At 67.9% G+C, this 57,671-nt stretch carries 52 protein-coding genes, 1 tRNA gene and 1 pseudogene (1 of these 54 running past the window's edge); 9 read left to right on the top strand and 45 right to left on the bottom strand.

Translation table 11 applies throughout. The features are described from left to right. The 21 genes from WEA29_06865 to WEA29_06765 form a co-directional block, all read right to left on the bottom strand. A protein-coding gene (locus WEA29_06865; GenBank protein ID MEX2323476.1) for a dipeptide ABC transporter ATP-binding protein crosses the window boundary here: on the bottom strand, positions 1-204 show its 5' end (the start). Its footprint begins 867 nt before the window's first position; the window shows 204 of its 1,071 coding nt (coding positions 1-204); the start codon lies at positions 202-204; its stop codon lies beyond the left edge, outside the window. A gap of 11 nt (positions 205-215) precedes the next feature. Continuing rightward, the gene (locus WEA29_06860) at positions 216-1,229 is read right to left on the bottom strand and encodes an ABC transporter ATP-binding protein (GenBank protein ID MEX2323475.1); all 1,014 of its coding nucleotides are present in this window, start codon (positions 1,227-1,229) and stop codon (positions 216-218) included. Positions 1,230-1,240: 11 nt separating this feature from the next. Continuing rightward, positions 1,241-2,200, bottom strand: a complete 960-nt coding sequence (locus tag WEA29_06855; GenBank protein MEX2323474.1) for an ABC transporter permease — start codon at positions 2,198-2,200, stop codon at positions 1,241-1,243. Next, positions 2,193-3,191 (bottom strand): ABC transporter permease, encoded by a 999-nt coding sequence (locus WEA29_06850; protein ID MEX2323473.1) that lies wholly within the window; start codon positions 3,189-3,191, stop codon positions 2,193-2,195. The genes WEA29_06855 and WEA29_06850 overlap by 8 nt, the downstream gene beginning before the upstream one ends. Before the next feature lie 215 nt (positions 3,192-3,406). Further along, positions 3,407-5,242, bottom strand: a complete 1,836-nt coding sequence (locus WEA29_06845; protein ID MEX2323472.1) for an ABC transporter substrate-binding protein — start codon at positions 5,240-5,242, stop codon at positions 3,407-3,409. 29 nt (positions 5,243-5,271) lie between these two features. Further along, a complete protein-coding gene (gene secG / locus WEA29_06840; protein ID MEX2323471.1) occupies positions 5,272-5,508 on the bottom strand; it encodes a preprotein translocase subunit SecG in 237 nt (78 codons plus the stop codon). Between the two features lie 111 nt (positions 5,509-5,619). Next, positions 5,620-6,369: a 2,3-diphosphoglycerate-dependent phosphoglycerate mutase gene (gpmA, locus tag WEA29_06835; protein MEX2323470.1), complete on the bottom strand. Its 750-nt coding sequence runs from the start codon at positions 6,367-6,369 to the stop codon at positions 5,620-5,622. 109 nt (positions 6,370-6,478) lie between these two features. Continuing rightward, positions 6,479-7,249, bottom strand: a complete 771-nt coding sequence (gene tpiA / locus WEA29_06830; protein ID MEX2323469.1) for a triose-phosphate isomerase — start codon at positions 7,247-7,249, stop codon at positions 6,479-6,481. Beyond that, entirely contained in the window at positions 7,246-8,433 is a 1,188-nt protein-coding gene (locus WEA29_06825) for a phosphoglycerate kinase (GenBank protein ID MEX2323468.1), read from the bottom strand. The genes tpiA and WEA29_06825 overlap by 4 nt, the downstream gene beginning before the upstream one ends. A gap of 119 nt (positions 8,434-8,552) precedes the next feature. Continuing rightward, complete coding sequence (locus WEA29_06820) at positions 8,553-9,509, bottom strand: gluconeogenesis factor YvcK family protein (GenBank protein MEX2323467.1); 957 nt, start codon at positions 9,507-9,509, stop codon at positions 8,553-8,555. Then, positions 9,506-10,366, bottom strand: coding sequence for an RNase adapter RapZ (gene rapZ, locus WEA29_06815; GenBank protein ID MEX2323466.1), 861 nt, complete (start codon positions 10,364-10,366; stop codon positions 9,506-9,508). The genes WEA29_06820 and rapZ overlap by 4 nt, the downstream gene beginning before the upstream one ends. Then, positions 10,363-12,219, bottom strand: a complete 1,857-nt coding sequence (gene uvrC, locus WEA29_06810; GenBank protein ID MEX2323465.1) for an excinuclease ABC subunit UvrC — start codon at positions 12,217-12,219, stop codon at positions 10,363-10,365. Before uvrC ends, rapZ begins: the two co-directional genes overlap by 4 nt. Before the next feature lie 137 nt (positions 12,220-12,356). Then, on the bottom strand, positions 12,357-15,191 hold the full coding sequence (locus WEA29_06805; protein MEX2323464.1) for a hypothetical protein: 2,835 nt from the start codon (positions 15,189-15,191) through the stop codon (positions 12,357-12,359). After that, a complete protein-coding gene (locus WEA29_06800) occupies positions 15,173-15,874 on the bottom strand; it encodes a methyltransferase domain-containing protein (protein ID MEX2323463.1) in 702 nt (233 codons plus the stop codon). Before WEA29_06800 ends, WEA29_06805 begins: the two co-directional genes overlap by 19 nt. After that, positions 15,871-18,696: an excinuclease ABC subunit UvrA gene (gene uvrA, locus WEA29_06795; GenBank protein ID MEX2323462.1), complete on the bottom strand. Its 2,826-nt coding sequence runs from the start codon at positions 18,694-18,696 to the stop codon at positions 15,871-15,873. The genes WEA29_06800 and uvrA overlap by 4 nt, the downstream gene beginning before the upstream one ends. A gap of 118 nt (positions 18,697-18,814) precedes the next feature. After that, positions 18,815-19,042: a twin-arginine translocase TatA/TatE family subunit gene (gene tatA / locus WEA29_06790; GenBank protein ID MEX2323461.1), complete on the bottom strand. Its 228-nt coding sequence runs from the start codon at positions 19,040-19,042 to the stop codon at positions 18,815-18,817. Between the two features lie 146 nt (positions 19,043-19,188). Beyond that, positions 19,189-21,201, bottom strand: a complete 2,013-nt coding sequence (gene uvrB, locus WEA29_06785; protein ID MEX2323460.1) for an excinuclease ABC subunit UvrB — start codon at positions 21,199-21,201, stop codon at positions 19,189-19,191. 33 nt (positions 21,202-21,234) lie between these two features. Beyond that, entirely contained in the window at positions 21,235-21,810 is a 576-nt protein-coding gene (coaE, locus tag WEA29_06780) for a dephospho-CoA kinase (protein MEX2323459.1), read from the bottom strand. A gap of 72 nt (positions 21,811-21,882) precedes the next feature. Then, positions 21,883-23,172: a 30S ribosomal protein S1 gene (gene rpsA, locus WEA29_06775; GenBank protein ID MEX2323458.1), complete on the bottom strand. Its 1,290-nt coding sequence runs from the start codon at positions 23,170-23,172 to the stop codon at positions 21,883-21,885. 318 nt (positions 23,173-23,490) lie between these two features. Next, positions 23,491-26,115, bottom strand: coding sequence for a DNA polymerase I (polA, locus tag WEA29_06770; protein MEX2323457.1), 2,625 nt, complete (start codon positions 26,113-26,115; stop codon positions 23,491-23,493). Between the two features lie 114 nt (positions 26,116-26,229). Further along, a tRNA-Leu gene (locus WEA29_06765) sits at positions 26,230-26,312 on the bottom strand. Between the two features lie 38 nt (positions 26,313-26,350). Between WEA29_06765 and WEA29_06760 the strand changes: the two genes are divergently transcribed. Beyond that, a complete protein-coding gene (locus WEA29_06760) occupies positions 26,351-26,623 on the top strand; it encodes a hypothetical protein (protein MEX2323456.1) in 273 nt (90 codons plus the stop codon). Here the strand turns inward: WEA29_06760 and WEA29_06755 are convergent, their stop codons facing one another. From WEA29_06755 to WEA29_06715, 9 genes and pseudogenes are all read right to left on the bottom strand, one after another. Beyond that, complete coding sequence (locus tag WEA29_06755; GenBank protein MEX2323455.1) at positions 26,624-28,330, bottom strand: NAD+ synthase; 1,707 nt, start codon at positions 28,328-28,330, stop codon at positions 26,624-26,626. Positions 28,331-28,368: 38 nt separating this feature from the next. Continuing rightward, positions 28,369-29,160: a tryptophan synthase subunit alpha gene (gene trpA / locus WEA29_06750; protein ID MEX2323454.1), complete on the bottom strand. Its 792-nt coding sequence runs from the start codon at positions 29,158-29,160 to the stop codon at positions 28,369-28,371. Then, positions 29,157-30,314, bottom strand: coding sequence for a tryptophan synthase subunit beta (trpB, locus tag WEA29_06745; protein MEX2323453.1), 1,158 nt, complete (start codon positions 30,312-30,314; stop codon positions 29,157-29,159). Before trpB ends, trpA begins: the two co-directional genes overlap by 4 nt. Positions 30,315-30,319: 5 nt before the next feature. Further along, a complete protein-coding gene (locus WEA29_06740) occupies positions 30,320-30,922 on the bottom strand; it encodes a phosphoribosylanthranilate isomerase (GenBank protein MEX2323452.1) in 603 nt (200 codons plus the stop codon). After that, complete coding sequence (locus tag WEA29_06735) at positions 30,919-31,722, bottom strand: indole-3-glycerol phosphate synthase TrpC (GenBank protein MEX2323451.1); 804 nt, start codon at positions 31,720-31,722, stop codon at positions 30,919-30,921. The genes WEA29_06740 and WEA29_06735 overlap by 4 nt, the downstream gene beginning before the upstream one ends. Before the next feature lie 39 nt (positions 31,723-31,761). Then, positions 31,762-32,709: a glycine cleavage T C-terminal barrel domain-containing protein gene (locus tag WEA29_06730; GenBank protein ID MEX2323450.1), complete on the bottom strand. Its 948-nt coding sequence runs from the start codon at positions 32,707-32,709 to the stop codon at positions 31,762-31,764. Then, complete coding sequence (locus WEA29_06725) at positions 32,702-33,496, bottom strand: anthranilate synthase component I family protein (protein MEX2323449.1); 795 nt, start codon at positions 33,494-33,496, stop codon at positions 32,702-32,704. The genes WEA29_06730 and WEA29_06725 overlap by 8 nt, the downstream gene beginning before the upstream one ends. Before the next feature lie 235 nt (positions 33,497-33,731). Beyond that, positions 33,732-34,118 (bottom strand): annotated as a pseudogene (locus WEA29_06720) (anthranilate synthase component I). Positions 34,119-34,266: 148 nt separating this feature from the next. Continuing rightward, positions 34,267-35,013, bottom strand: a complete 747-nt coding sequence (locus WEA29_06715; GenBank protein MEX2323448.1) for a cytochrome c biogenesis protein CcdA — start codon at positions 35,011-35,013, stop codon at positions 34,267-34,269. Positions 35,014-35,059: 46 nt separating this feature from the next. Here WEA29_06715 and WEA29_06710 point away from each other — a divergent pair, with 46 nt between their 5' ends. After that, positions 35,060-35,386 (top strand): tRNA-binding protein, encoded by a 327-nt coding sequence (locus tag WEA29_06710; protein ID MEX2323447.1) that lies wholly within the window; start codon positions 35,060-35,062, stop codon positions 35,384-35,386. Continuing rightward, on the top strand, positions 35,387-36,640 hold the full coding sequence (locus WEA29_06705; protein ID MEX2323446.1) for an MFS transporter: 1,254 nt from the start codon (positions 35,387-35,389) through the stop codon (positions 36,638-36,640). It begins immediately after the preceding gene. On the opposite strand, the gene WEA29_06700 is transcribed toward WEA29_06705, so the two are convergent. After that, on the bottom strand, positions 36,582-37,901 hold the full coding sequence (locus WEA29_06700) for an MATE family efflux transporter (protein MEX2323445.1): 1,320 nt from the start codon (positions 37,899-37,901) through the stop codon (positions 36,582-36,584). The two genes, WEA29_06705 and WEA29_06700, sit on opposite strands and share 59 nt — an antisense overlap. Continuing rightward, the gene (gene nth / locus WEA29_06695; protein ID MEX2323444.1) at positions 37,898-38,569 is read right to left on the bottom strand and encodes an endonuclease III; all 672 of its coding nucleotides are present in this window, start codon (positions 38,567-38,569) and stop codon (positions 37,898-37,900) included. The genes WEA29_06700 and nth overlap by 4 nt, the downstream gene beginning before the upstream one ends. A gap of 45 nt (positions 38,570-38,614) precedes the next feature. Here nth and WEA29_06690 point away from each other — a divergent pair, with 45 nt between their 5' ends. Beyond that, entirely contained in the window at positions 38,615-39,241 is a 627-nt protein-coding gene (locus WEA29_06690; protein MEX2323443.1) for a phosphoribosyltransferase family protein, read from the top strand. A gap of 32 nt (positions 39,242-39,273) precedes the next feature. Beyond that, entirely contained in the window at positions 39,274-40,008 is a 735-nt protein-coding gene (locus WEA29_06685; GenBank protein MEX2323442.1) for a hypothetical protein, read from the top strand. 4 nt (positions 40,009-40,012) lie between these two features. Here WEA29_06685 and WEA29_06680 read toward each other — a convergent pair whose 3' ends face one another. Further along, on the bottom strand, positions 40,013-40,498 hold the full coding sequence (locus WEA29_06680) for a hypothetical protein (GenBank protein ID MEX2323441.1): 486 nt from the start codon (positions 40,496-40,498) through the stop codon (positions 40,013-40,015). A 34-nt stretch (positions 40,499-40,532) separates the two neighbouring features. Then, the gene (locus tag WEA29_06675; protein MEX2323440.1) at positions 40,533-40,820 is read right to left on the bottom strand and encodes a hypothetical protein; all 288 of its coding nucleotides are present in this window, start codon (positions 40,818-40,820) and stop codon (positions 40,533-40,535) included. Positions 40,821-40,900: 80 nt separating this feature from the next. Between WEA29_06675 and WEA29_06670 the strand changes: the two genes are divergently transcribed. Continuing rightward, entirely contained in the window at positions 40,901-42,619 is a 1,719-nt protein-coding gene (locus WEA29_06670) for an FAD-dependent thymidylate synthase (GenBank protein MEX2323439.1), read from the top strand. Here the strand turns inward: WEA29_06670 and WEA29_06665 are convergent. Both WEA29_06665 and dnaE read right to left on the bottom strand, forming a co-directional pair. After that, positions 42,538-42,756 (bottom strand): hypothetical protein, encoded by a 219-nt coding sequence (locus WEA29_06665; protein MEX2323438.1) that lies wholly within the window; start codon positions 42,754-42,756, stop codon positions 42,538-42,540. The two genes, WEA29_06670 and WEA29_06665, sit on opposite strands and share 82 nt — an antisense overlap. Before the next feature lie 38 nt (positions 42,757-42,794). Further along, the gene (gene dnaE / locus WEA29_06660; GenBank protein MEX2323437.1) at positions 42,795-46,307 is read right to left on the bottom strand and encodes a DNA polymerase III subunit alpha; all 3,513 of its coding nucleotides are present in this window, start codon (positions 46,305-46,307) and stop codon (positions 42,795-42,797) included. Between the two features lie 141 nt (positions 46,308-46,448). Between dnaE and fbaA the strand changes: the two genes are divergently transcribed. Next, the gene (gene fbaA / locus WEA29_06655; protein ID MEX2323436.1) at positions 46,449-47,486 is read left to right on the top strand and encodes a class II fructose-bisphosphate aldolase; all 1,038 of its coding nucleotides are present in this window, start codon (positions 46,449-46,451) and stop codon (positions 47,484-47,486) included. A gap of 14 nt (positions 47,487-47,500) precedes the next feature. Then, positions 47,501-48,502 carry an ATP-dependent 6-phosphofructokinase gene (locus tag WEA29_06650; protein MEX2323435.1) on the top strand — a complete coding sequence of 334 codons (1,002 nt, stop codon included), beginning with the start codon at positions 47,501-47,503 and terminating at the stop codon, positions 48,500-48,502. Positions 48,503-48,601: 99 nt separating this feature from the next. Here the strand turns inward: WEA29_06650 and WEA29_06645 are convergent, their stop codons facing one another. The 4 genes from WEA29_06645 to WEA29_06630 form a co-directional block, all read right to left on the bottom strand. Beyond that, positions 48,602-49,507 (bottom strand): RluA family pseudouridine synthase, encoded by a 906-nt coding sequence (locus WEA29_06645; GenBank protein MEX2323434.1) that lies wholly within the window; start codon positions 49,505-49,507, stop codon positions 48,602-48,604. After that, complete coding sequence (gene lspA / locus WEA29_06640) at positions 49,504-49,959, bottom strand: signal peptidase II (GenBank protein MEX2323433.1); 456 nt, start codon at positions 49,957-49,959, stop codon at positions 49,504-49,506. The genes WEA29_06645 and lspA overlap by 4 nt, the downstream gene beginning before the upstream one ends. Then, positions 49,956-50,330: a TraR/DksA C4-type zinc finger protein gene (locus tag WEA29_06635; GenBank protein MEX2323432.1), complete on the bottom strand. Its 375-nt coding sequence runs from the start codon at positions 50,328-50,330 to the stop codon at positions 49,956-49,958. The genes lspA and WEA29_06635 overlap by 4 nt, the downstream gene beginning before the upstream one ends. A gap of 141 nt (positions 50,331-50,471) precedes the next feature. Further along, positions 50,472-50,762 (bottom strand): DUF167 domain-containing protein, encoded by a 291-nt coding sequence (locus WEA29_06630; protein MEX2323431.1) that lies wholly within the window; start codon positions 50,760-50,762, stop codon positions 50,472-50,474. A gap of 251 nt (positions 50,763-51,013) precedes the next feature. Here WEA29_06630 and ileS point away from each other — a divergent pair, with 251 nt between their 5' ends. Next, positions 51,014-54,130 carry an isoleucine--tRNA ligase gene (gene ileS / locus WEA29_06625; GenBank protein ID MEX2323430.1) on the top strand — a complete coding sequence of 1,039 codons (3,117 nt, stop codon included), beginning with the start codon at positions 51,014-51,016 and terminating at the stop codon, positions 54,128-54,130. 58 nt (positions 54,131-54,188) lie between these two features. Here the strand turns inward: ileS and WEA29_06620 are convergent, their stop codons facing one another. Genes WEA29_06620 through ftsZ form a run of 5 tightly spaced genes read right to left on the bottom strand, consistent with a single transcriptional unit; the run spans position 54,189 to position 57,533 of the window. Next, positions 54,189-54,410, bottom strand: coding sequence for a YggT family protein (locus WEA29_06620; GenBank protein ID MEX2323429.1), 222 nt, complete (start codon positions 54,408-54,410; stop codon positions 54,189-54,191). 26 nt (positions 54,411-54,436) lie between these two features. Next, positions 54,437-55,141, bottom strand: coding sequence for a cell division protein SepF (locus WEA29_06615; protein ID MEX2323428.1), 705 nt, complete (start codon positions 55,139-55,141; stop codon positions 54,437-54,439). 12 nt (positions 55,142-55,153) lie between these two features. Further along, the gene (locus WEA29_06610; GenBank protein ID MEX2323427.1) at positions 55,154-55,822 is read right to left on the bottom strand and encodes a YggS family pyridoxal phosphate-dependent enzyme; all 669 of its coding nucleotides are present in this window, start codon (positions 55,820-55,822) and stop codon (positions 55,154-55,156) included. Continuing rightward, positions 55,807-56,436, bottom strand: coding sequence for a polyphenol oxidase family protein (locus WEA29_06605; GenBank protein MEX2323426.1), 630 nt, complete (start codon positions 56,434-56,436; stop codon positions 55,807-55,809). The genes WEA29_06610 and WEA29_06605 overlap by 16 nt, the downstream gene beginning before the upstream one ends. Further along, positions 56,433-57,533, bottom strand: a complete 1,101-nt coding sequence (ftsZ, locus tag WEA29_06600) for a cell division protein FtsZ (protein MEX2323425.1) — start codon at positions 57,531-57,533, stop codon at positions 56,433-56,435. The genes WEA29_06605 and ftsZ overlap by 4 nt, the downstream gene beginning before the upstream one ends. Positions 57,534-57,671 lie beyond the last annotated feature (138 nt).

Raw genomic sequence — 57,671 nt, 5'->3', positions numbered from 1 at the left:
GGTGGACTTGCCGCATCCCGACTCTCCCACCAGCCCGAGCGTCTCGCCCTTCTTGATCTCGAAGGAAATGCCGGAGACCGCCTGAACGGCCCCGATCTGCTTGCGAAAGAAGACGCCCTTGGTGATCGGAAAGTGTTTTACGAGGTCGTTGACCCGGATGAGCGTGTCCGGACCGAGATCGCCTGTGCCGACACCGTCGTGCATCTGCTCGGTGGTCACGACACCACCTGCTCGCGCTTGATCCGGGCGAGGTCCAGGTTGGGGGCGAAGTGGCAGGCGGCCACGTGCCCGGGCGTGAACTCACGCACTGGCGGGACGTCTGTCTTGCAGATGTCCTGGGCGAAGTCGCACCGGGCCTTGAACCGGCATCCGGTGGGCGGGTCGATGAGCGAGGGCGGGGCCCCGCGGATCGAGTAGAGCCTCTCGTCGCGCACTTCGTCGAGACGGGTCATCGAGCCGAGCAGGCCCGCGGTGTACGGGTGGAGCGTTTCGTCGAACAACTCCTCGTTCTTACCGCGTTCGGCGATGCGGCCTCCGTACATGACCTGGACCGTCTGGCAGAAGCCTGCAACGACGCCGAGGTCGTGGGTGATGAGCATGACGGCGGTGTTGCGCTCATCACACAGGCCGAGCATCAGGTCGAGGATCTGCGCCTGCGTTGTCACATCGAGAGCGGTGGTCGGCTCGTCGGCGATGAGCAGTTGTGGGTTGCAGGACAGGCCCATGGCGATCATGACCCGCTGGCGCATCCCGCCAGACAGCTGGTGCGGGTAGTCGTACATCCGCTCACGGGAATTCGGGATCTGGACGTCGTCAAGGGCAGAAACGCCGATCTCGAAGGCCTCCTTCTTGCCCACGTTCTGATGGAGCATGATCGCCTCCATCAGCTGGTTGCCTACGTTGTAGACCGGGTTGAGCGCGGTCATCGGGTCCTGGAAGATCATCGCGATCTCGCCTCCCCGGATCTCCCGCATCTCGTCCTCGTCGAGCGTGAGGAGATTCACACCGTTGAAGAGGATCTCGCCGGTGACGATCTCACCCGCCGGAGCCTCGATGAGACGCATGATCGAGAGCGCGGTCACTGACTTGCCGGATCCGGACTCCCCCACCACTCCGAAACGTTCACCATGGCCGATCTGGAACGAGATGCCGTCGACGGCTCGCACCACCCCCTCCTGCGTGGAGAAATAGGTGCGCAGGTTGCGAACTTCGAGGAGTGGCGTCGACACGACCCGGCAGCCTACCTGCGCTCGATGGTCTGCGTCGGATCCAGGGCGTCTCGCAACCCGTCGCCGAGAAAGTTGACGGAAAGCACGGTGGTCACCAGCGCGACTGCCGGGAAGACGAGCACCCACCAGGCGCTGGCGCCGCCGACGGCCAGGGTGCCGCCCTGGGCGGTCATCTGACCCCATGCCGGGGTCGGCACCCGCACACCGAAACCGAGGAAGGAGAGCGCTGCCTCGAGAATGATCGCGGTACCGACGACCAGCGTGGTGTTGACGATGATCGGGCTGAGGGCGTTGGGAAGGATGTGGCGGAAGATGATCCGCCGATCCCTGGCCCCGGTGGCTCGCGCCGCTTCGACGAATTCCTTCTCACGCAGCGACAGGAACTCGGCCCGCACGATTCGGGCGAGGCCGCCCCACAGCAGGACCCCGAGGAGTACCGCGAGAGACAGCGCCTCCCTTCCGCGGAACGCATCCCGCATCCAGGCTGCGGCCACGATGGCCACGGGCAGCAGCGGAAGGCTCAGGATCAGGTCGACGAAGCGCATGAGCACGGTGTCGATCCAGCCGCCGTAGTAGCCGGCGATGGCGCCCACCGTCGTGCCGAAGGTGGCGACCATCAGGCCGGTCAGGCCGGCGACCGTCAGGCTGGTGCGCCCCCCGTATACGACGCGGGAGAGGATGTCGCGCCCGATCTCGTCGGTCCCGAACCAATACTCCGCCCTCGGGCTGAGCAGGTTCGCCGGGCGCCCACCCGAGTCGCGAAGCTGCGACAGGGGATCCTTGAGCGGCAGAAGGTCGGCGAACAAGACGATCGCTGCGATGGTCCCGAGTACGAACACCGACACCATCGCCAGGCGGTGGCTCCGCAGGCGGCGCGTGAACAGCTTCCACTGTGTGATCGGCTCGACCGCCATTCCCTCGGCGAGGTCGAGGGCGGTGTACTCAGCCGAGTCGGTACCTGGCTCAGTCATACCGGACCCGCGGATCCAGCCATCCGTAGGCGAGGTCGGCGAGCAGGTTCATGAGGATCACCATGAAGCCGATGATCATCACCACGGCCATGATTATCGGCCAGTCGTTCTGTCCTACCGCCTGGATGTACAGCCGGCCCATCCCCGGCCAGGCGAAGATCGTCTCGGTGATCACCGCTCCGCCGAGCAGGCCGGCGATGTCGAGGGATACCAGGGTCACGACCGGGATCAGGGCATTGCGCAGCGCGTGCTTGACGATCACCGTGCGCCGGGTGAGGCCCTTGGCTTTTGCCGTGCGCAGGTAGTCACTGTGGAGCACCTCGAGCATCGACGCCCGTTGGAACCGTGAGTAGGCGGCCACCGAGATCAGGGCGATCGAGATCGCCGGGAGGAACAGGTGCTGCGCGGTGTCGCCGATCCGTGCCCAGAAGTTGAAGTCGGCGTAGTTGGGGCTGTTCATCTGAGACGTGTAGAACAGCTTCACGCCCGTCCATCTCGACAGATACACCGCGAAGATGATCTGCAGACCCAACCCAACGACGAAAATCGGGGTCGAGAAGGCGACGAACGAGAAGGTCGTCGCCGCCTGATCCAAGAACGAATATTGTCGTATCGCTTGGTAGATCCCGAGCGGGATCCCGATGATCAGGGCCAGGAACAGCGCGGTCACCATGAGGCGCACGGTTCCACCGAGGCGGCTGAACACGAGCAGCTGCACGTGCTCGGGCCCCTGAAAGGAGCGCCCCCAGGCGGACGGGTAGTTCCACACCTGGACGAAGTTCTTGGCCCAGGTGAAGTACTGCTGGGTCGCCGGCTGGTCCAGGCCGTAGAACCGCGACATCTCCTCGATGGTGGACCGGGTTATTCGAGGGTTCGCCTTCAACCGGTCCAGCGGCGTGCCGCCGGTGTTCTGCAGCAGGGTGAAGGTGATCACGGACAGGGCGATGACCGTGACGATCCCGTAGACCAATCGCCTCAGCACATATTGCATCATCGGAACTCACCTCCATCGGTCCATGCGCCACCGTGGGCGACGGTTGCGGGATTATACCGGTGACCCTACTCCGCCGTCGTAACCGCGGAGTAAAGCCTTATGTGTCCGGTTTCGGACCCATAAGCCCACACCGCAGCGGACCGTCAGCGGACGCGGAAGGGGCCCGCCGAAGCGGGCCCCTTCCGGTCATGAACCAGTCGATCTCAGATCGACTAGCCCTCCATCAGGTCCACGCGGTACCAACCCTCCATGTTCCAGGTCAGTGCGGAGGACGACGGGTTGTGCTTGAAGCCACCAACCGTATCAGCCCACACGGCACCCGGATCGAGGCGCTGGTAGAGCGGGTAGATCACGACGTTATCGGCCAGGAGCTGTTCGAACTCGTTGAGATACCCAATGAGTGTGTCCGTGTCGATCGTCTCGTTCATCAGGTCACGCAGCTCACCGCTGCGCGCCGTGGCCTCGTTGTTGACGAGACCCGGACCCTGGTTGAACACATCCTCTTCACCCTCGACGGCGGGGGTGCCCCAGCGGTAGTTGTTACCACCGAGCGGGGGCGGACCCTCAGGATCGAAGAGGTCGTGGATGCCGATCAAGCCGGCGAAGCCGGGGGTACCGACCCACGCCCACTCGCCCAGGTCCCAACCACCTGAGTCGAGCGTCTCTCCGAAGAAGAGCGTGCTCGGCTCGAGCTGGATCTCGTACACCACGCCAATGGCAGCGAACATCTCGGCGAACAGCTCAGAGAGCTGCTCACGAGCGGCGTTGCCGGAGGTCGTGCTGAACACTGCGGTCACGGGCATGGCGTCACAGTCGACGCCTTCCTTCGCGCAGAGCTCTTCGATGTACCCGATCGCCGTAGCCGGGTTGTAGTCGTACTGGTCCCACGAACCCTGCGAGAGGGTCGGTGAGTACGCATCGACGTACGAGGACATCGGCTCCACCTGGCCGGCAAGGATCTCATCGACGATGAGCTGCTTGTCGATCGCGTGGGCCACGGCCTTGCGGTACTCGATATGAGCGTTGTACGAGTTCGGGTTACGGATGAGCGACTTCTCGGAGAACGAGAAGTTCAAGTGCTCCCAGATCGGACCCGACAGAACCTCGATGCGGGCGCCTTCGGCCTCCAGCGTCTGCAGGTCCTCGATCGTGGCGATCGCGGGCGGCGGGTTGATGATGTCAACCTCACGCTCCCTGAACGCGTTGATCAGGGTCTCGGTCGCCGGGGTGAACGGGAACAGCACGCTGTCCAGGTAGGGCAGCTGCTGACCGGTCTCCGCGTCGGTCCGCCAGTAGTTGTCGTTCCGAACGACCCGCAGGAACGAGCCCTTCTGCCACTCATCCAATATGAACGGACCACCCGACACCCACATGGAGTCGTTGTAGTCGTTCACGAAGTCGCTGCCTTCGACGTCATGCTTGGGAAGCAGGACGCCGAACAGGAACTCGAACTGAACGGTCGGTGCGGTCATGGTGTACTCGAACGTCTTCGGACCGACCACGATGGACTCAGGAATGATGTCCTCGTAGATGGTCTTGTCGATCGGCAGTTCGGGATCCATAATCGTGTCGTAGGTGAACCTGAAGTCGTCACCCGAAATGGGGACGCCATCAGCCCACTGAGCCTCTTCCACGATCTGATACCGAACGGTCATCGTCCCGTCCGCGTTCACCGTGACGCCACCGTTGGCGACGTTCGGCAGCTCGGTCACGACGATCGGGATGAGCTCGAGGGTGAATCCGTCCACCGTCGAGACTCCGGTCCAGTAGCTGTTACCGATGATCGAGACCACGAAGTTGTTACCACCCGGCACGAACGTATTCAGCGTCGGGGGCTCCTGGTCCTGGCCGTAGGAAACCTCTCCGCCATACGGCTTCTGGAAAGGTGCTTCGGTCGTCGTCGTCGGAGCAGCTGTCGTGGTCGGCGCTGCCGTGGTGGTCGTCGCCCCGCCGCCGTCGTCGCCGCATGCTGCGACTACGAGGGCGAACGCGAGGAGAAGACCGAGCCACGCCACATTGCGACGTTGCCACAGTTGTTTCAAGTGCATTCCTCCTTGTCGATTATGAAAGGGCCGCGTCAAGCCAACACCCACGCGAGCGCGAACGTCGTCGTCGCGAACAAGAGCGCCACCACCACCGTGAGCCTGTCCAGGTTTCGCTCCACCAGGGTCGACCCCGAGAGGCCGCCCGCCGGGCCCATGCCGCCGCCAAAGGCGTCGGACAGGCCACCGCCGCGTCCCGCATGAAGCAGGATCAGGCCGATGAGTGCGAGGGACAGGATCAGGTGTGTCGCGATGGCGACTGCTGCGATCAAGACGTGACCCTTCCATGACGCCGACCCACTTGGACGCGGGTCGGACAAATCAAGTATGAATGAGGCCACTACCAACCGCAAGTCGCGCTCAGAACTATCTTCCTGATGATTTCAGCGCGCTTTATGCTGCTCGGCGACCGCGCGAGCGGCAGCTTCGACCACCTCGGCCTCCGCCAGGTACTCACGCCGGGTGACTTCGAGGTCGTCGTCGAACTCGTACACCAGCGGGATGCCGGTCGGGATGTTGAGGGCAGGGATGTCCTCGTCGGAGATCCCGTCGAGGTGTTTGACCAGCCCCCGCAGGGAATTCCCGTGTGCGACGACGAGCACCTGCTCGAGCGCAACCAGGTCCGGGACGATGCGATCGTGCCAGTAGGGCATGAATCGCTCGATCACGTCGGCGAGGCTCTCGGAGGCGGGCACCTCCTCGGACGGCAGGTCGGCATACCTCGGATCGTGGCTGGGGTGTCGCGGGTCGTCTACGGCGAGTGGCGGCGGGGCCGTGCGGAACGATCGCCGCCACTCGAGCACCTGGTCGTCCCCGTACCGGGCCGCGGTCTCGGCCTTGTCGAGCCCCTGGAGATCGCCGTAGTGGCGTTCGTTGAGCCGCCAGTCCTTGACCTCGGGAATCCAGAGCCGGTCCATGGTCTCGAGGGTGTGGTGGGCGGTGGCGATGGCCCGGGTGAGGACCGACATGTGGGCGATCGCCGGTTCAAAGCCCTCGGACAGCAGGGACTCCCCGGCAGAGATGGCCTCGGCGACGCCCCGCTCGGTCAGGCCGACATCAGTCCAGCCGGTGAACCGATTGGCGAGGTTCCACTCGCTCTCGCCGTGACGCAGCAGGACGAGACAGGACGCCATCAGATGGCCTCCAGATGGCAGACAGCAGACAGCAGAAGGCCGAGAACCACTGCCGTCCGCCCTCTGCCATCTGCCGTCACCCAGGTGAGCATCACGGATTCAATCTCCTTTAGACCCAGTACCGCACTATTGCGGCGAACTGGTCGGAGTCGAGCGAGGCTCCGCCGACGAGTGCGCCGTCGATGTCCTGCTTGGCCATGAAGGCGGCGATATTGCCCGGATTGACCGACCCGCCATAGAGCATCCGGACGCTGCGCGATGCGTCGTGCCCGTGGCTGCTCTCGATCGTGGCACGGAGGTGGCCGATGGCGTCGGCGGCGGTGTCCGCATCGGCGGTCCTGCCGGTTCCGATCGCCCACACGGGCTCATAGGCGACCGCGATCCTGGCGACCGCCTCGGCGTCGAGGCCCTTGAGCGCCGTCGTCAGCTGGGCGGCGATCACGGCGTCGGTGCTGCCGGCGTCGCGTTCGACCTCGGTCTCGCCAACGGCCACGATCGGTGTCATCCCGGCGTCGAGGACAGCCCGCGCCTTGCGAGCAACAGTGGCGTCGTCCTCGTCGAAGAGAGCACGGCGTTCCGAGTGCCCGACGATCACCATGCGCACACCGAGGGCCGACAGCATCTTGGGCGCGATCTGGCCGGTGAACGCTCCCTCAGATCGCCAGTCGACGTCCTGGGCACCGAGACCGATGCGGAGATGGTCCGACTCGATGACGGTCTGGACCGAGCGCAGCGCGGTGAACGGGGGGCAGACGACGACGTCGACCCGGTCGTAGTCGCCAGGGTCGAGCCGGTAGGAGAGCTTCTGCACCATCTGGATTGCATCCAGGTGGGTGGCGTGCATCTTCCAATTGCCGACGATGAGATCTCTTCGCGTCATTGCTTGCCTCGCAGCACGTCGATTCCCGGGAGCGACCCGTGATCGATGAGCTCGAGTCCGGCTCCCCCTCCGGTCGACAGATGGCGCACCGTGTGCTCCATCCCCATCGACCGCAGGAACGCAACCGTATCGCCTCCGCCGACCACCGAGTACGCCTCGCCCGCCGCGATGGCGTCGGCCACGCCGCGGCTCCCCCCGGCGAACGGCCCCCACTCGGCGACCCCGAGCGGGCCGTTCCAGAACAGGGTGGCTGCACCACCGATGGCAGCGGCGAACTCGGCCGTCGTCTCTGGCCCGATGTCGAGCCCGAGATCCGATGGCTCCAATTCGGTCACCCGAGCCACCCGGTGTGGTGTGTCTGCCTCGAACGACTCCCCCACCACCAGATCCGTCGGAAGCACTATGCGATCGCCGTGGGCATCCATCAGGCCTCGTACTCGATCGACCATGCCATCCTCGATCATCCCCGCCCCGGTGGGCTCCCCCCGGGCAGCCAGCAGGGTGAAACACATCGCCCCGCCGACCAGGAGGCGGTCCACCCGCTCCACCAGCCGCTCGATGACCCCGATCTTCGACGACACCTTGGCCCCACCGAGGACGACCACGAAGGGCCGTGCCGGATCGTGAAGCAGGCGATCGAACGCCTCGACCTCGGCGAGCATCAGCGGACCTGCAGCCGACGGAAGGCGTTCGGCCACCCCGACCGTCGAGGCATGGGCGCGGTGGGCTGACCCGAAAGCATCCATGACGAAGCAGTCGGCGAGGGCGGCGAGTCTGTCGGCCAGGGCGGAGTCGTTCTTGGTCTCACCCGGCTCGAAGCGGGTGTTCTCCAGCACTACCACGGGATCGGCCGGGTCGCCGATCCGGCCTTCAGCCCGAGAGTGTTTGAGCGCCGAGTCGCCGACGACGTCGTCGGCCAGAGCCACCGGGAAGCCTCCCAGGGTCGCCAGGGTTTCGGCCACTGGGGCCATCGACAGGGAGGGGTCAGCGCCGGAGGGCCGCCCGAGATGGCTGGCCACCACAACGCGCGCTCCACGCCGCCTCAGCTCGTGGATCGTCGGGAGGGCTGCCACGATCCGAAAGTCGTCGGCGATCTGGCCGTCCTCGAGGGGTACGTTGAGATCCGCCCGGACGAGAACCACCCTGCCCGCCACGTCGAGCTGGTCGATGGTGGGGAGACTCACCGGACTCACAGAACCATCCGCGCTGGAACCTGCTCCGGGGGTGGCGGGGTCGACGTCGATCGACGATCGCGGGGCATGTGTCCTTCGCTCGGCGGGGAGCCAATCGTACTGCCCGTCGATCAGCCCCCGACGAGCCGCCGCAACACCGCAGCGAGGCGCGCCGGATTGTGTTGAGGATGGCCAGCGGCGGCATCGGCGACGTCGGCTCTCACCACCGCCGGGCCGTCGTCGAGGGTCGGGGCCACCAGGCCCTCGGGCACCTCGAGCGGACCGTCGTGAACGATGACCCGATCGGGTGGCCGCACGCCGGATACCCGCGTCAACTCGTCCACGTGGTCGGAGCCGGTGAGGCCCAGTGTCTCTCCGTCCTGGGTGGTGAGGTTCGCCACCTGGACGAGCGCTCCCGACGACGCGTTGATCGCCTCGACCACGCCGTCGACGACGAGCACGGCGAGCAGCGACGTGTAGAGACTCCCCGGTGCCAGGACGATCTGGTCGGCGGCGGAGATCGCCCGGAGCGCGGCGGGTGTGGCGGCTGCGGGCGGGTCGACCCAGAGGCGCTCGACATGCCCCCGGGAGCGGGCGATCGCCACCTGACCCCGGACCTCGGTGCCATCCACGTCGGCGCAGAGGGTCAGCGGCACCGACGCCGACGGAACCACGATCCCCCGGGCGCCGAGCATCGCCCCCACGGCATCGACCGCAGACTCGAAGTCACCCAACAGATCAGTCAGCGCGGCGAGGATCAGGTTGCCCAGCGAGTGGCCGGCGACGTCCCCATCGGCGAAGCGGTAGGCCACCAGGTCGCGCCACGGCGAGTCGGCATCGGTCAGGGCCAGCAGCGCACGCCGGACGTCGCCCGGTGGGGGCACCTCGAGTGCCGGCGTGAGGCGCCCCGAGGACCCACCGTCGTCGGCGACGGTGACGATGGCGGTGACCGCGCCGGCGTAGGCGGTCACCGCCTCCAACGCCCTCGCCAGTCCGTGCCCACCACCGATGGCCACCACCACCGGACCATCGGAGGCGATCAGGTCGATCTCGGCGAGCAGTTCCAGCTCGGGGCGAGGTGCCGTCATCGATCGAGATCCCGGTGGGTCACCGTCACCGTCACGCCATCCCGGCCCTCCAACCACCGGGCCAACGCCTCCGCCAGGGCCACCGACCGGTGGCGGCCCCCGGTGCACCCCAAACCGATCGTGAGATAGGCCTTTCCCTCCCCGCCGTACCGGGGCAGGAGGAAGGCGAGGAGATCCTCGACTCGCTCCAGGAAGGCGGTGGCGTCGGGAGTGTCGAGGACGTGACGGACCACCGGCTCGTCGAGTCCGGTGAGGGGCCGAAGATCGTCCTCCCAGTGCGGATTGGGGAGGAATCGAACGTCGAACAGCAGGTCGAGAACCCGGGGAACCCCGTGCTTGAAGCCGAAGGACTGGACTTCGATGCGCAGCGTGCTGTCGCCGCCGAGATCGGCGAGCATCGTCTGAACGTGGGCGCGCAGGTCGTGGACCGTGCGCGCCGAGGTGTCGATCACCAGGTCGGCCTGTGCCCGCATCGGCGTCAGGGCATCGCGTTCGCGAACGATCGACTCCTCCAGCGTGCTCCCCTCGACCGGATGGGGGCGGCGGGTCTCCTCGAAGCGTCGAACCAGCACAGCGTCGTCGGCGTCCAGGAACAACACCTGGGTCTCGATCCCCCCGGACCGGATCGCCTCGAGCTCGTCGGACAACGCAGCGAAGTCGAGCCCGCTACGGGCATCCACCACCGCCGCAACCCGGTCGCGGCCCCGGTCCGGTCGCATGGCGCGTTCCACGACACTCCCGACCATCTCGGCGGGGACATTGTCGACCACGAACAGTCCCAGGTCCTCGAGCGCCTTGGCGGCGAGAGAGCGGCCCGCACCGGACATGCCGGTGATGACGACCAGCTTCGCCGTCATGTCGTCTCCCGCGTTCCGGAGGGTCGGTCCCCCACGAGGACGGAGTGGAGGTCGGTGGCGACCCGTGCCGGTACCACAGAGGCGAGTTCGTCCACGGTGGCCTCTCGCATGCGCTTGATCGACCCGAAGCGTCGCATGAGGGCCTTCCTCCTCTCGGGACCGATTCCGGGAACGTCGTCGAGGACCGACCCCACCATACGGCGGCTGCGCAGCGTCCGGTGGTAGCCGATGGCGAAGCGGTGGGCCTCGTCGCGAATCTGCTGGAGAAGGTGGAGCGCGGGCTCCCCGCGAGGAATCCGGAGCGGCTCGGGGCGGCCCGGCACGTAGACCTCCTCGAGTCGCTTGGCCAGGCCGACCACCGGAATGTCGAGGCCGAGGGTGGCGAGTACGGAGACGGCTCGGCCCAGCTGCCCGGCTCCTCCGTCCACGAGCAGGAGCGACGGCGGATAGGCGAACGAACCGCGTTCCTCGACCGGCTGTCGGCGCTCGGAGAGGTGAGCGGTCAGTCGCCGGGTGAGTACCTCCTCCATCGCCGCAAAGTCGTCCTGGCCGGAGACGCTGCGCACCTTGAAGCGGCGGTAGTCCCGCCGCTTGGGCAGTCCGTCCTCCATCACCACCATCGACCCCACCGTGTCGGTGCCCTGGATGGTGGAGATGTCGTACGCCTCGATGCGCAGCGGCGGGTCTGGCAGGTCGAGCCGCTCCTGCAGGTTCCGCAGTGCAGCAGCACGAGCGTTGTGGTCGGAGGCTCGCTTGAGCCGGTGGCGCTGGAACTCCTCCTCGGCATTGCGGCGGGCCGTCTCCATCAGCCGACGCTTCGCTCCCCGCCGCGGGACGCGCAACGACACGGCACTCCCCCGTCGATGTGCCAGCCACGCCTCCCAGATACTTGCGTCGTCGGGGAGCTCCGCCACCAGCACCTGCTTCGGGGGCTGGCCGTCCCCGTAGGCATCCTCGATCATCCGACCGATCAGATCGGCGGTGGCCAGATCCTCGACCTTGTCGATGATGGATGCCCGGCGCCCCACCACTCGCCCATGGCGAATCGTGAGCACCACCAGCGCCGCTTCCAGGTCGTCCTCGGCGATGGCGAAGAGGTCGAAGTCCTCGCGGTTCGACGACACGACCTCCTGGGTGGCGAGGGCCCGTTCCACCGCGGCGATGCGGTCGCGAACGCGTGCCGCCCGCTCGAACTCGAGCGCCTCCGAGGCCGCCTGCATCTCGGCCTGGAGGGTGGCCACCATGGCGTCGCTGTCCCCATCGAGGAAACGGGCCAGGCCCTCCACGTAACCGTCATAGTCGGCACGGTCGACCGCACCGACGCAGGGGCCCGAGCAGCGCTCGATGTCGAAGAGCAGACAGGGGCGGCCCCGCGCCTCGTGGCGACGGAACTTGGTGTCGGAGCAGGTCCGCACCGGAAAGGTTCGCAGCACCAGGTCGAGCGTCTGTCGGATGGCGTAGGCGTGAGCGTATGGCCCGAAGTAACGATTGCCCTTGCGGTGACGCCCGCGCACCACTGCGGCGCGGGGCCACTCGTCGGTGTCGGTGAGGACCAGGAAGGGATACGACTTGTCGTCGCGGAGCCGGATGTTGAACCGGGGCGCGTGCTGGTGGATCAGCGTGTACTCGAGCATGATCGCTTCGACCTCGGTGGCGGTGGAGATCCACTCCACCGACGCCGCCGCTTCGAGCATGGCGCGGGTCCGCACCTCGTGATCACCGACGAAGTAGCTGGTGACGCGCTTGCGCAGCGACTTCGCCTTTCCGGCGTACACCACCGCGCCGTGGTCGTCGCGGAAGAGGTACGCCCCTGGGGCGTTGGGGATCTCGTTGGGAGAGGGCCGCTCGACCATGAGACGAGTGTACGAACCGGCCGGGGCCGTGCCCGCCGCTCAGCGGCATCACATCAGGCCGCCGTGGACGCAATAGAGGAGCACCGGGGCCCGGAGGCGCGCTTGGACTGCTCGACGCCTTACGGAGATCCGCGGGGTCAGCTCTTCCCCGTCCAACTCTTCCGGCCGGTGAACGGCTCGCGGCGGTCGCCGCCTGTGGGCTGCCGGAGGATCTCGAAGGGGCCGTCGCCGGCATCGATCCATGACCCGCCGGTCCCGCTGACCTGCATCTTCCACTGGGCCTGACAGTTGCACGGGCCGTGCCCGCCGCAGCCGTTGGCCTCGCAGTTGATCGGTGTCAGGTCGACCTGGATCTCCAGGTTGTGCTTCAGGTCACCCTCGATGTGGGCGGTGACCCGCTCGGTCGTCGGATAGACGGCGACGGGCACGATCTGCCCGGCGTCGATCTCGACGTCGTTTTCGATCGAGACCAGCAGGTTGTCCTGCTCCAGAGCGTCGCTGGCGATGTCTTGCTCGGAACGCTCGTAGGTGCCCCGATCCCTCTCTGCATGGTCGTGCCCGTCCCACGGCGGCCGGGGCACCGGGCCCTGCCCGTCCCCGGCGCGGGGCGACCGCTCCAGCTCGTCGGGGTCGGTCCCGGTCATGTCGGCCACCCCGGTGAACAGGTTCCCCGGGCCCATGATCCACCCGCCGATGAACCCGAAGGCGTTCAGCTCCACCGGGCACGGGTCGCCGGCGTCGTTGGTGCACTCGTGGGTGGCCAGCACGTGGAGCTGGCTGCCGGCCTCCGCGCTGTAGAGGTTCTTGTACTCCGGGCAGCCCGGCTCGAGCGTGATGTCGACGTCGGTGATCTCCCGGTGGTACAGGTGAGCGGCCACCTCCGGGGGCTCCTCGCCCTGGGCCCGCTGCCAGTACCCGTCGTCCGAGGCCAGGTCGGCCTGCTCAATGGAGTCGCCCAGCCCCTGCATCCAGTCGAGCCTCCCCGCCGGGCCACTGCGGGCCGAGGTGTTGGCCTTCAGGTCTACCCAACGCCAGTCGTAGTCGAAGTCGGGGATGCGGAGGCGCTCGGCCCCGGCGTCCTGGCGGCCCCGCGCCGCCTGCACATGGGTCTTGACGTCGGTGGTCACCCGGACCACGTACTTGCAGCACAGATGCTCGTGCATGGCGGGCTCGCGCAGCGGGATCTCCCGGGTGCCGTCGTGGAAGTAGAGGCCCCATCCGCAGGCGGCGTGCTCGTCGATCTCCTCGCCGTACACCACCGGCGGCGGCGCGTCGCGCGGGTCGTCCTCGCCTTCCCCGGTGGTGGTGCGCCCCCTCTCCCGGGTTGGTCCGAAGCGGTAGATGTCCTTCTCGTCCTCAGACTGACTTTGCGACCGGTACCACAGCCACCACAGGAGCAGGAGGATGAAGATGGCGATGAGGATGGCCACCACGACCAACGAGGTGCCGCCGGCCCCGTCCGCCGGCTCCTGGGCGACCACGGTGGTGGTCACCGCCATGGTCGTGGTGGTCGCTGGCGGTTCGATCTCGGTACCGGTCGCAAGGTCGTAGACCGGGATGGACCCACCGAAGGAATACGGATCGCCGGTGACCACATCGCTGGAGGTGACCCGGAACTGGTCGGTGCGCGATTGGAAGGGACTCGACTCCTCGACCAGGAAGCCCGACTGCACATAGATGACCCCGTCCCCTCCCTGGAACGGGAGATCGGTGCCGATGACGATGTCACCGGCGTCGGTGACGATCGCAGGGAGACCCGGTGAGGCGGTGCGCGACCCGCTCTCCTCCTTGAACGTCTCGTCCATGCCGTCGTGGGTCTGGAATCCGAAAAAGATGGTCGGACTCTCGTCGAGCGGGGCGAAGCCGACGAGGAAGAAGTCGCTGAAGGGGTCCGACGGTGGGCCGCCGTCCCATGGCTCCCTCGGCGTCAGCCCGAACCACATGTTGCCGTCGGGGCCCTCGAGCACCTGCGCCGAGGTGAAGTCGAGCATGCCCGGGTAGCCCGGGGTCAACACCCGGGTCCTGCCCAGGTAGGGGAAGAAGCCGTTGGCGTCGAGCGGGACCGACGGCGCCGTCACCACCCGATGCCCCTCGGGCGGGAAGCCGGCGGTGCGCACGTCGAGGGCGAACCGTCCCTGGATGTCGGCGCGCCCCTCCGGGAACGTGTTCTCGTCGACCTCGAAGCCCATGACGATGGCGTTGCCGTCGACGAAGGCGAACCCGTTGTGCTCCTCGGTGATGATGCTGCCGGAGGAGAACGAGTACACGTCGAAGGCGGTGTCTTCGAAACCGAGGCGCAGACTCATGACGAGAGAGCCGTTGTGCCAGGTGTCGTCGGGGTACATCTCGTGCGCCTGCCACTTCTCGCGGCCCGGGACGTCGAGCACCAGGTCGAACTGGGCGAAGTAGCTCCGATCGAAGTCGAAGGGGATGTCGTCGCCCATGACGAACGTGCCCACCAGGTAGGTGGCGTCTACACGGGGTCCGCCGAGCGACCCGGGACCCAGGAGCATGCCGTTGATCTCGAAGCCATCCGGGTAGAGGGTCACGATCTCCGGATCGGTCCACCGGACGTAGTTGACGCCCAGCATGATCGGCTCGGTCCACGGAACCTCGTCGAGGTCGAGCGTGGGAGGAACCGAGGCGTCGCCGCCGATGCCGAAGGGGCTCCAGTTTCCATCGACCGAGACCAGACCGCGGTCCCACTCCGGGACCGCGTCGGTGTCGAACCCGAGCCCGCCAACGAGGATCCGTTCGAGGGGCTCACGCGTGATTCCGGATGCATCGGAAGGAGTGAGCCCCGAAGGGAGGACGAGCGCGAAGACCAGGGCCAGAGCCAGCGCCAGCGTGCCGCCGGTGACCCTGGTGGCGGCGATGCGTCGTGGTCGGATCAGGTCCCACTCCCCAGTGATGATCGGGCGACGGTAGGAACTTCCGCCGATGCTGTCAACGGTCAGCCGGGCCGCACCCACCTGGCGCCGAGCAGGCGTGGCACCTCTGACTGCACGGCGAAGAGAGGGTCCGCACCGTGCGGGTCGTAGCCCACCTCCGTCATCCTCTGCAGCGCCCAGCCAGCGCTGGCGGCCGCGCTCATCAACTCCGACAACGACCGATGGTGGAATCGGACGGTGCCATCGCCCGCCGGTTCGTCGGTGTGGGTTCCGCTGAGATAGGAGCCCCAGCGCCAGAGCACCTCGCCGTCGTCCGGATCCAGGAAGGGTCCCGACCCGGGCGCGGTGAGCAGGGGGTGGTTCACCACGAGGACGAGCGCTCCCCCGGGTCGGGTCACCCGGTGTGCTTCGGCCAACAGGCGACCTGCGTCCTCGACGTGCTCGAGGACGAGGACGATGGCCACTCCGTCCACGGCGCGGTCTCGGATGAATCCCAGCTCCGGCATGAGTCCCACCACCGTCGGCGAGTGGTCGGCAGCCCGGCGCGCCAGGGCCACCGAGGCATCCATTCCGATGGCCGTAGCACCGACGCCAGCCAGCTCACGGAGCAGCGGGCCTTCGCCGCAACCAAGGTCCAGGTACCGCTCTCCGGGCCGCGGGTCGAGCAGCGCCAGCGCCAGCGGCAGCACCTGTGTGCGGTAGACAGGGTCGGAGGCCGACTCGCCGATCCACCAGTCGGCGAGGTCCCCCGACCACCCCGTCATCCCGCCAACACCTCACTCAGGAACTTGCCCGTGTACGACCCGGAGACGCGGGCGACGGTCTCCGGAGAGCCCTCGGCGACCAGTCGACCGCCCTCACCGCCGCCTTCGGGTCCCAGGTCGATGATCCAATCCGCCGACTTGATCACATCGAGGTTGTGCTCGATGACCAGGACCGTGTTCCCGCTGTCTACCAGCCGCTGGAGCACCCCGAGCAGTTTGCGCACGTCCTCGAAGTGCAGGCCGGTGGTCGGCTCGTCGAGGATGTAGAAGGTGCGGCCGGTGGAACGCTTGCCCAACTCGCTGGCGAGCTTGACCCGCTGTGCCTCGCCGCCCGACAGGGTCGGTGCCGACTGGCCGAGGCGGACGTAGCCGAGCCCGACGTCGTACAGGGTCTGCATCACCCGCGCTATGGGCGGCTGATGCTCGAAGAAGGTGAGCGCCTCCTCGATGGACATGTCGAGCACGTCGGCGATCGAGTGCCCCTTCCACAGGACCTCGAGGGTCTCCCGGTTGTACCGCCGTCCCTTGCAGGCGTCGCAGGCGATGTACACGTCGGGGAGGAAGTGCATCTCGATACGAATCGTTCCGTCGCCGCTGCACGCGGCGCACCGACCGCCGGCCACGTTGAACGAGAACCGCCCCGGTTGGTAGCCGCGAGCCTTGGCCTCGGGAACGGAAGCGAACAGGGCTCGGATCCGGTCGAACACCTTCGTGTAGGTGGCAGGGTTGGAGCGTGGGGTACGCCCGATCGGCGACTGATCGATGTCGATCGCCTTGTCGATGTGCTCCAGGCCCTCGACCCGACGATGGATCCCGGGCAGGTCCCGGGATCCATACAGACTGGCGCGCAGCGCCTTGGCCAGGACCTCGCTCACCAGGGACGACTTGCCGCTCCCGGACACGCCGGTCACGGCGACGAACACTCCGAGGGGGATGTCGACGTCGATGTCGGCGAGGTTGTTCTCGGCGGCCCCGACGATGCGCAGCACCCTCCCGTCCGGCTGGCGGCGCCGCTCCGGCGTGGTGATCTGCCGGCGACCGGCGAGATAGTCGCCGGTGATCGAGGACGGTTCGGCGACGATGTCGTCGACGGAACCCTCGGCGACGATCCGGCCGCCGTGCTCACCGGCGCCGGGGCCGATGTCCACGATGTGGTCGGCGGTGCGCATGGTCTGCTCGTCGTGCTCGACCACGATGACCGTGTTGCCCAGGTCGCGCAGCCTGATCAGCGTCTCGATGAGGCGATGGTTGTCGCGCTGATGGAGCCCGATCGAGGGCTCGTCGAGGATGTAGAGAACACCGACGAGACCGGAACCGATCTGGGTGGCGAGGCGGATTCGTTGGGCCTCGCCACCGGCGAGGGTCGCCGCACCGCGCGCCAGCGTCAGGTATTCCAACCCCACGTCGAGGAGGAACTGGAGCCGCGCCAGCACCTCCTTCACGACCGCCTCGGCGATGGCCTGGTCCCGATCGTCCAGCTCGAGCCCCTCGATGACCGTACGAGCGTCTCGCAGCGGCAGGATCGAGAGATCGTGGATCGACCGATCTCCCACGGTGACGGCGAGCGAAACCGGATTGAGGCGGCCCCCGCCGCAGTCGTCGCAGGGCACGAGCCGCATGAACTGCTCGTAGCTCTCGCGGGCGCTGTCGGTCTCGGCGCTCTCGTGGCGACGGCGCAGCCATGGGATCAGGCCCTCGTAGCCGGTCTGGTATTTGCGCTCCCGGCCGAAGCGATTGGTGTAGGACACGGTGACCTGCTCGTCGCCGAACCCTTCGAGTACTGCGGTCAGCGCCTTCTTGGTCAGCCTCTTGAAGGGCGTGTCCATCGAGAAGCCCACCTCGCGGGCGACCCCTTCGAGAACCCGCTGGTAGTACGACGATCGGTGGCGCCCCGCCCACGGGACGATGGCGCCGCCCGCCAGCGACCGCTCGTCGTCGGGCACGGCCAGCCTCCAGTCGACCTGGAAGCGGGTGCCGAGGCCGTTGCAGGTCGGGCAGGCCCCGTAGGGGCTGTTGAACGAGAAGTTCCGGGGCTGGAGCTCCTCGAACGACAGCCCGCAGTCGTCGCAGGCGAGGTGCTGACTGAACGTGATGGTCGGGCCGTCGACGATGTCGACCACCGCCATGCCCCCGGCGAGTCGGAGGGCCGTTTCAAGCGAGTCGGTCAGCCTGCGGGTGATGCCGTCGCGGCGCACCAGCCGGTCGACCACCACTTCGATGCTGTGCTGGTAGTACCGGTCGAGCTTGATGTCTTCGGTCAGATCACGCACCTCACCATCGATCCGGACCCGGCTGAAACCCTCCTTGCCGAGCTCCTTGAGCATCTGCTCGAACTCCCCCTTGCGGCCGCGGACGATCGGGGCGAGCACCTGGAACCGGGTGTCCTCGTCGAGGAGCAGGATCTGGTCGACGATCTGCTGCGGGGTCTGCCTGGCGACGCGACGCCCGCACTTCGGGCAGTGAGGCACGCCGATGCGGGCGAAGAGGAGGCGGAGGTAGTCGTGGATCTCGGTGACGGTTCCCACCGTCGACCGCGGATTACGGCTCGATGTCTTCTGGTCGATCGAGATCGCCGGCGACAATCCCTCGATGAACTCGACGTTGGGCTTCTCCATCTGGCCGAGGAACTGGCGGGCATAGGCCGAGAGGCTCTCGACGTAGCGACGCTGCCCTTCGGCGTAAATGGTGTCGAAAGCGAGGGACGACTTCCCCGAACCGGATAGCCCGGTGAAGACGATCAACTTTTCCCGGGGTAGGTCGAGCGAGACGTCCTTGAGGTTGTGCTCGCGCGCGCCCCGGATGACGATCGAGTCCGACGACACGGCCAGCGTCCTCCATGATGGTGACCGGCATGATACCGACAGGGGGTGTCGCGAATTCCACCGGTGGGATTAGGTAGCTACCGGCTGCCGGCTGCCAGCCAGAGAGGACTCGCTGGGGTCAGGTCAGATCGGTGGTGTCGTCGTTGGCAATGCCGGTGGCGGCGGGCTTGTCGTCGTCTTCCTCGTCGTCGTCTTCTTCGTCGGTGTCGTCTTCCATGCCCTTGCGGAGCTCACGGGCCGACTTGCCGAGCGAACGCGCCAGCTCGGGGAGCTTCTTGGCACCGAACAAGAGGATGAGCACGGCAAGGATCAAGAGGATCTCACCAGCACCGATCTGTCTGAACATGCGCCGAGTCTACGGCATGCCGGGGCGTCGCGGGCACGGGCAACTGGCAACCGGCAACAAGCGGCATGCCACGCGTGCCGCTTACCGCGGACACAGGCAACGGGTAACCGGTAACTGGTAACCGGTAACTGGTAACGGCGGCACGCCTATCGTGCCGCCTCCGCCATCTCCTTCAACTCCCGCTTCAGATCGTTTACCTCGTCGCGCAGCCGAGCGGCGTACTCGAACCGAAGCTCCGAGGCCGCCTCCTTCATCTCCTCCTCGAGACTCCGGATGAGACGGTCGAGGTCATCGACCGGGAGGTCGAGCGCGGCGCGGGTCTCGACCTCCCGGCGGCGGCGGTCCACCGACGGGGCGTCGCGACTCTGCACCAGCTCGAGGATGTCCGACACCTTCTTGCGGATCGTCTGCGGGTCGATGCCGTGCTCCTCGTTGTACGCCTGCTGGACGGCGCGCCGGCGGTTGGTCTCGTCCAGGGCGCGGCGCATCGAGCCGGTCACCGAGTCGGCGTACATGATGACCTGACCGTCCACGTTGCGCGCCGCTCGCCCGATCGTCTGGATGAGCGAGGTCTCCGACCTCAGGAAGCCCTCCTTGTCGGCGTCGAGGATGGCCACCATCCCCACCTCCGGCAGGTCGAGGCCCTCGCGCAACAGGTTGATACCGATGAGGACGTCGAACTCCCCCAGACGCAGGTCGCGCAGGATCTGCACCCGTTCGAGCGTGTCGATGTCGGAGTGCAGATAGCGGGCATTGACTCCGATCTCCAAGAAGTACTCGGACAGGTCTTCGGCCATCTTCTTGGTCAGCGTCGTCACCAGGACCCTCTGATCCTGGGCGACGCAAGCGTTGATCTCCCCCATGAGGTCGTCGATCTGTCCCTTGGTGGGGCGCACGATCACTTCCGGGTCAACGAGCCCGGTGGGTCGGATGATCTGCTCGACGATGCGCGTCGAGTGCTGGAGTTCCCATGGTCCGGGCGTCGCCGACAGGAACACGACCTGACCGACCCGCTCCAGCCACTCGTTGAACTCGAGCGGTCGGTTGTCCATGGCGGAGGGGAGCCGGAAGCCGTGCTCGACGAGCACCTCTTTGCGGCTGCGGTCACCGGCGTACTGGCCGTGTAGCTGAGGGATGCTGACGTGGCTCTCATCGAGAATCATGAGGAAGTCGTCGGGGAAGTAGTCGAGCAGGGTGTACGGCGCCTGGCCGGGAGCCCTGCCGTCCAGATGGCGCGAATAGTTCTCGATGCCGTTGCAGTAGCCGAGCTCGCGCAGCATCTCCAGGTCGTAATGGGTCCGCATGCGCAACCGCTGCGCTTCGAGCAGCTTGTCGTGTCGTTCGAACCACCGCAACCGGTCTGCCAGCTCCTCCTCTATGGCGACCATCGATCGGTCCAAGGCGTCCCGGGTGGTCGAGTAATGGGTGGCCGGATACACCCAGGCCTCGCTGGCCTCCTCGACCACCTCCCCGGTGACCGGGTTCATCATCATGATGCGTTCGACCTCGTCCCCGAAGAACTCGACGCGGGTGATGACCTCCTCGTTGGCGGGGTGGATCTCCAGCGTGTCGCCGCGAACCCGGAAGCGACCGCGGGCGAGGTTGATCTCGTTGCGCTCGTACTGCATGCCGACCAGCCGCCGCACGGCGTCCGCCATCGGGTATTCCACCCCCCTCACCAGCCGGAGCAGGTGACCCTCGTACTGTTCTGGCGACCCCAGCCCATAGATCGCCGACACCGAGGCGACGATGACCACGTCTCGTCGGGTGAGCAGGGCGGCAGTCGCCGAGTGTCGCAGTCGGTCGATCTCGTCGTTGACCGATGAGTCCTTCTCTATGTAGGTGTCGCTCTGCGGTAGGTACGCCTCGGGTTGGTAGTAGTCGTAATACGACACGAAGTACTCGACGCGGTTCTCGGGGAAGAACTGCCGGAACTCGTTCGCCAGCTGAGCGCCGAGTGCCTTGTTGGGCGCCAGGATGAGGGCGGGCCGCTGCACCGCCTCGATCAGCCAGGCGATCGTCGCCGATTTCCCGGAGCCGGTGATCCCGAGCAGCGTCTGAAACCGCTCCCCGGCCTCGATGCCTGCGGCGAGCTCGGCGACGGCGCGCGGCTGGTCACCCGCCGGTCGATAGTCGGACTGAACGCGAAAGGGGCGCACGGGAGGACGATACCGTCAGGATCAGATTCCGGATCAGGCTCCAGACAGAAGCTCGTTCCAGACGAGATGGCACTCGTGTGCCAGGGTGGTCAGGTCGCCCGAGTTGTCGACGACCAGGTCGGCGAGGGCAAGCCACTCGCCACGCGATGGTTGTGCCGCCATGCGGGCCTTGATGTCGCCGGGACCCATCCCCCTCCCGAGCAGCCGGTCCACTCTGAGCCCGTAGGGAGCATCGACGACCACACGGGGCCAGTCGGCGGGGAGGAACGCCGGGATGGGCGTCTCGACCGCAACGAATCCGGCGTCGGACGCAGCGATGGCGGAGAGGATCCGCGACCGAATCGCCGGGTGGGTCAGCGCTTCCAGGGCGGCGAGCTCGACCGGGTCGGCGAAGACGATGGTGGCGAGAGCCGACCGATCGATCGTCCCGCCGTTCACCACGCCCGGCCACCGCTCGCTGACCGCAGCAAACGCCTCCCCATCAGAAGCCAGAACGGCGTGCCCCTCATCGTCGGCCGAGATCACCTCGGCTCCCAAGTCGCGAAAGACCCGGGCCGCGGCGCTCTTCCCGCTCCCGATCCCACCCGTGATGATGAACACATCAGCCATCGCGTCAGACGTTACGCGTCGCGAACCGCGGGCTTGCGAATTGCGAATCGCGAATTGCGAATCGCGCCTCCCCTACTTGCGGCCGATACCCCGCTGCTTGAGCTCTTCGAGGATCGCCTCCAGGGAGGCGTCGGCGCTGAAGCTGCTCGGTTCGGGCTCGCTGTCGCTCTCGGTGTCCTCCGCTTCGAAGGTATCCAACTTCTTGCGCTTGGCGCCGCCGCGCTCCGGGCTACCGCCGGTGTCGGCGTCGTCCTGCCACTGGCTGCGACTCTCCCACTCGGGCATGGCCTGCTTGATCGACAGACTGATGCGGCGACGCTCCGGGTCGATCTCGGTGATCTTCACCTGTACCGCTTGGTCGACGGAGAGCTCGAGCTCCGGGCTGTCGACATGGTGCATGGCGATCTCGGAGACATGCACCAGCCCCTCGACACCGTCGGCCACGGAAACGAAGGCGCCGAACGGGACCGTCTTGGTGACCGTGCCGTCGACCACGTCGCCGACGTGGTGCGCCTCACCGAAGGTCGCCCATGGGTCGTCCTTCGTCTGTCGGACCGACAGCGAGATCCGCTCCCGGTCGAGGTCGACTTCGAGCACCTTGACGGTCACCTTGTCCCCCACCGACACCATCTCGGAGGGGTGGCTGACGTGCTGCCACGACAGCTCGGAGACGTGCACCAGACCATCCATGCCACCGAGATCGACGAAGGCTCCGAAGTTCACCACCGAGGACACGACGCCCTCGCGGATCTCGCCCTCCTTGAGCTCGTCGAGGAAGGCCTGGCGCTGTTCGGCCTGCTCCTCCTCCAGGTAGGCGCGCCGGGACAACACCACGTTGTTGCGGCTCTTGTCGAGTTCGATCACCTTCGCCTCGAGGGGCTGGCCGATGTAGGGGTGCAGGTCACGCACCCGGCGCAGCTCCACCAGGGATGCGGGGAGGAACCCGCGCAGCCCGATGTCGACGATGAGACCGCCCTTGACGACCTCGATGACCGTGCCGGTGACGGTTCCCTTCGACTCCATGATCTGTTCGATCTGCCCCCAAGCGCGCTCGTACTGGGCGCGCTTCTTGGACAGGATCAGCCGGCCCTCGGAGTCCTCCATCTGGAGAACCATCGCCTCGATCGGATCGCCCACCGACACGATGTCGTTGGGGTTGACCGTGTTGCGGATGGACAGTTCCTTGACCGGGATGACACCCTCAGACTTGAACCCGATGTCGACCATGACTTCGTCCGGATCGATGCGAACCACGGTGCCGCTGATCAGGCTGCCCTCGGAAAACTCGACGACCGTCCGCTCGACGGCGTCGGCAAAGGCCTCTTCGGACAGGTCATCCCCGAGCTCCCCCAGTTCGGCCATGGCGGCGGCCAGATCGGCCACCTTGAGGCGGTCGCTGGTGGGGGCAGCCGCCTCGCCGGCATGGGCTGCAGCCGGTGTCGGTGCCTCGGCGGGTTCTTCGATGTCGACCTTCTCGGCGGCTTCAGTCGCCTCGTCGATGGTCGCTTCGGGCTGAGCCGCCTCAGGGGCGGTCTCCTCGGGCGCTTCGGATTCGTCTCCGGGCGCGGTCACGGTCTCGTCGGTCATTGCAGTTGGATACCTCAAGGATGGGACTTCTCCGAGCAGACTGCCCGAAGACGGCGCCAGCGTATCACAGGCCCGACAGGCCCGACACCGCGATCACGGCGAGAGACGCTCTATCTCCCCCAGCGACGGTCCGACACCGATGTCGACGGTGAGCGGTACCCGCAGCTCCACGATGCCCTCCATGACTCGTCGGACCCGCTCGAGGAGACTGTCCGTTGCACTCGCCTCCACCTCGAGGACCAACTCGTCGTGCACCTGCAGGAGCATCGCCGCCGGCAGGCGGTCACGCTCGATCTCGGCATCCAGATCCACCATCGCCTTTTTGATGATGTCTGCCGCGGATCCCTGGATCGGGGCGTTGAGGGCCATCCGCTCCCCCGCCTGACGCTCCCGGAAGTTGTCCGACGTCAGTTCAGGCAGGTAGCGCCGCCGGCCCAGGATGGTCTCGGTGTACCCGGTGTTGCGCGCCTCGGCGACGATGCCACCCATGAAGTCCTTGACCCCCGGGAACTGCGAGAAGTACGCCTCTATGTGAGCCTTCGCCTCGTCGTTGCCGATCTCAAGACGCTGGGCGAGACCGTACGCCTCCATGCCGTACAGCAGTCCGAAGTTGATCACCTTGGCGAACCGACGCTGGTCCGGGCTCACCGCCCCCGGATCCACAGCGAACACCCGCGCCGCGGTGGCGGTGTGGATGTCCTGCCCCTCCACGAAGGCGCCGACCAGACCGGCGTCCTCGCTCATGTGGGCCAGTATCCGCAGCTCGATCTGGCTGTAGTCGGCCACGACGAACACCGATCCCGGTGGTGCCACGAAGGCCCGACGGATGGTGCGGCCCTCCTCCGACCTGACCGGGATGTTCTGCATGTTCGGTCGCTCCGAGGAGATGCGCCCGGTGGCGGCGCCGGTCTGGTTGAAGACGCAGCGGATCCGTCCGTCGTCCTCGAGCAGCGGCAACAGGCCGTCGACATAGGTCGACCGCAGCTTCTCCAGCTCCCGGAACCGCAGCAGGTGCTCGACCACCGGGTGCTCATCGACGAGTTTCTGGAGCACGGAGGCGTCGGTCGACGGCAGGCCCTTCGGCGTCTTCTTGGTCACGGTCAGGCCGAGGCGGTCGAATAGCACCTCGCGCAGCTGGAGCGTGGAGTTGATGTTGAACGGCTCACCGGCACTCTCGTAGATGTCGGCCTCGAGGGTGGCGAGCCGATCCCGAAGACCGGTGCCGAGCGTTTCCAGGTAGTCGCGGTCGATGAGGATGCCCGCCTGCTCCATTCGTGCCAGCACGCGGACCAGCGGGAGCTCCACCAGGTTGTACAGATCCCGACCGCCCCGGGCCTCCACTTGCTCGCCCAGCGGTTCGACGAGCCGTGCCACCGCGGTTGCTCGACGCACCGCGCCCTCGACGTCGGGTCCGGAAGCGTCGAAGTCGAGGGCTCCCTGGGCAGCGGCGGTCCCCGCCCTCTCTGTCTCGATGTCGACCGAGAGATGTCGCCCTGCCAGCTCGGACAGGCTCTGGGTGCCACGCGCCGGGTCGATGAGGTAGGCGGCCAGGGCCGTGTCGAAGGTGAGGCCCTGCAGGTCCAGTCCTGCGTCGAGCAAGGCGCGGATCACCGGCTTGGCGTCATGCATCGCCTTGCCGATAGCCGGATCAGACAGGCGATCGGTCAGGCCGATGGCGCGGTCGAACGGGACGAACCAACCCGATCCATCGTCGCCGGCGACGGCGAAGCCGATCAGGTCGGCCCCGTCCCACACTCCTTCGAGAGCCAGCCGATCGCCCGCAGGCAAGGCGTTGCCGTCGACCGTCGCCACCTCGACCTCGAGCAGCTCGGCGCTCTCCATCGGTTCGCCGCCACCGAGCTCACGCAGCCGATCCCAGAGTGATCGAAAGGCGAGCCCATCGAACACCGTCCGCACCTCGGTGGGATCCCACTCCCGCACGGCCAGATCATCCGGTACGGCATCGATCTCGACATCCTCCACCAGTCGGGTCAGTTCACGGTTGAGGAACGCCTGATCACGGTTTGCCTCGAGGTTCTCGCGTAGCTTCGGCGTCTGCTCGTCGAGATGCTCGTAGATGCCCTCCAGCGAGCCGTAGGAGGAGATGAGCCGCGAGGCCGTCTTCTCCCCCACTCCCGGCACCCCGGGAAGGTTGTCGGAGGAGTCGCCGCGCAGGGCGGCATAGTCGACGTACTGCGCCGGAGTGACCCCGTACCGATCCTGAACGTAGGAGGCGTCGGCGGTGATCGTGTCGGTGATCCCCCGGCGCGTGTAGTAGACCCGAATCCCGCCGCCGATCAACTGAAAGGCGTCCCGGTCGCCGGTGACCACGAGCACCTGCCATCCCGCCTCGTCGGCGCGACGGGCCAGCGTGGCGATGATGTCGTCGGCCTCCCATCCGGGAGCCTCAAACTGCGGGATGCGCAAGACCTCGGCGACCTCCCGGATCAGCGGCAGCTGAGACCTGAAGAGGTCCGGGGCCGCCTCGCGCTGTGCCTTGTAGTCCGGGAACCGCTCGCTGCGAAAGGTCGCCTTCGGCGTGTCCCAGGCAACGGCCAGTGCGTCGGGCCGCTCGTCACCGAGCAACTTGATGAGCATCGAGGTGAACCCGTACACCGCGTTGGTGACCTGCCCGGATGCCGTGGCCAGGTCGCTGGGCAGCGCGTAGAAGGCGCGGTAGGCCAGTGAGTGACCGTCGAGGAGAGCGAGGGTGGGCACAGAGGGAGGCTACCGGCTGCCAGCTACCAGCCAGAACGGAGTCGGCCCTTCTCTGGCTGGTAGCTGGCAGCCGGTCACTGGTAGCTGCGTTCGGGCCGCAGGCCCGAACGCCCGTGCCGGGAGCGGGAGTCGAACCCGCACGTCCTTTCGGACAATGGATTTTGAGTCCATCGTGTCTGCCGTTCCACCACCCCGGCGAGGCCTCGCCATGATACGCCCGGCGTACCATGCCTCCGTGAAGCGCATCGAACGACGGCTTCTCGCCATCGCCGACCAGACCGTCGCCCTCGACGAGCAGCTCCGCCTCACCAAAGAGGAGTTGATCATCCATCGACACCTGGACGACGATGCTCGGCGTGACGCCGCCGTCGGTGGACCGATCGAACGCGAGGACGCTCGCATAACCGGCGCCGATGTGGCTCGATTCCAAGCCGTGACCGACCGGCTCGAGCGGCAGCTCGCACGCCTCCAGGAGAAGCGGGCGACGCTGTTGTCGCGTCTCGACTGATCAGCCTCGGAAGTGGTTGGTGATCGGCAGGCGCCGATCTCGGCCCAGGCCCTTCGTGGTGATCCGGACGCCCGGTGCCGCCTGGCGACGCTTGTACTCGTTGGCGTCGACCATGCGTGCGATGCGGGCGACGAGACCGGCGTCGAACCCGTCGGCGACGATGCTGCGCACCGACGCGTCCCCCTCGATGTACTGCTCGAGGATCGGATCCAGCTCGGCGTAGGGAGGCAGGCTGTCGGTGTCCAACTGGTCGTCACGCAGCTCGGCCGACGGCGGCTTGTCGATGCTGGCCTGGGGGATGACCTCCCCGTCGCGATTCCGCCAGCGGGCCAGATCCCACACCAGGGTCTTGTAGACGTCCTTGAGCACCGAGAAGCCCCCCGCCATGTCGCCGTAGAGCGTGGCGTAGCCCACGGACATCTCCGACTTGTTACCGGTGGTGAGCAGCATCCCGCCGAACTCGTTGGACAGCGCCATGAGGATCGCCCCCCGGATGCGGGCCTGGAGGTTCTCGTGGGCGACGCCGGGCTCACGACCGGCGAAGAGCGGCTCGAGGGTCTCCAGGAATCCGGTGTACGGTGGCTCGATCGACACGACGTCGAAGCGGATCCCCAGGTTCTCGGCGAGCGCCCGGGCATCGGTGATGGAACCTCCGCTGCTGTGGCGCGACGGCATCGCCACCCCCCACACACCATCGGCGCCCAGCGCGTCGGCTGCGACGGCTGCCGTGAGGGACGAGTCGATCCCCCCGGAGAGACCGATGACGACGCCGTTGAACCCGTTCTTGCGCACATAGCCCTCGAGCCCGTGAGTGAGGGCTGCGTACACTTCGGCGAGATCGTCCAACGGCGGATGGCTGGCCGGCGGCGGTTCCGGCTCATCCTCAAGCAGATCCCCGTTGCTCACCACCGTCGCCTCCACACCGGCTCGCCCCGACTCCGAGAGCGGCACGTCCACCCAGAAGAGGTCCTCGGCGAACTGCGGCCCCCGGTACAGCAGCGAGCCCGCGGCGTCGAAGACCATGCTCTGTCCATCGAACACCAGCTCGTCCTGGCTCCCGATCATGTTGAGGTAGACGAGCGGCAGACCGGTCGCTCGAGCTCGCTCGGCGAGCATCGCAGCCCGCTCCCCTCCCTTTCCCCGGTGGAACGGCGAACCGTTGATGTTGAGCAGGATGTCGGCTCCGGCGTCCGCCTGCGCTGCGTGGGGGCCATCGGCGACCCAGATGTCCTCGCAGATCGACACCCCGGCCACGACCCCGTTGATCTCCCAGAGAGCCCCCGGGGACCGACCCGCCACGAAGTAGCGGTCCTCGTCGAACACCCCGTAGTTGGGGAGGAGGCGCTTGTGATACACGCCGCGCAGCCGCCCGCCCTGGAGGAGCGCGGCTGCATTGTGGAGTCGGGGCGGGCCGGCGTCGTGGCGCGCCGACGAGTAGCCGCGGTCCACGAACCCGACCACCGCCGTCGTGTTGCCGGTAGCGGCGGCGATTCGATGCAGCGTCTCGATGCTGGCGGTCAGGAACGCCTCTCGGAGCAACAGATCCTCCGGCGGATAGCCAGTGACCGCGAGCTCGGGAAACAGAATGACGTCGGCGCCGATCTCCTCGGCCCATCCGATCGCCTCGACGATGCGGTCACCATTGCCGTCGAGATCTCCGACGCTGACGTCGATCTGGGCGCCCGCAACCCGCAAGAAGTCGGTCATGGCGGTCAGGCTAGGCGCGCCGCCACCCGCCACTGCGATCAGTCGATGGCGGCGCGCAGGGAAGCAACCAGGTCGGTGAGTGCCCGGGTTGCCTCCCGGCTGGATCCGGCCTCCATGACCCGGCGCACCACGGCCGTCCCGACAATCACGGCGTCGGCCACCATGGCGGCGTCCCGGGCCTGTTCCGGGGTCGAGATGCCCACACCCATCCCCACCGGGAGGTCGGTCACCTGGCGGATCCGAGCGACCAGCCTGGAGGCACCCTCGCTCGGCCCGGCGCGCTCGCCGGTGACTCCCAACTCGGCCACCGCGTAGATGAACGGCGGATCCATGGCGGCGGCGCGGCCGATCCGCTCGAGAGACGTCGTCGGCGCCACCAGCGGTATGAGCGAGACACCGGCTTCCTTAGCGACCATCGCCAGTGGCTCACCCTCGTCCACCGGGAGGTCGGCGGCAATCATGCCGTCGAGGCCCGCCGCGGCCACCTCGGCACAGAAGCGCTCGTATCCCCGCCGCAGGATGGGGTTCACATAGGTCATCACCACACACGGCAGCCCGGTGCGGTCGGCGACCTGTGCAGCCAACTCCATCCCCCGGCCGAATGTGGTCCCCGAGGAGAGGGCCAACCGTCCTGCCGCCTCGATGACCGGGCCGTCCATGAGCGGATCGGCGTACGGGATCCCGACCTCGAACCCGTCGGCACCTGCCTCGGTCATCGCCATGAAGAGATCGACCGTCGCCTCCCGGGTCGGCACACCCGCCATGAGGTACGGGAGGAGCAGGGTCCGCCCCTCCGACCTGGCGGCGCGCAGCGCCGCCGCCAGAGTCATCGATTCCGCACGAGGTCGAGATCCTTGTCCCCGCGGCCGCTGAGACACACGACCACCGTCTTGCCCGCCAGCGCGATTCGCTCCCGCGCGATCCAGGCGATGGCGTGGGCCGACTCGAGGGCGGGCACGATGCCCTCGAGAGCCGAGAGCAGGGTCATGGCCTCGACCGCCTCGTCATCGGTAACCGACTCGTACCGGGCGATGCCGGCATCCTTGAAGTAGGCGTGCTCCGGACCGACCCCGGGATAGTCGAGGCCCGCCGAGATCGAGTGGGCCTCGAGCACCTGGCCCTCGTCGTCCTGGAGCATGTAGGTCATCGCGCCATGAAGGACCCCGGGACTGCCGGCGGAGAGCGTCGCCCCATGGCGCCCGCTGCTCAGCCCGTCTCCCCCGGCCTCGACACCCACCAGGTCCACCTCGCGGTCGGCGAAGGGATGGAACATGCCCATCGAGTTCGACCCGCCACCCACGCAAGCCACGACCACGTCGGGGCGACGATCCCCCAGTTGGGTCAACGTCTCCTCGCCGATCACCCGTTGGAACTCCCTGACGATGGTCGGGAAAGGATGCGGACCGACTACCGACCCGATGATGTAGTGGGTGGTCTCGACCGTGGCCACCCAATCGCGGAGGGCGGCGCTCACCGCGTCCTTCAGGGTTCCGGCACCGGCGGTCACCGGTTTCACCGTGGCTCCCAACATCCGCATGCGGTCGACGTTGATCGCCTGGCGTTCGATGTCGACCGCGCCCATGAAGACCTCGCACTCGAGGCCGAACAGGGCGCAGGCCGTCGCCGTCGCCACCCCGTGCTGGCCCGCCCCGGTCTCGGCGATGACCCGGGGCTTCCCCATCCGGCGGGCGAGCAGGCCCTGGCCGACGGTGTTGTTGATCTTGTGGGCGCCGGTATGGGCGAGGTCCTCCCGCTTGAGCAGCACCTGAACACCCAACGTCTCCGACAGACGGCTCGCCTGGTACAGTGGGGTCGGTCTTCCCACGAAGTCGCGGAGCAGATCGGACAGCTCTCCCAGGAACCCGGGATCCGTCATCGCCGCCTCGAACTCCTCCTCCAACGCCTCCAACGCCGGGATGAGGGTTTCTGGGGCGAATCGGCCGCCATAGGCACCGAATCGTCCGCGATCGTCGGGGCGGCTCATGACGGTCACCGCTTCGCCTCCCGCACGAACGACCTGACCGCATCGTGATCCTTGACGCCGGGCGACCGCTCCACCCCGCTAGCCACGTCGACCCCCCAGGGGTGGACAGCGGCCACCGCCCCGGCCACCGTCGTCGGAGTCAGTCCCCCGGCCAGCACGATGCGCCGACCCGGGTCAGTGGCCAGCGCCCAGTCGAAGGACCGGCCCGTGCCCCCATGGCGCTTCGGCTCGGCCGTGTCGAGCAGCGGCACGGCTCCGTCGGGCACCGCAGAGAGATCCGGCGGCTCCGCGCCGACCGCGACCGGGAACAAGACGAGGAGGCCGGCCGCGATACCGGCCTTCGCCGCCTCACTGGCGTGGCGGCCGTGTGGCTGGATGCCGGTGAATCCCGCTTCGCTGGCGATCGCCACCAGTCGGTCCGCGGGCTCGTCGACCGTCACCATCACCGTCGACACCTCGAGTCCGGCGATCAGCTCCGCCGCCACTCGCAGGTCGACCGACCGTGGCGAATCAGCCTCGACGACAACGCCGACGGCGTCGGCCCCCGCCTCCACCGAGACGTCGACGTCGGGGCGATTGGTGAGCCCGCAGAGCTTAACCCAGGTCATCGAGCGGTCCGTAGTGAGGCGATGAAGCCGGTGGGATCGGCAGCCCGCGACGCCGCCTCCCCGACCAGGATGGCGTCATATCCGGCGTCGGTCATGCGGGCGGCGGCCGCCGGCGACGACACCCCGCTCTCGGCCACCGTGACCACGCCGTCTGGTATCGCAGCCCGCAGCCGCTCGGCAGTGGCCAGATCGACGGCAAAGGTGCCGAGATCGCGGTTGTTGACACCCACGATGTCGGCCCCGGCGTCGACCGCGGCGGCGACCTCGGCCCCGGTGTGCGCTTCGACGAGGGCCTCCAACCCGGCGGCGCGGGCCTCGGCGAGCAGGCGCGCCAGGGCACCATCGCCGAGGATGGCGACGATCAGCAGCACGGCGTCCGCCCCCATTGCCCGTGTCTCCCAGACCTGGACGGCCTCGACCACGAAGTCCTTGCGCAGCGTGGGTAGGTCGGCGTGACGCGCCACCGCGGGTAGATCAGCCGGCCAGGCACCGAAGCCGATCGGCTCGGTGAGCACCGACACCGCTGCCGCCCCACCGGCCTGGTAGGCATGGGCGAGGGCGATGGCATCGACGTCGGGGGCGATCGGTCCGACGGACGGCGAGCGCCGCTTGATCTCGGCGATGATGCTCATGCCGGGCTGTCGCAGAGCGGCTCCGAGGCTCCGCACCGGCGCCATCGTGGCGCAGTGGCCGACGAGCCGATCCAGATGAGGCCGCAACGACTCGGCTCGTTCCCGCGAGCCGTCGACGAGTCGCCGGAGCACTGCCTGCGGGGTGATATCGGTGTCGGCAGCCGTCATCGTCGGCCCACGGTACCTACCGCGTGCAACGACCCGCGATCACGCCAGGGGCAGGCTACGCACCACGGCTCCAGCCGAGCCACCGTCCCAGCTCACCCGCACCGTCGCTTCGGGCTCGACCTCGCGTCGCACCAGGGCCAAGGCGATGGGCGCGCCGACGCGCAGTGACTCGCCCACCGAGGTGAGGCGACCCACGTCGACCCCCTCGTGCCCGACGATGGCCCCCACCGGTGGGATCAGATTCTCGGTCATCACGACGCCACGAAGATGGCGATTCACCCGACCCCGCGAGTCGATGCGAGCGACGAGCTCCTGTCCCAGGAAGCAGCCCTTGGTGAACGACACCGCCTCATCGACCAGGCCGGTCTCCTGAGGAATCGTCGTCTCGTCGATGTCGACCCCTGAGACCGGCTCCCCCGACTCGATCCGCACGGTGGTGGCGGCGATGGTCCCGACCCGGACCACTCCAGCAGAGTCGAGCCTGGCGGCCTCGACCCCGGTCAGGGTCACGACGGGCGACCGGGACGGGAGTCGGGCCACGATGCCATCGTCGACGCGGCTCCACCCCGCCACACCGCCCAGTCCGAGTCGGTCGAGAGCGGCATCCGTCTCCGGGCCCCACAGTTCCACCAACGGCAGCGCCTCCTCCAGGGTGGCGTCCACCCGGAATCTGAACCGCTCGAGGGCATCGACGACTTCCCGGGTTCGTCCGGCGTCGATGACCAGGCCCACTTCGGATTCACCCCGCAGCACCCACAGGAGGGCGACGATCTTTCCGCGGGGCTCGAGCAGGAACGACCGGGCGACCGTACCGGGCTCCATCCCGGCGACGTCCTGGCTGATCTGACCGTCGAGAAACGCCACCGCATCCGAACCCCTCACCCACACCAGGTGACGGGAACCCTCGATGGCGGCACACCCGTCGACCAGGGCTCCATACTCCGCAGTCACGTCCCCGTAGGACGGCGGCGACACCGACTCAGACATGGCGTGCTGCCGCGATGGCCGCCAGTACCGCCGCCGCCTTGGCGCGGCACTCCTCGTACTCAGCGGCAGGGTCGCTGTCGGCGACCACACCCGCCCCCGCCTGCACCCATCCGGCGCCGTCCCGGGTGATCAGGGTGCGCAGGGCGATGGCGGTGTCGAGGTTGCCGGAAAAGTCCAGGTAACCAACGGCGCCGGCGTACGGTCCCCGGGCCGTCGGCTCCATCTCATCGATCAACTGCATGGCCCGCACCTTTGGGGCCCCGGTGACGGTCCCGTGAGGGAACGTGGCGCGCACGACGTCGACCGCGGTCACCCCGTCGCGCAGATCGCCGGAGACGGCCGAGACGATGTGCATCACATGGGAGTACCGCTCGACCACCATCAACTCGTCGACCGACACCGTCCCGTACCGGGCCACCCGCCCGACATCGTTGCGGGCCAGGTCCACGAGCATCACGTGCTCGGCGCGTTCCTTCTCGTCGGCACACAGCTCCGCTTCGAGAGCGGCGTCCTCGGCCTCGTTGCCACCTCGGGGTCGCGTACCGGCGATGGGCCTGCTGCTCACCTTCCCGTCGCGCACCCGCACCATCAGTTCCGGGGACGACCCGACGATCGTCACCGAGGCGGTTCTCAAGAAGAACATGTAGGGCGACGGGTTGGAGAGGCGGAGTGCCCGGTACACGGCAAACGGGTCGCCGACGTCTTCGACGTCGAACCGCACCGAGGGCACCACCTGGAAGGCGTCCCCGGCGGCGATGTGCTCCTTCAGCGAGCGCACGATCGACATGAACTCCTCGCGTCCCAGGGTGGGTGAGGCGTCGATCGGTCCGGCGCCATCGAAGCCGCCGACGGCGGCCGACCGGACCGGGCGCCTCCAGCGCCGCCACGGCCTCGCTGAGACGAGCTACGGCGTCGTCGTACCCAGTGCCCGGATCGGCGCCGGTCACGATCACGTTGCGCAGCAGCGTGACCCGCTGGCGGAGATGGTCGAAGGCGGCGAGCGATCCGACCGCCTGCCACGACATGAGCGGCAGGTCTCGGTCGTCGGGTGGACGATCGGGGAGATGCTCGATGTACCGCACCGCGTCGTAGCCGAGATAGCCGACCAGCCCGCTGTGCAGGGGCGGCAGCCCGGGGGCATCAGGTGTTCGATGGGCACCAACCACCGTCTCCAGAGCCTGCAGCGGGTCGAGACCCGACAGGTCGGTCCCCGCTTCCGAGATCACCGCGCCGTCAGCCTCGGCCTCCACGACGAACAGCGGATCCCAACCCACGAACGACCAGCGACCCCAGCGCTCGCCGCCCTCCACCGACTCGAGGAGGAAGGCGGGTCCATCACCGGCGAGCCGTTCGAACAGCGCCACCGGGGTCCACCGGTCGGCGATCAGCTCGAGACGAACCGGCACCATCGAGTGGTCGGCAGCCATGGTGATGAAGTCGTCGCGATCTGGCGTGAAGCGCACGGTCAGAGGCTACCCCGCATGCCCCGAGTCCCAGACCCTCGACCGGCTGGCTTTCGCCTCTTGGCCCCTCGCCCCTCGCCCCTGGCTCCTCGCTCTACACGTTCCAGAACATATCGGGGAGCCACCGCTGGAACCAGGAGCTGACCCGGAACAGGCCACCGGTGATCATCAGCACCCCGAACGCCATGAGCAGGGCACCCGACACCACCGATATCACCCGGGCGCGCCGTCGCAGCCACTCGAAGGCACCATAGAGCCGCCCGATCCCGACCCCGGCGAGGACGAAGGGCACCCCGAGACCGAGGCTGTACGCGAACAGCAGGACCATCCCGGCAGCGACGGTGCTCTGAGTGCCGGCCACCGTCAGGATGGCTCCCAGGGTCGGGCCGATACACGGCGTCCAGGCGAAGCCGAACGCAGCACCCATGACCGGGGGTGCCCACACTCCGAGACGGGACGGCCACACGTCGGCACGCCGCTCCCGCATGAGACCCATCATGAAACCGGGCGCCCAGATCCCGGTGACCACCAGGAACAACCCCATCGCCAGCACGAACCATCCGGCGATCCGGCCGATGTCGATCGCGTTGCGCAGCAGGGACGACCCGACGGCGGTGGCGGTGGCCCCGAGAGCCACGAACACCACGGTGAAGCCGAGGACGAAGAGGAGCGTGACCCGCAGCATCCGGCGGGTCGACACCGAGCCATCGGCCACCTCGGTCACCGAGTACCCCGACATCATCGCCAGATAGCCCGGGAGCAACGGCAGCACACACGGGGACAGAAACGACAGAACCCCGAACACGAAAGCGGCGAGGATGCTGACGCCGGCGATCTCCATGGCCAGCACGGTATCCGGTTTGGTGCGCTCCCGGTAACCTCGCCCGGTGCCGACCATCACCGACTGGCATGGACTCGCGGTTCGCGCCGGCACCGTCCTGCGCGCCGAGATCAACGACGGTGCCCGCGATACCGCCTACAGACTGTGGATCGATTTCGGCGACCTGGGCACCCTCCAGTCGTCGGCGAAGATCGCCGACCTCTATCGCCCCGAGGAGTTGGTCGGAACCCAGGTGGTCGCGGTCACCGGCTTCGAGCCGATCCGGGTCGGTGGCTTTCGGTCGGACGTCCTCGTCCTCGGCGCGGTCACCGAGGACGGCGTCGTCGTCCTGAGACCCGATCGGCCGGTGCCCCCCGGCAGCGAGATCGCCTGAGTGGGGATCTCGCTGACCCTCCGCCCCCCGCAACCGGTGACCAGACGGGAGTGGCGGATCCTCGCCCTGTTTGGCATCGTCGGGATCACCCAGGGATGGGCGGGTTCGGCCATCACCCACGCGTTGCCCTTCGTCCAGACCGAGTTCGCCCTGAGCGATGCCCGCGTCTTCGACCTGATGGCCGTCGTGCGAGCCGTGGCCCTGGTGGCCATCGTCCTGTCATGGTGGAGTGATCACCGCGGCCGTCGCCGACCGCTGCTCATCGCCCTGCTGATCCTCACGGCCGGCAACCTGGCGACCGGCCTCACCGCCTCCTTCGCCTCCTTCGTCGCCCTCCAGTCGGTGGCCCGCATCGGGACCATCGCCATCGGCGCCCTCGCCATCGTCGTACTCGCCGAGGAGGTGGCCCCGGCGATCCGCGGCTACGCCATCGCCCTCTACTCACTCCTCGGCTCCATGGGCACCGGGCTCGGACTCCTGCTGAGACCACTCGCCGATGCCGATCCGACCGCGTGGCGGCTCCTCTTCCTGCTCAGTTCGGCGCCGATCCTCGTACTCCCCTTCCTCACCCGCAGCCTCCGCGAATCCCGTGCCTTCACGCCGCCTCCCCGCCGTCAGCGCCTCACCGCCGTCCTCGGCCCGACGCACGCCGGCCGGTTCTGGAGGATGGCAGCGCTCTCGTTCGCCCTGTCGGCCTTCAGCAGCCCGGTGGCCAACCTGGCCCTCATCCGCCTGGAGAACGGTCTCGCCTGGTCGACCGGAGCCGCATCGCTCATGCTGGTTCTCAGCAGCACGCCCGGGGTGATCCTCGGCCTCCTCATCGGCGGTCGACTTGCCGACACCGCCGGACGACGCCCGACACAAGCGATTGCCATCGGCGTGGGGGTGGTCGGCGGCGTCGCCTTCTACTCCGTGGAGGGGTGGCTCCTGGGCGTCGCCATGTTTCTCGCCACTCTCGGAGGGTCCGCCTTCGCTCCCGCCTTCGCCTCACACCGGTCCGAGCTCTTCCCCACCGAGATCAGGTCCACGGCGGCGGCGTGGCTGGTCAACGCGGCCATCGCCGGCGGTCTGATCGGATTCGCCGCCGGGCGATTCGCCGTGGACGCCTGGGGCCTGTCGGTGACCATCGGCGCCCTCGGTGTTGCCCTTGCCCTTGCCACCACCGCTCTCGTCGGGCTCCCCGAGACCAAGGGGCTCACGATCCATGAACACGCAGAGGGGAACGATCCGCCCACCGGCGCCATCCCAGTGTGACCGCCCGAACGGCGAGGAAGAGCACCAGACCCCACCACACGCCGGGCAGCCCCAACCCGAGGGGCACCACCAACAGGAGTGAGCCTCCGGCGACCAGCGCTGAGAGCACCATCGCCCGGGCGAGGAACCGGAAGTCACCCAGGCCGATGAAGACGCCGTCCCAAACGAACACCACGGCGGCCAACGGTTGGAGGGCGACGAGGATCCAATACGCCGAACCGATGGCGGCGTGCACGTCGGGATCGCTGCTGAACCAGCCCGGCAGGACCCATCCGACCGCGGCGAGGACGCCGGACAACATCACTCCCACCCCGAGGCCCAGGACCAGGAGGCGGTCGGCGACGGCTCTGGCCTCCTCGTTCCGAGCGGCACCCACGTAGAGCCCGACCAGCGCCTGGGCGGCGATGGCGAGGGCGTCGAGGGCGAGGGCCATGAGAAGGAACAGCTGCGACATCACCTGGTGGGCGGCGACAGCGAGGCTGGACACCCGGGTCGCCACGGCGGTGGCGAGCGTGAAGGTGGCCAGCAATGACGCCGTCCGTATCACCAGATCCCTCCCCACCCGCAGGAACCGTCGCACTTCGCCGGCGACCGGCCGGACCCCGACGATCCCGTACCGAGCCATCCTGCGTCGGAAGATGATTAGGAAAGCGACGGCGGCACACCACTGAGCAGCGACCGTCGCCCAGGCGGCTCCGGCGATCCCCATGCCGAATCCGAATATGAGGATCGGGTCCAGCGCCAGGTTGAGTGCGTTGATGGCGATGGCCACGACCATCGGCGTGGTCGTGTCCTGGAAGCCACGAAGGGCTCCGTTGGCAGCCCGCACGAAGAGCACCGCAGGAGCTGCCAGCGCACGGATGCCCACATACGTCGCCCCCAGAGCCACCACCGCGGGCGTTCCACCGAAGAGACGCACCAGGCTCTCGGCCGACACGATCAGTCCCAGGGACACCGCCGCGCCGCAGACGACAGCCAGGCCGAGGGCGGTGGTCACCGCCCTCCCCGCGGCCGCACCGTCCCCCCGCCCCACCGCCTTGGCCACCTCCGACGTCGTGCCGTACTCGAGGAAATTGAACACGAAGAAGGCCACGCCGAACACGGCAGCGGACACGCCGAGCGCGGCCAGGGCGTCGGTGCCGAGACGGCCCACGAACGCCGTGTCCACCAGGCTGAGCAGGGGGTCGGCGATCAGCGAACCGAGCGCCGGGATGGCTAGGGCGGCGATTGCCCCATCGTGAGGCGAGCGGCCGAGTCTCACGACGGCCGCGTCGCCTTGTCCGGCCAGCGGCAGGTGCGGGCCAGCGGACACTCCCAGCACCGGGGGCGCCGGGCGTCACAGACATCGCGGCCGAACTGAATGAAGCGCATCGACACGCCTGCCCATAGGCGCCTGGGGAACAGGGCCTTGAGATCTCCTTCGATCTTCGTCGGATCCCGGTGCCGGGTCAGATCGAGGCGCCCCGCCACCCGTTTCACATGGGTGTCCACCGCGATGGCCGGGGCACCGAAGGCCTCTGCCAGCACCACACTCGCCGTCTTGCGTCCGGCGCCGCGCAATTCCACCAAGCGGTCCAGGTCGTCGGGCACGACCCCCCCGAACCGCACGACCAGGTCCCTACTGAGGCTGATGATCGATCGGGTCTTCTGCCGGAAGAAGCCGGTGGAACGCACCACGGCCTCCACCTCCTCGGGGTCTGCGTTGGCGAGATCCTCGGGTGTCGGCCAACGGGCGAACAGAGGCGGCGTCACCCGGTTGACCATCTCGTCGGTGGTCTGAGCGCTGAGCACCGTCGCCACGAGCAGCTGCCAGGCATCGTCGTAGCGCAGTGCGGTCTCCGCGGCCGGATAGCGCTCGGTGAGACGGGCGAGGATGCGCGCCGCTCGGCGGCGAGCCTGCGGGGTCGGCTGATCCGGCGCGTCGGGCATCGACTGCCGATGCTACCGACCGGCCCGTCCCGGTACGCTGCGCGTATGGCTGACACCTCACCATCCGGCTCCCGCATGCTCGCCGATGCGATCGTGGAACGCGGGCGAGTCGAGGGATTGCTGATCAAGGTCGACGACTTCCTCAACCACCGGGTCGAGCCGGGCCTGATCCGGGCGATCGGGAGGGCCATCTCAGAGCAGTTTCGCGAGAGCCGCCCCGACCTGGTGCTGACCGCGGAAGCCAGCGGCATTGCCCCGGCCGTAGCCGCCGCCGATCATCTTGGCGTGGCCTGTGTCTACGCCAAGAAGTACCCCCGATACGCCTCAGAACGCCCGGCGTACGCCCGTGAGGTCGCGTCGCCCACCAAGCGGGCCGACTACCGCGTCGAGGTGGCACACCGGGTACTGCCATCGGGAGCGTCGGTGCTCATCGTCGACGACTTCCTGTCACGCGGCCGCACCGCCGAAGCTCTCGGAGAGATCGTGGAGGAAGCGGGCGGCTCGGTCGTCGGCTTCGGATTCGCCATCGAGAAGGGCTACATGGAAGGCAGGGATCGGCTGGAGAGCAGGGGGTGGCGGGTCGAGTCGCTGGTGATCGTCACCGACCTCACCCCGGTACTACGCCTGACGGTCGCCGGAGAGGGATCCGGTCTTGTACTCACCACCGACTAACCTCCCGCACCCCCGCGCCCCCGGAGTCCTCGTTGTCCGCCGCTGACACTCCAAGAGACGGGACCCTGCCGCTGGCCGTCCACCCACACCGGATCGTCATCGACGCTGGAGTCCTCGTGGCCCTCGCCGGGCTGAGCCTGTCGTTCGTGTCGTCAGGGGCCGGCGCTCGACCCTGGAGCCTGCGCGATGGCGTGGTCCTGCTCGGGTTACTCGCCCCGCTCGTGGTCCTCACGGTTCTCCCCGACCGCAGCCGGCCGCTCTCCCCGGCACACCGACTCATCGGTAGCGCCCTTCTGCTCCTGGCAATTCCCTATGCGCTGATCAAGGTCCTGGAGGCGGTCACCCTGGCCCGTGCCCTGGGCGGATCGATCGGCTTCGGACCGTGGCTGGTTCTCGCCGGAGTCTCCGCTGCCGCGGTCGGGGTGGGCCTCGGCTGGCGACACCCCACCGAACACCTCCCTCCAACCCCCAGGGTTGCCCAAAGCGCTCCGCCGTCCGGGGAACAGCCCCAGCCTCCCGAGGAGATCGAGCGCCACCACATCGATCCCGACGAGCCAACCAGGGAGATGTCGTGGCTCGACGAGAACCCGTTCGGCGAGCCGCTGTTCGACTCCCTCGAATTAGAGGTGCCATCCCTCAGGTCCGGGGACACCGCTCCCGACGACTATGACGAGCCGTGGCCCATCGAGGATCGGTCCGACGGGTTCCAGGAAGATGCCCAACCGGCATCGCCGCGAGTCGCCGACGACGAACCGACCGACACCTGACAGGTCAGAGCGTGAACGGAACGCCAAGGGCGATGTACACGAACCCGGCGATCGACTGCCAGAACGCCGCCGGGTTGGGTGGCGGACGAAGCCCCCGGCGCAGCCGCGCCATCGGGTCGCGCTGCCCGGTCGGCATACCCCTGCGGGCGCCAGCGTCGGTCTGCAGGTCCTCGTCGACCCGATTGCGACCGCCGACCAGCGCCTCGACGGCGCCGACCCCGAGATTGGAGTAGCCACCACCACGGGCACCGCCGAGCAGGAGCAGGAGCGTCCCGAAGAAGATCGCCGAGTACCCGAAGGCCCGGTCGAAGCCAGCCGTACCGAAGATCATCACGATCCCGGCGACGGCCAGCACGAAGGCCAGGCCGAGGGCGAACACCTTCAGGTAGGTGGGGAAGCGCTCGCGCAGCGGCTCTTCGGTGACGAACTCCCGATTGCGCACGTCGTAGCGCCGACGCTCCGTGAAACTCATTCGGCGGTCTTCGGGCATCCCCCCAGGCTACCGCCAACCACGTCTCCCGGACCTAAAGGGGGCTCCGCCTGCGGGGTCGCTCGCCGACCGGGGGTTCGACGAGCTCCCATACCTTGAGGAGCGTGCGCAACACGGCCCCGAGGAGCAGCAAGACCAGGACCAGGATCCCGAGGAGCTCCGGGCCGTCGAAGTAGGAGGTGCGACAACTCGCCAGCCCGCCCTCGCATAGGCCCATGCCGGTGCCGCCACCGGCGAGGTCGAGCAGGACCACCAGCGGCAGCAGGGCCACCAGCACCATCAGCGTGATCACCGTACCGATCCCGAAGCGAAGCGCCGTCATACCGGCGAGCGTACCGCGAAGGTGCCACTGAGCCGGCGACCCCGGCGCCCGGCGCCTGACCCGAATTACACTCGTGTCAGATGACCGCCGCAGACCAGGCCCCCCCGCCCGGCCTCTCGCCCTTCCGAGAGGACTTCACCGACGAGGAAACCGCGATCCTGGCGCGTCACTTCACCAACACCACCGAGCCGGTCTTTGCCCTCGTCGGGCTCCCCGAGGTGGTCAAGGGCGCCCTCTTCGCCCGGTACAGCCGGTCGCCGAAATCCCTGCGCCGCCTCTTTCTCGACGAGTTCTACGACCCGACGGCGGATGTGGGTGCCGCCGAAGGGCATACCGGCACGGCACGCGCCGACGAGCTCTACCACCGGGTCTTCACCCAGTACGGCGACGACTCGGTAGCGCAGCTCGGGGGAATCCACCTCGCCTGCGAACAGGCCTCGAACCTCCTCACCAAGATCCTCGAGCGCGGTCGCCTCGCCGCCTATCTCGAGCAGAGCACCCGCTACATGTTCTACGACGAGCGGCTCGGGGACTCCTATCGCTACCTGGTGCCACCCGAGGTGGCCGCCCACCCGGTGGCCGACCGGTACCGAAGCGTTCTCGACCACCTGTTCGATACCTACGCCTCACTCACCGGGAGCCTCACCAAGCACTACCGGAGGCGATTCCCCAAGGCCGACGGCGACTCCGACTTCATCTACCGGTCGACGATCCGGGCCCGGGTCTGCGACGACCTGCGCGGCCTGCTGCCGGCCGCCACCCGCTCCAACGTCGGCATCTACGCCAACGGTCAGGCATACGAAGCGGTCCTCTTGCGCATGCGCGCCCATCCGCTTGCCGAAGCTCGAGCGTACGCCGACGCCATGCTGCGCGAGCTGCGACTCGTCGCCCCGGCCTTCTTCAAGCGGGTGGACCTGCCCGATCGGGGCGAGACCTGGTCTGCCTACCTGCGGGCCACTGCCGACGCCACCGCCGCCGTCGCCGCCGCCCTACCGGACGACATCCCCGAACGACCGGAGGTCACCCTGGTCGACTGGGATCCGGAAGCCGAGACCAAGGTGGTGGCCGCCGCGCTGTACCCCCACACGGACCTCCCCGACGATGTGCTCCTGGAAGTCGTCCGGGCCATGCCCCCGGACGAGAGGCGTCGGATCCTGCTCACCTACGCCGGCGATCGCTCCAACCGCCGGCACCGGCCCGGGAGGGGCATGGAACGCAGTGACTACCGGTTCGACATCCTTTGCGACTACGGGATCTTCCGCGATCTCCAGCGCCACCGGATCCTCTCCCTCGATTGGCAGCGGCTCGGTACCGCCCATGGGTACGTCACGCCGGCGTCGATCGGCGACATCGACGCCGAGCCGGCGTGGCACGACGCCATCGGTGCGGCCGCCGAGCTGTACGGCGACCTCGCCGCCGACCTCGATCCGATGGTGGCGCAGTACGCGGTCCCCTTCGCCTTCAGGATCCGTTTCTACATGCAGCTCAATGCCCGGGAGGCGTTCCACCTCATCGAACTCCGCACCGCCCAGGGCGGGCATCCCGACTACCGCCGAGTCTGCCTGGAGATGCACCGCCTTATCAGAGATCAGGCCGGTCACACCGCCATCGCCGATGCCATGAGCTTCGTGGATGCTTCCGATGTCGAACTCGGTCGGTTGGAGACGGAGCGGGCAGCCGAAGCTCGCCGCTCCGGTGCTGTAGGTGGGGGCCCCGATCAGTCCCCGTCGGCGAGCGGAATCCTGAAGACGAGCTCAGAACCCTCTATGGCGATCGACGAGTCGGCTACCAGCGAGTAGTCGACGAAGTCCTGCTGGGCGGCCAGCAAGAACTTCCGACGCGCCTCACCTTCCAAGGGGGGTACCCCCCGGTCTCGCACGGCCTCGGCCCGATCACGGAACCGGTCCTTGAATGCCTCGACGTCGAACTCAGCCACGCCTCATCCTCTCGACTCGTCCCTACAAGGGTAGGCACTCATCCCATGACCGCATCTGTGCCCAGGAGCTCGCGGAGTTGGGCGTAGAGCGCGGTCCTCGGCTCGACCAGCAGCTCCTGTCCGAGCCGTACCACGGTGTCCTGCCCGCTGCCGGCGAGGTGCAAGAAGACCGGCACGCTTCCCGGGTGCTGGGTCAGCACCGCCCGCAGGCTCCCCACCAGCTCCGCCGACATCGTCGGCGCCGGGACCCGCAGACGCACCGCCTGGCCGACCTCCAGATTCGGTTCCCGGATCTGCTGAGCGATCACCTTGACTTCGTCCATGCCCCGATCGATGTAGCCCCGTACCAGGAGGATGGCGTCCTCGCGGATGAGCGGACCGAACTCGTGCACCACCTTCGGAAAGCAGACCACCTCGACGCTGGCGGCCAGGTCCTCCACCTGCGCCCACAGGATGGGCTCACCCGCCTTGGTGTACCGGCGACTCACCGACCCGACGACCCCGGCGATGGTGACCAGGGCTCGATCCTCCTGCTCGGGCAGCGCCGCGATGGCGACCGGTGCCATGGCCCGCAAGGCCCCTTCGATCCCGAACAGTGGATGGTCGGACACGTACAGACCGAGCATCTCCTTCTCGAATCCGAGCTTGATCATCTTGTCCCACTCGACCTGCTCGATCTCGACGTCACCGTTCGACACCGCCGGCTCGTTGCTGCCGAACAGTGAGTACTGCCCCATGTCTTCGGCTCGCCGGCGGGTGATCACTCCGTCGAGGATCTCGTCGTACCGGGCGAACAGTCCCTTGCGCGCTAGCCCGAGGGAATCGAATGCCCCCGCCTTGACCAGTGACTCGATGGTGCGCTTGTTGAGCACGGAGAGATCGATGCGTTCGACGAAGTCCTTGAACGACTGGAACGGCCCGTTGGCGCGACGCTCCGCGGTGATCAGCTCGACCACCCCCTCTCCCACGTTGCGGATCGCCGACAGCCCGAACGGGATGGTCCCGTCGCGAGCCACGAAGTCTGACTCGGAACGGTTGATGTCCGGGACGAGCACACGGATCCCCATGGTGCGGCATTCGTTTAGGTAGACCGCGGTGCGGTCCTTGTCCCGTTTCGACGAGGTGAGCAGCGCCGCCATGTACTCCGCCGGGTAGTGCGCCTTGAGCCAGGCGGTCTGATAGGCGACCAGCGCGTACCCGGCAGCGTGGGACTTGTTGAACCCGTAGCCGGCGAAGTGCGAGATGGTGTCGAACAGCTCGGTGCCGAAGCCCTCGCTGTGCCCTTTGCGCACGCATCCTTCGACGAACTTCTGCCGCTGTTCCGCCATCACCGACGGGATCTTCTTGCCCATCGCCTTTCGCAGCAGGTCGGCTTCGGCCATGGTGAGCCCCGCCATCACCTCGGCGGCGCGCATCACTTGCTCCTGGTACACGATGATCCCGTAGGTGTCGGCGAGCACCGGCTCGAGGTCCGGATGGGGGTACTCGATCGGTTCCCGCCCGTGTTTGCGGTCGACGAACTGATTGTGGGTCCCGGCGCCGAGCACCCCCGGGCGGTACAGCGAGATGAGAGCCACCAGGTCTTCGAAGCGATCCGGGGCGAGGGCCCGCATGAGCGCCCGCATCCCCGAGCCTTCCATCTGGAACACCCCCATGGCGTCCCCACGCCCCAGCATCTCGTAGACCTTCGCATCGTCGAGAGGGATGCCGTCGATGTCGGGCCGGACGCCGGTCTCGCTCTCGACGAGTTCGAGGCACCGGTCGATGGTCGACAGGTTGCGCAAACCCAGGAAGTCCATCTTGAGCAGCCCGAGCTTCTCGATGGCGTGCATCTCGAACTGGGTGACGACCTCGGCATCCTCGCCCTTGCGTTGGATCGGGATGATGTCTTCGAGCGGCTCCGGAGAGATGACGACGGCGGCAGCGTGGATCGAATCCTGGCGCCGCAGCCCCTCGAGCCCGCGTGCCGTGTCGATGACCCGCCGGGCGTCGGGATCCTGCTCGTAGAGGGCGCGCAGGCCGGCGGCGTTGGCGTAGAAGTCGCGCAGATCCCCGTCGGCCCCCTTCGACGGCTCCTCGAGGCACTGGCCGATCGATGCGTCCCGTCCCTGGATGGGCGGGGGCATCGCCTTGGCGAGCCGATCACCCAACGAGTAGGGGAACCCAAGCACCCGGGCCGAATCGCGCACCGCCTGCCGGCCCTTGATCGTCGAGAAGGTGATGATCTGGGCCACGTGATCGCTGCCGTACTTGTCTGCGGCGTAGCGGATCATCTCGCCGCGGTGGCGCTCGTCGAAGTCCATGTCGATGTCGGGCATCTCGCGCCGGCTGGTGTTGAGGAACCGCTCGAAGATGAGACCGTGGGTGAGCGGGTCCAGGTCGGTGATCCGCAGGCAGTACGAGACGATCGAGCCGCCGGCCGACCCCCGGGCCGGGCCGGTCCGGATCCCTCGCTCCCGGGCGTAGCGCATCAGATCCCACACGATCAGGAAGTAGGCGGCGAATCCCATGTCGACGATGACCCGCAGCTCGTACTCCACGCGCCGCTGCACCTCCTCGGGCAGGATCGCGCCGTAGCGCTCTCGAGCGCCCTCCAGGGTCAACCGCTCCAGGAAGGCGACCTCGCTCTCCCCCGTCGGCACCGGGAAGTTGGGCAGGAGGATGCGGTCGAAGTCCATCTGGATGTCGGCCCGTTCGACGATGGCGACCGTGTTGTCGCAGGCACCCGGGTAGAGGTCTTCGGGGAACAGGGCCCGCATCTCCCGGGCCGTCTTCACGTGATAGCCGCTGCCCTGGAAGGTGAAGCGGTCCTCCTGATCCATCTGGGCGCCGGTCTGGATGCACAGCAGGGCGTCGTGGGCTTCGGCCTCCTCCGCTCTCGTGTAGTGAGCGTCGTTGGTGGCGAGCAGCGGAGCCCCTACTTCCTTGGCCACCGCCACCAGGTCGGGGAGCACGGCTCGCTGGGCCGCCACTCCGTGGTCCATGATCTCGACGAAGAAGTTGTCCTTGCCGAAGATGTCCTGATACATCGCCGCCGCTTCGATGGCGGCACGAAAGTCGCGCTGGCCGCCCCCGCGGCCCTCCTCCTCCGACGCTTCCGGTGCGAGCAGCTTCGGGACGTGCCCTCCCAGGCAACCCGTGGTGGCGACGATCCCGGCGGCGTACCGGTTGAGCAGCTCGAGGTCGAGCCGGGGCTTGTAGTAGAACCCGTCCAGGTAGGCGGCGCTGGCCATCTTGACCAGGTTTCGATACCCCTCCTGGTTCACCGCCAGCAGCGTGATGTGATAACGGACGTCGTCGCGCCGCGGCGGCCGCTCGAAGCGCGAACCCGGCGTCAGGTATCCCTCCATCCCGATGACCGGGGTCACGCCGGCTGCCGTCGCCTGGGTGTAGAAGTCCACGGCGCCGTACAGCACACCATGGTCGGTCACGGCGACGCCGGGTTGGCCGTCCTCTACCACTGCGGCGACGACGTCGGCGATCCTGGCCGCGCCGTCGAGCATCGAGTACTCCGTATGGAGATGGAGATGGGCGAAGCTCGGCTCGGGCACGGTTCCTCTGGCGGTGGCCTCGAATTACACGGGTGTGAGAAGGAGCCTAGCCGCCCCCGGCTCGCCGTTCCCTGGTGGCCACCTCCGGTCCTATCGGGGCGATCGGCTACCTTCCGGCCGACAGGTCGAGGAGGAGCCAAAGTGCCGATAGCCACCCCTGAGACGTACCGAGCGATGCTGGATGCCGCCCGACGCGACCGGTTCGCTCTCCCCGCCATCAACGTCACGTCCAGCATCACCGTTCACGCCGCCCTGGCCGGGTTCGCCGAGGCGGAGTCCGACGGCATCATCCAGGTGTCGACGGGAGCGGCCGAATTCGCCTCGGGCTTGTACAACAGAGACATGGTCCTCGGCGGCGCCGCACTGGCCGAGTTCGCCCACGCCGTCGCCGACCGATATCCGATCAACGTGGCCCTCCACACCGACCACTGCCAGCCCGACAAGGTCGATGCCTTCATCCGTCCGCTCCTCGCCCTGAGCGCGCAACGGCGACAGGACGCCCAGGGTCCCCTCTTCCAGAGCCACATGCTCGACGCGTCGGAACTCCCCCTCGAGGACAACCTGGCCATGGCCTCGCAACTGTTGGAAGAGTGCGCCGCGCTCGACATCGTGCTGGAGTTGGAGATCGGCATCGTCGGAGGGGTCGAGGATGCCATGGACCGCGAGGACGTGGAGCGGGCGAAGCTGTACACCTCGCCCGCCGACATGCTACGAACCGCCGAGGTACTCGGCACCGGAGAACGCGGTCGCTATCTCCTCGCTGCGGTATTCGGCAACGTCCATGGCGTGTACAAGCCAGGCTCGGTCGAGCTCGATCCCACCATCCTGCGTGACGGTCAGGCGGCGGTCGGGGATCGCTTTGGCGCCGACGCCCGGCACTACCTCGTGTTCCACGGGGGCAGCGGCTCCTCGCTCGACGAGATCCACGAGACCCTCGACTACGGCGTGATCAAGATGAACATCGACACCGACACCCAGTACGCCTTCACCGAGCCGATCGCTCGCCACATGCTCGCCGACCCCGACGCGGTGATCAGGTCGGAGGGAAACGTCGGCGACAAGAAGGCGTACGACCCGCGCTCCTACCTCAAGAAGGCGGAGGCGTCGATGAGTGAGCGGGTGGTCCAGGCATGCCGCGACCTGCGATCCGTGGGAACCACCCTCGGGGGCGAGGCGTGACCACCGTCGGCATCATGACCGGCGGTGGTGACTGTCCCGGCCTCAACGCCGCGATCCGCGCCGTCGTCGCCCGGGTCCTGTGCGAACCGGGCGGGCGCGTCGTCGGTTTTCGCAACGGCTGGGCCGGCCTCATGGAGTCGGACTGGACGGAACTCGACCGTGATGCGGTCCGCGGGATCCTCACCCGCGGCGGCACCATCCTTGGCACCAGCCGCATGGACCCATTCCTGCACGGCGACGGTGCCGACTCGGTGAGGCGCACCTTCACCGAGACGGGCATCGACTCGCTGGTGGTGATCGGTGGCGACGGCACCCTCCGCACCGCCGGCAGACTCTGCGACGAGGGACTCGCCATCATCGGGATCCCCAAGACGATCGACAACGACATCCCGGGCACCGACCGGACCTTCGGGTTCGACACCGCGGTTCAGATCGCCACCGACGCCATCGATCGGATCACCACCACGGCCGAGGCGCACAACCGGGTGATGCTCGTCGAGGTGATGGGACGCAGCCAGGGATGGATCGCACTGTGCGCCGGCATGGCGGGCGGGGCCGATGCGATCCTGCTACCCGAATTCCCACAGCGCCTCGAGGACGTGGCGGCGAGCCTCAAGCGTCGCCACGCCCGAGGGGCCAGATACTCGCTCGTAGTGGTCGCCGAGGGCATCACGCCCCCGGAGCCGATGGACCTACCGCGGGATGCCTACGGCTTCACCCGCCTCGGCACCGTCTCCTATCAGGTGGCGCCCATCCTCGAGCACCTCACCGGCTTCGAGACCAGGGTGACCATCCTCGGACACCTCCAGCGAGGCGGTACGCCGACGGCGAGCGACCGCATCCTGGCGACAAGGCTCGGGGTGGTCGCCGCCGAGGCCGCCCTCGCCGGCGAGACGCGGGCGTTCACTGCTCTTCGAGGCGACGAGGTCGTCCTCGCTCCACTCGACGAGGCGTGCGGAGACCCGAGGCCGGTCGACCCGGAGCGCTTCGAAGCGGCGACACGGTTCTTTGGCTGACGGCGTCAGGTGGTGCGCGAATAGGCTCGCCCCGGGATCAGGTTTCGGCTTGTGGCAAGCCGAAGCCTGAGGAAGCCAGCGACCTATTCGCGCACCACCTCAGCTCTCCGATCGGTACTCCAGGCCGTGCTCGGCGAGCACCTCCCGAAGATCTTCCGGCAGCGGCGCAGAGACATCGAGCGGTTGCTGCGTTATCGGGTGCTCGAAGCGGACCCGGGCAGCGTGGAGGAACTGCCTCGGTGCCCCGGTGCCGATGCCGTACTGTCGGTCGCCGATGATCGGCAATCCTGCGGCGGTCAGGTGCACTCTGATCTGGTGGGTGCGACCGGTCTCGAGCGTCACGTCCAGGAGGGTCACTCCGTGACCGGACGCCACCGACCGATAGTGCGTCCGAGCCGACCGTCCCGACGGGTCGACCCGGCGCCTGCCCCGTCGGCGCCGGTCGGCGGCGATCGGGGCATCGATGGTTCCGGTGGGCATCGGCGGAGTCCCCTTCACCAGGGCGAGATACCTGCGCTCTACCCGTCGCTGCCGGATCATCGTCCGCAGCGGGCCGAATGCCTCGGTGGTGAGCGCCACCACGAGGGCGCCCGACGTGTCGCGGTCCAGTCGATGCACGACACCCCATCGCCCCTCGTCACCGACGCCACGCACCGACGGCCAGCGGTGCAGGATCCCGGCGACCAGGGTGGCTCCGGTCCGGCCGGCCCCCGGATGGGTGACCACGCCGGCGGGCTTCGACACCACGGCGAGGTACCGGTCCTCATGGAGGACGTCGAACGGAACCTCCTCCGGAAGAAGGGGGTCGGTGGCCTCGGGTAGGTCGAATGCGATGATGCTGCCGGTCGCCACCCGCCGGTTCACCGCGGCGACCGTCTCTCCGTCGACGGCCACCGATCCCTGCTCCACGAGGATCCGCGCCAGGGCACGACTGACGCCGCCGAGGCGGGCCACGATCAGGTCGAGGCGCTCCCGGTCCAGGTCGACGGGCACGACCGTGTTCACGAACGCCGTGCCGCCAACCACAGGGCCAGCACGGCGCCCACGGTGATCGCCGAGTCGGCCAGGTTGAACGCGGGGAAGAACGAGAAGTCGATGAAGTCGACCACCGCACCATCGAGCATTCCATCACCGCGGGCCAGCCGGTCGATGAGGTTGCCGGCGGCACCGCCGATCACCAGACCGAGCACCACGGACTCGGGCCAGCCGTCGGTCTTGCGGACCACCACCACCAGGATGCCGACGATGACGACGAAGGCGATGACGGCGAGCACCGGACCTCCACCCGAGAAGAACCCGAAGGCAGCGCCCGAGTTGGTGACGTAGCGGAGGTGGAGGAAGTCCGGGATCACCGTGACCGGCGATCCGGGGAGCGTCTCCGCAGCCCACCACTTGGTCAGCTGGTCGAGCACGATCACCGACGCAGCGACTACGAGCCCGCCCAGGCGCGGTTTCACCGGATTCGCGAGGCGCAGTCGACGCACAGTTTCGCGTGCGGTAGCGCGTCGAGCCTGGCGACCGGGATGGCCGACCCGCAGCCTTCGCAGGTGCCGTAGGAACCAGCGTCGATTCGGACGAGTGCCTCTTCCACCTGGGCGAGGAAATCCTGGTGAAGCTGCCAGATGGTCAGTTCCTTCTCCATCTCGAACGCCAGCGACCCGCCCTCGGCGGTGTTGGGATCGGGGCTGCGGTCGGACGACGTCTCGGTGAGGCGCACTTCCTCGCGCTCCTCTTCGATCTCGCGGAGCAGCGCGACGAGGCGGTCACGCTCCTCCTCCAACTTGCGGCGGAAGCGCTCCAATGTGGACTTGGCCAGATCCCGTGCCATGACAGCGGGCGAGCATACAGCACCGGAGGCACTGCGCCAGGTTCAGGGGGTGCGCGAATAGGCTCGCCCCGGGATCAGGGTTCGGCTTGCCACAAGCCGAACCCTGATCAAGCCAGCGACATATTCGCGCACCCCCTGGGATCAGCCACCCGCGGCGAGACGAGCGGCCACCTGGGTCGCCTTCGACCACGGGACCCCCTCGAGCAGGATGCGTTTGCGGCGGTGCCCATCCCCGCTCATCAGCGATCCTCGCCGGGCGCCGAATGCCCGCACCAGGAGGGACACCACGGCGGCGTTGGCCCGGCCCCGCTCGGGTGGCGCCGCCGTACGAACCCGGAGCGCACCGGCGTACGCTCCGCCGACCGCGTCGACGCTCGCACCCGCCGACACCCAGACGGTGACGACCACGCCGTCGTCGTGTCGTTCGACCATGTAGCCAATTGTGCCGCCCGAGGCGCCGCGACGCCGTTATCCTACATTCCGAAAGGCGACGACGGGGACCCCCGCTGACACGGGTCATCACCCCCGAGCCGCGGGAAGAGCGGGCACACCGCCCGGGTAGAACCCGCCGGAAGTCCCCCGTCACGGGACGCAACGAGGGGTCGCCAAGGGGCGGCAAGCCGGGTGGTACCGCGGGTCGCCGACTCGTCCCGGCAGCACCATGACGCTGCCGAGGTGAGGACATGCCGACACAGGACGACTCCCGGCCAAGGCCGTTCACCCCGCTGAGCGCCGTACCCGACCACCCCGAGATCGAGCTGGCGATGCTGGATCGGTGGGAGGCGGATCGGGTCTTCGATCGCCTGCGCGAACAGACCGCCGACGGGCCACGCTTCAGCTTCATCGACGGTCCCGTGACCGCCAACAAGTCCCTGGCCGTTCACACCGCGTGGGGCCGGACCCTCAAGGACGTGTTCCAGCGGTACAAGGCGATGGGTGGGCATCATCTGCGCTTCCAGAACGGATTCGACTGCCAGGGTCTCTGGATCGAGGTCGACGTCGAGCAGGAACTCGGCCTCAACTCGAAGCAAGAGATCGAGTCGTACGGGCTAGAAGCGTTCGCCCGCAAGTGTCGGGATAAGGTGGCGTGGTCGGTCGAGGAGCTCGTCCGCGGCTCCAAACGCCTCGGGTACTGGATGGATTGGGGTCGGGACTACCTGACCTTCTCGGACACCAACATCGAGTACATCTGGCGATTCCTGTCGATCGTCCACGAACGCGGGTGGCTCTACTCGGGCTTCCGTCCCACCGAGTGGTGTCCCCGCTGCGGGACCTCCATCTCCCAGCACGAGATCACCATGTCCGGTGTGTACCAGGAGGTCACCGACCCATCGCTATCGGTCCGGCTGCCCCTCATGGACCGCGACGGCGAGAGCCTCGTCGTGTGGACGACGACGCCGTGGACCCTCCCGGCCAACGTGGCCGCGGCCGTACACCCGGACTTCGAGTACGGACGCCGTGCCAACGGCGAGTGGGTGGCCGTGGAGCGATTCCCCGCCGACGAGTACACCGAACGCCGCCGGGGATCCGACCTGGTCGGCTGGCGCTACCGGGGACCATTCGACGACCTCGATCCGGCAGCTGGCTTGGAGCACCGGGTCATCCCGTGGAAGGAGGTGACCTTGGACCAGGGCACCGGGGTGGTCCACATCGCCCCCGGTGCCGGTGCCGAGGACTACCACCTGGGACGCGAGCACGGGCTGCCGGTGCTCGGACCGATCGATGAGTCGGGACGCTTCTACCCCGAATACGGCCCTTTCGCCGGAATGAGCACCACCGAGGCGCGCACCCCGATCACCGAAGCGCTGCGCGAGCGAGGGGTGCTCGTCGACGATGCCGAGTACGTCCACGCCTATCCCCATTGCTGGCGCTGCCACACCGCTCTGGTGTATCGCGTCGCCGACGACTGGTACATCGCGGTCGACGAGATCCGTCAGCACCTCCGCGACGCCAACACCGCCATCGAGTGGACCCCCGCCTACATGGGAAAACTCATGGACGACTGGCTGGTCAACATGGGCGACTGGAACATCTCCCGCCGCCGCTACTACGGGTTGCCCCTCCCGCTGTACCCGTGCGAGTGCGGGCATCTCACCGTGATCTCCTCGAAGGCCGAGCTCGGCGAGCGCGCCATCGAAGGGATGGACCAGCTCGAGGAGCTGCACCGACCCTGGATCGATCGGGTCCGCATCCGGTGTGCCGCCTGTGATCAGCCGGTGACCCGCATCCCGGAGGTGGGCGACGTCTGGCTCGATGCGGGGATCGTGCCCTTCGCCACGCTCGGCTGGGAGAACCCCGAGTGGGTCCCGGGAGGCTCCGGGACCGGGGCCGCCGCCGGGCTCACCACGGCCGACCTCCCCGACCACCCGTACTGGGAGAAGTGGTTCCCGGCCGACTGGGTCACCGAGATGCGCGAGCAGGTGCGGCTCTGGTTCTATTCACAGCTGTTCATGTCGGTGACGCTGGTCGGACAGGCGCCCTTCCAGCGGGTTCTCGGCTACGAGAAGATGCTCGCAGAGGACGGCCGAGAGATGCACGGCTCCTGGGGGAACATGATCGGCGCCGAGGATGCCTTCTCGCAGATGGGCGCCGACGTGATGCGCTGGATGTTTTGCGCTCACCCGCCCGACCGCAACCTCCTGTTCGGTTACGCCAGCGCGCACGAGGTCCAGCGCCGCTTGCTCACCCTGTGGAACTCGGCCCGATTCCTGGTCGACTACGGGAACATCGAGGGCTTCGTCCCGACGTTCGCCGATCTGGACGGAGGGCCGACGGGGGTGGATCTCCGCGACATCGACCACTGGCTGCTGGCCCGCGCAGCCCGCTGTGTGGACGACGCCACCACCGCGTTGGAGCGCTGGCGGGTCGATGAGCTGGTCGAGGCGTTCAAGGCCTATCTCGAGGACCTCTCCAACTGGTACATCAGGCGAACCCGGCGGCGCTTCTACGACCTCGATGAGGCAGCATTTCGCACCCTGTGGGTGGGCATCGTCACCGCCCTGCGGGTGATCAGCCCGGTGATGCCCTTCCTCACCGACCACCTGTGGAAGACTCTCGTCGCCGACGCCTGCCCCGACGCACCCGATTCGGTACATCTCGCCGGTTGGCCGCAGCCGCCGACGGCTGGCGACGACGACCTGCTGCGCTCGATGGCGGTGGCGCGCGATGTGGTCGAAGTCGGTCGTCGGGCCCGGAGCGAAGCCAGAGTGCGCCTCCGCCAGCCGCTGCGCACGGCCGCGGTGCGGGGAGCAGAGGTCGCCCGCCGTCATGCCATCGAGATCGAGGAGGAGCTGCGGGTCAAGGAGGTGGCGTTCGACGTCGACTCCCCTGTAGAGACCTCGTACAAGCCGAACTTCCCGGTCGCCGGACCCAGACTCGGTTCCCGTATCAAAGCCGTGGCCGCCGCCCTCACCTCCGGTGACTTCACCGTGGCCGAGGACGGGTCGATCTCAGCGGCAGGCGAGACACTCACCCCCGACGAGGTGATACGCGTGGAGCGCGTCACCCGGGAGGGGTGGGCAGTGGCCCACGACGGCGACATCGGTGTGGCCCTCGACCTCACACTCGACGACGAGCTACTGGCCGAGGGGGTGGCCCTCGACCTCATTCGGGTCCTCAACGACCTGCGCAAGCAACAGGGCCTCGCCCTCACCGACCGGATCCGGGTGGTACTCCCCGCCGAGCATGCCGATGCGGTTGGCCGCCACGGAGACTGGATCGCAGCCGAGGTACTCGCGGTGGATCTGGCGATCGACGAGAAGGCCGCCGAGCCCCGCCTGGAAGTAGCTACTGGTGAATAGCGATTCGCAATTCGCAAGAAGTCTGGCGAATAGCGAACCGCGAATTGCGAATCGCGCCTCAGCAGATCCGACTCGCCACCACACTGAGCAGCAGGATCACGATGAGGGGCGACAGGTCGAGCGCGACTTCTCCCAGCCGGACCGGCGGCAGCAGGCGTCGCATCGGTCCGAGGATCGGTTCGGTGATCGCCCGCAGCACCGCTCGCACTCGTGCCAATGGATGGTCGTAGGAGACCGGGATCCACTCGAGCACGATTCGGGCGAATATCACCAGAGTCAGCGCCTGCAGGATGAAGCAGAGGACGCTCAGGGGTTCTCCGGGGCCTCGTGGTAGCCGAGTTCACGCAGCCGACGGCGTTCGTCACGGCTGATGTTGACGTTCGGCGGCGTGACCAGGACCACGCCCTGGCCGATCTTGCGCATCGATCCGCCGAGGGCGTAGGTGAGGCCGCTCGAGAAGTCGACCAGTCGTCGCACCATGGCCGGCTCCACCTTGCGCAGATCGAGCACGACCGGCAGCGAGGACCTCAGATGGTCGGCGACCGCCTGGGCGTCGGAGTACGAGCGGGCGACGATGACCTCCGACTCGAGGTCGGAGTCGGACGAGAAGGTACGAACGAGAGGACGGTCATTCGGGTTCATCACCACGCCGCTGTCGTTCAACGCCTGATCGGTCATGGTGCGGCGCCGGCCCACCGACGGTGGCTCGACCCGGCGGCCTTGCACCCCGCGCGGGGCTTGGGGCTCCTGCCGAGCGACGGCGGGACGCTCGCCGGTGGTGTAGGCGTCGGAAATCGGCATCTCGCGTGACACCCGACTCCCGTCTGACGGGCGCGCCTCGGATCTGCGCACGGGTGCCGGACGCCGGCCGGCGGCGTGACGTGGCGCGTTCGGCTGATCGGGGCGCCCCTCGACCCGTCCCCGGGCTGGCGACCGTTCGTAATCCTCGTCTGCTGCGGCGTCTTCGTCGACCAGCCCCAGGTAGAAGAGTGTCTTGTTCCAAATGCCCATGGTATGTCCCGCTCAGTCGTCGTGCCGGGAGGGGCCAAAGATAGCCCGTCCCACCCGCAATATCGTTGCACCCTCCTCGACGGCGACCTCGTAGTCCCCGGACATTCCCATCGAGAGCTCCCCGACCGAAGCGTGACGGGCCCTGAGGTCGTCCCGCAGTCGTCGTAGCGCGGCGAAGTGCGAACGGCTCGCCTCCGGATCCGCGCTCAGCGGTGCCATGGTCATCAGGCCGCGCACGTCGAGTCCCAGATCGAGGGCGGTTCTCACGAAGGAGGCCGCCTGCGCCGGCTCCACACCCGCCTTGCGGGCCTCGCCCGACACGTTCACCTGCACCAGCACCGGAGGTGGCGTACCCGAGCCCTTGAGCCACTGCTCGACCAGGGATCGGCGATCGAGAGAGTGCAACAGCGTGACCAATGGGCGGATCCGACGAACCTTGTTGGTCTGGAGCCGACCGATGAAATGCCACCGGATCTCGCCCGGAAGGCTCCCCGCTCGATCGGCCAGGGCGTCGGCGCGGTTCTCCCCGAAGTCGGAGATGCCCGCCGAGTGGGCCGCCACGACCTCGGCATCCGATGCCTCCTTGCTCACCGCAACCAGGGTGACGGACCCGGGGTCCCGCGCCGCCCTGACAGCGGCGGCCGCCACGGCGGCCCGCACCGCGGTCAGTCCGGAAGCCATGCGATCGACACCTGTCTAAGCGGCGTGCGGTCGCGACGATGCGAGTGGAATCGCTCGTCGTGGTGGGTGCACGCCCCCAGGTCGAGCACCTCGACTCCGTCCAGTTGGGCGCGAACGGCGCCGACGAGGTCGACGCTCACCGTACCCCAAGTGGTGGTGGCGGTGCGGTCGGGAAAACGTTCGGCCACCTCGGGTCCCACCTCGAAACAGCACGGGCGGATGCCGGGTCCGATCACCGCCCTCATCACCTCGGAGCCCGCGGCCGCCATCCGGCTCCGGAGCTCGGTCACCACACCGGCCTGGACCCCCCTCCACCCCGAGTGGGCGACACCGACAGCATCTCCGGCGTCGAGAATCACCGGGAAACAGTCGGCGGTCCCGACGCTGAGCGCGACCCCGGGGCGTCGGGTGAACAGCGCGTCGGCATCGCCCTGGTCGCCCCCGATGTCCACCTCGACGACGCCGGTGCCGTGCACCTGATGCACCCACGCCCACGATCCCGGCGCGCCGACGGCGGCACTGAAGAATCGGCGTGATTTCAGATCGACCCGCCCGTCGCCGTCGGCTGCTTCGCCGAAGGCGGCTCCGAGCACCCCGGCGGGTCTCAAGCTCATCCCTTGAGAAAGTCGGGGATGCCCATGTCGTCGAGCGGCTCATCGTCGGGTGAGTCATCGGGCTCGATGGGCGGAGTCATCGCTCGTTCGCCCCGGCTCCCCGGCGCCTCCAGGCCCGGCGAGCGGAGTCGGCCACGCTCGGTGTCGACCCCGAAACCGGCGGCGATCACCGTGACCCGCATCTCGTCCCCGAGAGAGTCGTCGACGGTGGCTCCGAAGATCACGTTGGCATCTGCGGTGCAGTGCTCGGCGATGGCCGTCGCCGCCTCGTTGACCTCGTGCAGGGTCATCGAGGAGCCCCCGGCCACCGACAGGAGGACGCCGCGGGCGCCCTCGATCGAAACCTCCAGCATCGGGCTGCTGATCGCCTTGGCCGCTGCTTGCTTGGCCCGGGTCTCGCCCGAGGCGCGGCCGATCCCCATGACTGCCGTACCGGCGCCCCACATGATGGATTTCACGTCGGCAAAGTCCACGTTGATCAGACCAGGCGTCGTGATCAGATCGGTGATGCCGCCGACACCCTGGAGGAGCACGTCGTCGGCCAAACGAAAAGCATCGACCATGGGCAGCGACTCGTCGGCGTAATCGAGCAGTCGCTGGTTCGGGATCACGATGAGCGTGTCGACCTCGCTTCGGAGGGCACCGATCCCCTGCTCGGCCTGGACGGACCTGCGGCGACCCTCGAACCCGAAAGGCCGGGTGACCACGGCGACCGTCAGCGCACCGAGGCTGCGGGCGATCTCGGCGACGATGGGGGCGGCGCCGGTGCCGGTTCCGCCGCCTTCGCCGGCGGTGATGAAGATCATGTCGGCGCCGCGCAGGGCGTCCTCGATGTCGTCGCGATGGGACTCGCCGGCGGCCCGACCGACTTCCGGGTCGGCCCCGGCGCCCAGCCCGCGGGTGAGGTCGCGGCCGATGTCGATCTTGACGTCCGCATCGGACATGAGCAGCGCCTGGGCATCGGTGTTGATCGCGATGAACTCTACGCCGCGCAGGCCAGCCTGGATCATGCGGTTGACGGCGTTGACACCACCGCCACCGACGCCCACCACTTTGATGACCGCCAGATAGCTCTGGAGCCCGTCATTACTCAGCATCGGACGCTCCTCTCAGCCCCCGCCGGGCGCGAGAGCAGCCGGCGAGACGAGTCGCCAGGGTTACCGGGCAGGATAGTGACCCTCGACCAAAAGGTGAAGCGGCGCTCAACCTTCGACCTCCCCTTCAGGCTCGGGGGG

Source organism: Acidimicrobiia bacterium (assembly GCA_040902765.1).
GTDB lineage: Bacteria > Actinomycetota > Acidimicrobiia > Spongiisociales > UBA11373 > DATKBG01.
Note: the sequence above shows the minus strand (reverse complement) of the source record. Positions and strands in the feature narration are given on the sequence as shown.

Bases quoted from the DNA above. Each gene is read 5' to 3' on its own strand.
- WEA29_06855 (MEX2323474.1), bottom strand. From the start codon at position 2,200: ATGACTGAGCCAGGTACCGACTCGGCTGAGTACACCGCCCTCGACCTC.
- WEA29_06850 (MEX2323473.1), bottom strand. From the start codon at position 3,191: ATGCAATATGTGCTGAGGCGATTGGTCTACGGGATCGTCACGGTCATC.
- WEA29_06845 (MEX2323472.1), bottom strand. From the start codon at position 5,242: ATGCACTTGAAACAACTGTGGCAACGTCGCAATGTGGCGTGGCTCGGT.
- gpmA (MEX2323470.1), bottom strand. From the start codon at position 6,369: ATGGCGTCCTGTCTCGTCCTGCTGCGTCACGGCGAGAGCGAGTGGAAC.
- tpiA (MEX2323469.1), bottom strand. From the start codon at position 7,249: ATGACGCGAAGAGATCTCATCGTCGGCAATTGGAAGATGCACGCCACC.
- WEA29_06820 (MEX2323467.1), bottom strand. From the start codon at position 9,509: ATGACGGCACCTCGCCCCGAGCTGGAACTGCTCGCCGAGATCGACCTG.
- rapZ (MEX2323466.1), bottom strand. From the start codon at position 10,366: ATGACGGCGAAGCTGGTCGTCATCACCGGCATGTCCGGTGCGGGCCGC.
- uvrC (MEX2323465.1), bottom strand. From the start codon at position 12,219: ATGGTCGAGCGGCCCTCTCCCAACGAGATCCCCAACGCCCCAGGGGCG.
- WEA29_06800 (MEX2323463.1), bottom strand. From the start codon at position 15,874: ATGACGGGGTGGTCGGGGGACCTCGCCGACTGGTGGATCGGCGAGTCG.
- tatA (MEX2323461.1), bottom strand. From the start codon at position 19,042: ATGTTCAGACAGATCGGTGCTGGTGAGATCCTCTTGATCCTTGCCGTG.
- coaE (MEX2323459.1), bottom strand. From the start codon at position 21,810: ATGGCTGATGTGTTCATCATCACGGGTGGGATCGGGAGCGGGAAGAGC.
- rpsA (MEX2323458.1), bottom strand. From the start codon at position 23,172: ATGGCCGAACTGGGGGAGCTCGGGGATGACCTGTCCGAAGAGGCCTTT.
- WEA29_06755 (MEX2323455.1), bottom strand. From the start codon at position 28,330: ATGACCGACTTCTTGCGGGTTGCGGGCGCCCAGATCGACGTCAGCGTC.
- trpA (MEX2323454.1), bottom strand. From the start codon at position 29,160: ATGACTCTGGCGGCGGCGCTGCGCGCCGCCAGGTCGGAGGGGCGGACC.
- trpB (MEX2323453.1), bottom strand. From the start codon at position 30,314: ATGAGCCGCCCCGACGATCGCGGACGATTCGGTGCCTATGGCGGCCGA.
- WEA29_06740 (MEX2323452.1), bottom strand. From the start codon at position 30,922: ATGACCTGGGTTAAGCTCTGCGGGCTCACCAATCGCCCCGACGTCGAC.
- WEA29_06735 (MEX2323451.1), bottom strand. From the start codon at position 31,722: ATGACGGCTGCCGACACCGATATCACCCCGCAGGCAGTGCTCCGGCGA.
- WEA29_06730 (MEX2323450.1), bottom strand. From the start codon at position 32,709: ATGTCTGAGTCGGTGTCGCCGCCGTCCTACGGGGACGTGACTGCGGAG.
- WEA29_06725 (MEX2323449.1), bottom strand. From the start codon at position 33,496: ATGTCGATCGTGCGCTCGCTGAAGGAGCACATCGCCGCCGGGGACGCC.
- WEA29_06715 (MEX2323448.1), bottom strand. From the start codon at position 35,013: ATGGAGATCGCCGGCGTCAGCATCCTCGCCGCTTTCGTGTTCGGGGTT.
- nth (MEX2323444.1), bottom strand. From the start codon at position 38,569: ATGCCCGACGCGCCGGATCAGCCGACCCCGCAGGCTCGCCGCCGAGCG.
- WEA29_06690 (MEX2323443.1), top strand. From the start codon at position 38,615: ATGGCTGACACCTCACCATCCGGCTCCCGCATGCTCGCCGATGCGATC.
- WEA29_06680 (MEX2323441.1), bottom strand. From the start codon at position 40,498: ATGCCCGAAGACCGCCGAATGAGTTTCACGGAGCGTCGGCGCTACGAC.
- WEA29_06675 (MEX2323440.1), bottom strand. From the start codon at position 40,820: ATGACGGCGCTTCGCTTCGGGATCGGTACGGTGATCACGCTGATGGTG.
- WEA29_06670 (MEX2323439.1), top strand. From the start codon at position 40,901: ATGACCGCCGCAGACCAGGCCCCCCCGCCCGGCCTCTCGCCCTTCCGA.
- WEA29_06650 (MEX2323435.1), top strand. From the start codon at position 47,501: ATGACCGGCGGTGGTGACTGTCCCGGCCTCAACGCCGCGATCCGCGCC.
- WEA29_06635 (MEX2323432.1), bottom strand. From the start codon at position 50,330: ATGGCACGGGATCTGGCCAAGTCCACATTGGAGCGCTTCCGCCGCAAG.
- WEA29_06630 (MEX2323431.1), bottom strand. From the start codon at position 50,762: ATGGTCGAACGACACGACGACGGCGTGGTCGTCACCGTCTGGGTGTCG.
- ileS (MEX2323430.1), top strand. From the start codon at position 51,014: ATGCCGACACAGGACGACTCCCGGCCAAGGCCGTTCACCCCGCTGAGC.
- WEA29_06615 (MEX2323428.1), bottom strand. From the start codon at position 55,141: ATGGGCATTTGGAACAAGACACTCTTCTACCTGGGGCTGGTCGACGAA.
- WEA29_06610 (MEX2323427.1), bottom strand. From the start codon at position 55,822: ATGGCTTCCGGACTGACCGCGGTGCGGGCCGCCGTGGCGGCCGCCGCT.
- WEA29_06605 (MEX2323426.1), bottom strand. From the start codon at position 56,436: ATGAGCTTGAGACCCGCCGGGGTGCTCGGAGCCGCCTTCGGCGAAGCA.
- ftsZ (MEX2323425.1), bottom strand. From the start codon at position 57,533: ATGCTGAGTAATGACGGGCTCCAGAGCTATCTGGCGGTCATCAAAGTG.